Origin of the sequence: Saccharibacillus brassicae, from assembly GCF_006542275.1 — a bacterium.
Taxonomy (GTDB): Bacteria; Bacillota; Bacilli; order Paenibacillales; family Paenibacillaceae; genus Saccharibacillus; species Saccharibacillus brassicae.
The window spans coordinates 1,323,126-1,378,926 of sequence record NZ_CP041217.1 but is presented as its reverse complement, the minus strand read 5'-3'; the positions used below and the strand labels follow the sequence as shown (position 1 = coordinate 1,378,926).

Below are 55,801 nucleotides of genomic sequence, written 5' to 3'. Positions count from 1 at the left end.
ACGCTGGAAGACGTCACGAACATCGACTGGGATCAATTCATCGAAATTGGCAAAAAAGTCAAAGAAGCGACCGGCAAAGCAATGCTGACGCAAGATCCGAACGACCTCGGCATTCTGCGCATCATGCTGCAATCCGCAGGTTCGTGGTATCTGAAGGAAGACGGCGTGACGCCGAACATCGTGGGCAACGCCGCTTTCAAGGAATCGCTTGAAGTGTACAAAGCGCTGTTCGATGCCGACATCGTCAAGATGAACTCCGACTGGAGCCAATTCGTAGCCGCTTTCAACAGCGGGGAAGTCGCTTCCGTGCCGACCGGCAACTGGATCACGCCTTCCATCAAAGCTGAAGCTTCGCAATCCGGCAAATGGGCCGTCGTTCCGATTCCAAGCCTGAAAGACACGGCCGATTCGATCAACGCTTCCAACTCCGGCGGCAGCTCGTGGTACGTCATGAACATGGACGGCCAGGAAACGGCAGCCGACTTCATGTCCACCACATTCGGCTCCGACGCCGAACTGTACCAGGAAATGCTGAGCAAAATCGGCGTACTCGGAACGCTCAAAGCCGCTTCGGGCGGTACCGCTTACGAAGAAGCCGACGAGTTCTTCCAAGGACAGAAGATCTACTCCGACTTCGCGAAATGGACAACCGAAGTGCCTAAAGTCAACTACGGTCTGCACACTTACGTGATCGAAGACATCCTGTCGGCTGAAGTTCAGAACTACCTGAGCGGCGCCAAAGACGTGGACGCGGTCATGAAAGACGCTCAAGCCCAAGCCGAAGCGCAGTTGAAATAAGCATAGGCTCTCCCTTTTCAACAACAGGCTTTTCCGTAAAAAGCGCACCCGGGCAGGTCAGCCTGCCCGGCGTTTGCGCGATGGCCCGACCAACCGAAAACTAGCGGTGAACTCCCGGTTATACGTTGTGTTTTCAAACGGCAAGCGACGCGTTTGAAAACACACCCTTTATGCGGGGGTTCTTCCGCCATGGTTGATCAAGCTTTTTTGCACCGTCGCAAGCAGCCGCAAATCGGCTCAAGTCTTTTCGCCAAACCAGTTCACTACGTAATTTAAGGAGGGATATCGGATGAAGACTACAGGTCCCGCAATGCAATTGACTCCACATCGAGAAAAATCCGGCCGCGGCCGTCGCTTCAAATCGGGATTGGTCGGCTGGATGTTTATCGCCGCTTCCGTCATTCTGATCGCCGCTTTTTATTTCTATCCGATGATCCAGGCTCTGATCCTGTCGTTCCAGACCGGCACGGGCATCAATATGAAATTCAACGGCCTCGGCAACTATCAGCGGCTGTTCACGGATAAAATGTTCCTCACTGCCGTAGGCAACACGTTCATCTATCTGCTGTTCCAAGTGCCGATCATGATCATTCTCGCGCTGTTCATCTCGGTTCTGCTGAACGACCGCAAACTGAAATTCAAAGGCTTTTTCCGCACCGCGATCTTCCTGCCGTGTATCACGTCGCTCGTCGCGTATTCGATCGTCTTCAAATACCTGTTCGCGCCGGACGGCCTCGTGAACGCGATGCTGCTCAATCTGCACCTGATCAACCTCCCGATTCAGTGGATCACCGATCCGTTCTGGGCCAAAGTGACGATCGTTATCGCGATCACGTGGCGCTGGACCGGCTACAACATGATCTTCTACCTGTCGGGTCTGCAAAATATCGACCAGTCGATCTACGAAGCGGCCCGCATCGACGGCGCTTCCGCGTTCCGCCAGTTTTTCAGCATCACGGTTCCGCTGCTCAAACCGATCATCCTGTTCACGTCGATCACGTCGACGATCGGTACGCTGCAGCTGTTCGATGAAGTCATGAACATTACGAAAGGCGGTCCCGGCAACGCGACGACCACCATTTCGCAGTACATCTACAATCTGTCGTTCGAATATTCGGCCGACTTCGGTTACGCGGCTACCGTGTCGTATTCCATCGTAATCATGATCGTCATTCTGTCCTTCCTCCAATTCAAAGTGGCAGGTGATCGCAATGCTTAAAGCCAAAAGAGCGTCCATGTATTTGTTCCTCTGTCTCGCGGCCTTTATCTCGATCTTCCCGTTCTTCTGGATGATCGTCAGCTCTACCAACCTGTCGGTCGACGTCACGCGGGGCCGGCTGCTGCCGGGCGCGCACATGCTCGACAACCTGCGCAACCTGACGGCAAGCGTCGACATCTGGAACGCGCTCGGCAACTCGGCCAAAATCTCGATCACGACGACGATTCTCGCCATGCTGATCGCTTCGCTCGCCGGTTACGGCTTCGAAATCTACCGCAGCAAAGCGAAAGACATCGTCTTCTCGATCCTGCTGCTGTCGATGATGATTCCGTTCGCGGCCCTGATGGTTCCGCTGTACCGCATGTTCGGTAAAATCACCAATTTCTTCCCGACCTTCGGTATCGATACGCCGGCGGCGGTCGTCATTCCGACGTTCACGACGGCGTTCCTGATCTTCTTTTTCCGTCAAAGCACCAAAATGTTCCCGCGCGAGCTGCTGGAAGCCGGCCGTATGGACGGACTGACGGAACTCGGATTGTTTTTCCGTATCTACCTGCCGACGATGAAAACGACGTACGCGGCAGCGGCAATCATCACGTTCATGTCGAGCTGGAACAACTACATGTGGCCGCTCGTCATCTTGCAATCGCCGGAGAACCAGACGATTCCGCTGCTGATTTCGAACCTCGGTTCGGGCTACGCGCCGGACTACGGCCTGATCATGATGGCGATCGTGCTGTCGACGGTTCCGACGGCGCTCGTATTCTTCCTCATGCAGAAGCACTTCGTTGCAGGCATGGTGGGGTCGGTCAAATAGCCTTGATTTGAGTAAGCCGTATGCCTTTTCTTTGGAAAACGATAGCGGGCATACGGGCTGGGGTCGTTACGGTCGCTGGTTGAAAACGGGAAACTTCGATGAGGTTGAAGCAGAGGTTTCCCGTTTTCAAAGGCGAACGCTGTCGCTCCTTCACGGACCCCAGCCCTGCTGCCTCGCGTTTTCAACGGAAAAGAATATGACAACCAAGAAAGGCCCTTTCACCTCGGAATAGGTGGAAGGGCCTTTTGTGTCGGGCTTGAATGCTTGGCGTCGTTTATAGGATGTGACGAAAAGAACTTCGCAAAAAAAGGCGTTACTCCGCCGTTTCGGCCGGTTTGTCGTTGAACTTGTAGCCGACGCCGCGGATCGTGCGGATATAGTGCGGCTTGGCGGGGTTCTTCTCCAGTTTTTTGCGCAAATTATAGATGTGTACCATGACCGTATGGGTGTCGCCCATATGGAAGTCGTCCCAGAGCAGGGAGAAGAGCTGTTCGTTTTTGTAGACGCGGTTCGGGTTTTTGGCGAGATGAAGCAGCAGGTTGAATTCTTTGGCGGACAAGGCGATCGGCTTGTTATCGACCAGCACGCGGTGCGCGGCAGGGTCGATCAGCAGGTTGTCGAACACGAGCGTCTCGTCAATCTGCTCTTCCGGCTTGGGCGGCATGTTGTTGCGCCGAATATGGGCTTTGACGCGCGCGATCAGCTCGATCGGGCTAAAAGGCTTGGAGATGAAGTCGTCGCCGCCAAGGCCGAGGCCCAGCACTTTATCGGTCGCTTCGTCTTTGCAGCTGACGAACAGGATCGGCACGTTGCTCGTCTTGCGGATCTCGCTGCAGATCTGGAAGCCGTCCATGCCGGGCAGCAGCACGTCGAGCAGCACGAGGTCCGGCAGATGCTGCTGGGCCGCCCGCAGCGCTTCCGCGCCGGTATAGGCGGACACCGTATGAAAGCCTTCGCGTTTGAGAGACATCGTCAGCAGCTCGTTGATTTCGGGGTCGTCGTCGACGATCAGAACCGTTTTGTTGAAGGACATGGGGCGTTCAGTCTCCTTGGGGATATCGCATGTCTAAAGTCCTTGTTTACTGATTCGATTATCTCATGCAAACGCGGCCAAGTCGATTGAATATTTAAAATTCGACAAGAAACGGCAGGCTTCCGGGCCTCGTTTGAACATGAAGATTCCAGGCGATCTTGCCAGGCGTGAAGACTATGCTATGATACGTGAATGAAGCTGCCGACTCGGGTTTCATTTTCGGGAAAAGGGAGGAACTCAAGCGGTGGGAATATTATGAAAAAACGTATATTGACCCGCTCCGGCATCGCGCTTCTGGTTTTGTTTTTTCTGATTCTCGCCGGGCTGATGGTGTCTCGATCGTCGTCCGGCCCAAACCCGCAGGGCGAGCCTCTGTCGGTACCGGGCGAGACCGAATTTGCCGCGGACGGAATTGCGCTCGACGGAGCATGGGCCTTCTATTGGAACCAACTGCTGGAACCGGCCGATTTTGCGAACGGACGCACGGGTCCGGCTCGTTATATCGACGTGCCGCGATCCTGGACCGGGTACGAGATCGACGGGCAGAAGCTGGGCAGCAGCGGATTCGCCACCTACCGCCTCGTCGTGGACATCCCCGACAAAGACGTCGAACTGGGGCTGATCACGACAGGCATCACTTCGGCGCACCGGATGTGGATCAACGGCAAGCTCGTCGAAGAGAGCGGCACGGTCGGCCGAACGCGGGCGGAAGCTTCGCCTTATATGGTGCCCGCGCTGACGCGGATCGAAGCCGGCCAGTCCCAGGCGGACATTATTATTCAAGTCTCCAATTATACGCAGCGCAAAGCGGGCCTGTTCGGGTCGCTCACCCTCGGCGAATACGATCGTCTGGAACAACAGATGAAAAACAAGCTGGTCACCGAGAGCATGGTCATCGGCTGTATGCTGATTATGGGGCTGTATCATGTTCTGTTGTACGCGCTGCTGCGCAAAAACCGGGAGTCTTTGTATTTCGGCCTCGTCTGCCTCGTGCTGGCGATGAAGAACAGCGGCCATTCGCAGTACGTGTTGGCGGAGCTGATCCCGGGACTGAGCGACAACGTCCTGCTGAAGCTTGAATATTTGGGTTTCGTAGGCAGCGCGCCGCTGTGCGTATTGTTCTGCTATTCCATTTTTCCCAATCAAATGTCCAAGCGCATGCGCAACGCATTGTGGATTCCGGGGCTGCTGTGTACGCTGTTCATTCTGTTCACGCCGGCCCAGGTGTATACCGATCTGGCGTCCGTCATGCAGGCTTACGCCATTCTGGTCGGGTTCGCGGTGATCTGGTACGTGATTCGTGCCGCGCTGAAGAAGCTTCCGGGCGCCCGCTGGATGCTGGCCGGCGGCTTGGTCTTTTTCATGACGGTCCTCAACGATATCCTCACCAGCAACGGCGTGATCCATACCGGCCTTTACTTTTCCTACGGCATCCTGTTTCTCATTGTCTGCCTGTCCGTGATCGTGGCGACCAAATTTTCCAATGCGATCCAGACGAACGAACGCCTGTCGGCGCGCCTGCTCGATCTCGATCGGGTCAAAGACGAATTTCTCGCCAACACGTCCCACGAGCTGCGCACGCCGCTGAACGGCATTATCGGGCTGACGCAGTCGATGCTGCACAGCATGGGCGATCGACTGGACGACAGCCAGCGGCTGCATCTCGATATGATCGTGTCCAGCGGCCAACGCATGTCTTTTCTCATTAACGATATTTTGGATTATGCCCTGCTCAAAAATAAAGACGTGCAGCTGAACCGGACCCCGATCAATCTGCATCAACTGGTACAGGTCGTGCTGACGGTGGTCAAACCGCTTATTACCGGCCGAAACCTCATTTTGCACAACCGGATCGATCCCCATTTTCCGACAGTCTACGCCGACGAGAACCGCATGCAGCAGATTCTGTTCAACCTGGTCGGCAACGCGATCAAGTATACGCCGTCCGGCCATATCGTCATTCGCGTGCAGAGCGTGCAGGGCGAAGTGGAGATCCAGGTCGAAGATACCGGAATCGGCATCCCGGAACACAAATTCGCCATGATTTTCAAACCGTTCGAGAAGCTGGATTCGATCGACAATACGGGAACGGGACTCGGCTTGAAGATTACGAAGCAGCTGGTCGAACTGCACGGCGGAGAGATCCGGGTCCAATCGAAAGTCGATGAAGGCTCCCGGTTCTCGTTCACGATCGGGCAGCGCAGGAACAAAGCCCCGTCCGTGTTCGCCGGGCGCTGGGCCGACGATTTCGTGCCGGAGAGCGCAGAAGTGCAGGCTTCGGTCGCGCCTGCCGCCGCGGCCGCCGGAGACGATTCGGACGAACAGCCGTACCGCGTGCTGATCGTGGATGACGAGCCGGTGAACCTGCAGGTCGTCATTCAGCAGCTGGCGCCGCTGAACTGCGTGTTCGAAGTCGCAAGCAGCGGCGCCGAAGTGCTGGAGCGCATGAACGAATTGACAGACATCGATCTGGTCATCACGGACATGATGATGGTCGGCATGTCCGGCTATGAACTGTGCGGCTGGATCCGGGAGCGCTACAGCCTGATCGATCTGCCGATCCTGATCATGACGGCAAGCAGCCGCGACGACACGATTGCCGCCTGCTTTGCCGCCGGGGCCAACGATTATATCTCGAAGCCGATCGGCCGCAACGAACTGGTCAGCCGGGTACGGACGCTGCTGCTGCTCAAAAGGTCCGCCCAGGAGCTGAGTCTGAACGGTCGGCAGTTGGCGGAGCTGAACGGGCAGCTGTCGGAATTGAATACGAATCTGGAGCACCGCATTCAGGGCCGCACCCTGGAACTGGAAGAGAAGAACGAAGCGTTGAGCCGTCTGGAGCTGTCCCGCCGACGGCTGCTCAGCGACATCTCGCACGAGCTGCGTACGCCGATGACCGCGATTCAGGGTTATGTCGAAGCGATCGTCTCGGGGCTCGTGGAGCATGAAGCAGACCGGAAGACGTATCTGGAAATGGTGCTCGTCAAAGCGCTCGGCCTGAACCGGCTGATCCACGATCTGTTCGAGTTGTCCCGCCTGGAGTCCGGCAAGTCCGACATGGTCTTCATGATGACGAGTCTGGGGGAATGGATCGATACGATCCAAGGGAAGTTCAAGTTGGACATTGTCCAGGCGAATCTGAACTACGAGTTCGAATCGACCGTGACCGCGGCCAAGCTTGGGCATTATCAAGTCGTAATCGACACGGACCGGATCACCCAGGTGCTGACCAATCTCGTGTTCAACGCGATCCGGCATACGGAAGCGGGAGGCACGATCACGCTTCGCTGCTCGATCGAGGAGTGGGAAGGGGAATCGCCCGGACAGCTTACCGTCTGCGTGGAAGATACCGGCGAAGGGATCGGGGAAGAATCGCTGCCGTTCGTGTTCGACCGCTTTTTCCGGGAGCGGCACGGTCGGCATACGGTGCAGAGCAGCGGGATCGGACTCGCGATCGCCAAAGGGATCGTCCAGCATCACAGCGGTACCATTTCCGTGGAAAGTACGGTGGGGCAGGGCAGTTCGTTCGTCTTCACGCTGCCGCTCTACGTGCTCGATTAAGCCAAGTCGTTCAAGACCGGTCTTCTCTGCGGAGAAGGTCGGTTTATTTATTTACAGAAGATTAACACGATACGGTTACATATCTAATTATTGGGTTTTATTATAAGAATACCTGTGGGGAACTGCCTCGCATGCCAAGCCGTTTTCGCCCATATGACCGATTTCCAACCTATAGCATTCATTTATCCGAAGGAGGACACCGGCTATGAACCGATTTCCGCTGATTACCGCGCATACCGGATGTATGGGCTATCTCGCCCATTCGCTGGAGTCGCTGTGTGCCGCGTTGAAGCTGGGCGTGGATGTGTACGAAGACGATATTCGCGTGACGGTCGACGGTGTGCCCGTGCTGGCCCATGACGACGAAGTGAAGCTGTCCCGGGGACGCCGGGGCAGCCTCAAAGAGCTGACGCTCGAAGAGTTGGAAGCCGATTCGGCCGCGCCGATCCTGCTGCTTGCGGACGTGCTCAGCTGGATTCGCACGACGGGCAAACGAATGAATCTCGATATCAAGACGGCCGACGCGCTGGAGCCGGTATCCGTCCTCGTCAAGCAGATGAAAATGGACGACCGGGTGTTTTTGAGCGGCTGCGAATACGACTGGGCGGTACGCGCGAACCGGATCGGCCCGTATTTGCGCAAGCTGCTGAACGTGAACGTCGACAGCTTTCGCAGCCTCAGTTACGAAGACGCCGTCAGTCAGGCCTGCGAAGAAGCGCGCACGGCCGGCTGTTTCGGGCTGAACGTACCGTATCAGGCCGTGCGCCCGCAGCTGCTTGCCGCCGCGCGGCAGCAAAGCCTCGACGTATTCGCCTGGACCGTCGCCGAAGCCGACGACATGCGCCGCCTGGCGCAGTGGGGCGTGCATTCGATCACGACGCTCGACCCGGCGAAACTGATCGCGGTGCGGGAAGGTACGGCTTTGGCGGAAGCGGAGTGAACGAGAAAACGCAAATCGAACTTATTTAGCAAAAAAAACATAAAAAGATAGTATAAGGCGAAACTGTTTACGTTCTTCGGGATCGGGTACTATTCTTTTAGACAAATCCACTGGAGGTGCATCACGATGGCAACGAAGGAACTCGCTTTGCACGAAAAACTTGAGATCCACGAACTTGTGATTCTCAAAACATCCTGTGTGACCAAAGCCGTAGCGATGTCGGGACTGGTTCAGGACGAGAAGCTGAGAGCGCTCATGCAGGAAGACATCGACAATTGTATGAAAGCAATCGACGAACTCAAAACACTTTTGATCAGCTGAGGAGGGTTTACCGATGACTACGCCAAAATCGATGACCAAAGAAACGCTTGTCAAAGCCGTAACGCCGATGAACGACATGGCGATCGCCACCGATATGCTGCTGTCCGCCAAAACGGCCGTGCGCAGCTACGCGATTGCCCTGACCGAAGCGGCTTCGCCGAAAGTGCGTAAAGTGCTCAAATCCCAGTTGGATACGGCTATCAAAACGCACCAGCAAATCGCCGATTACATGATCGAGAACGAGCTGTACCATCCTTACGACCTGCAGGAGCAAATCGATCACGACGTGAAAAAATCGGAGATTGCGCTTGAAGTGGTGCAGCAGAGCAAAGCTTGATCGAAGCGGAATCCGGCGGGTTCGCGATATTCGTCCATATAGCAAGGCTGTCGAGCAGCGCTCGACAGCCTTTTTGCTGCGCGTTCGGGAGGGCGGAGCCGGAAGAGTGGATCGGCTAGAGCCGTTCAATGAGACGCAAATAATGCGCCCGCAGAAGCGTCCGGAGCGTCTCCGGCTCCAGAATTTGGAACGATTCGCCGAAGCCGGCGAGAAAAGAGACGATAAAGTCCGTCTCCTGCGGCTCATACGTGCCGGAGAGAATCGCGCCGCCCGGCTCGCCCTGCGGCCCGGCGTCCGGTTCCGTCAACGTCATCGACGGATACAGGCCGCACCGCAGCCGGGATACGGCTTCGGGAGCGACGGCGCAGCGGAACGGGATCGCTTGCGGCGACGGGCGGCGAAGGGTGTGGGCATCGCGCAGATCAAGCGGAAGCAGGTCCGCGAGCGGTTCGTCCGCCACCGGTTCGGCGGACAAGATCCGGTCGCAGCGGAAGACGCGGTAATCGCTTTTGTCCAGGTCGTAAGCGCGGCAGTACCAGAATCCGCGCGCCGCATAGACGGCAAAAGGCTGGATGCGGCGCGCCGCCGGACCCGAAGGGCGGCCGGGGCTGGCGTCGATCGGCGGCGCTTCCGTTGCTTCCGGCGTTCCCGGCGAACCATTGGGGATCGCCTGTTCAGGCGAACGGGGCGGATCGGGCGGATCGGGCGAACCGGGCGGACGACCGGGGATCGCCTGTTCGGACGGACCGGGCGAATCGGGCGAACTGTCCGGACGACGGTTGGGCCCGGAGCCGGCCCCTGAGCCGGATGCATAACGGATCGCCAGCACTTGGCCGCGCACCGCCGCCTGCAGCAGCTGCTCCAGATGCTCGCCGGGTTCGGCAGAGGCGGCGGATTCGTGCGACGAAAAAGCGATCCGGTGTTCGAAGCGTTGGATTTGCCTACGCTGCTCCTCCGAGACGACGTCCATGAATTTGGCATGGATCGAAGCGAACGAGACGCGAAACGGATCGCCGGCTGTGCCGCGCACCGCCTGCATGGCGAAGTACAGCGACAGCACTTCGTCGTCGGTGAACGAGACGGGCGGCAGCGAGGCGGTATCGAGCACGCGGTAGCCGCCGCCGCGCCCGTGTTCCGCGTACAGCGGCAGGCCCAGTTCTTCCATTGACTGAACGCTGCGGATCGCGGTACTGCGGGAGATGCCGAATTCTTCCATCAGCTCGCGCAGCGTGAACCGCCGTTTGCGGTAAGCGTAGCGCTGCATGACGTTGAGCCGTTCCGCTTTTTTCATACCTTCTTCCTCCTGTCGTTGAAGATGGCGTACGCCGCCTATGTGGGGTCACCGATATTCTTTTTCTTTTTACGCCAAAAAGGTTTCATGAATAGACACCTTTTCGGGAGATGATCTCAGTGTAACCCCTATACCGAAGGAGGAACAAATGATGAATATCTATCCGGATGAAAAATCAACAGCTCAAACGGCGGACACGCAGGTAGAGATGATCCCTTTTCTGTCGCTCAACGGGCAGGCTGCGGCAGCGATCGCGTTCTATGAACAGGTGCTGGACGCCGAAGTGCTGCTGAAGGTCAGTTATGCGGAGATGGCGCAGAGAGACGACAGCTTCCGTTACGCGGCAGGACAAGAGGAATGGATTACCCATTCCGTGCTGCGGATCGGCGCCAACAAAATCATGATCGCGGAGGAAGAGCAGGATACGACGCGCCCGTGGAGCGCCGGCAACGACTTTTCGCTGTGCCTCCAGTCGACGGATCACGCTGCGATCGAGCGGCTGTACGACAGACTGACCGCCGATACGCGCACCGTCATCCTCGCGCCGCTGGCCGCCAATTCGTTCAGCAGCGGATACGGCGCAGTGCGCGACCCGTTCGGCGTCGTGTTCCAGTTTACGGTGACACGGCACGCTTTTTGAGCGCAGGGAACGGCGACGGGGAAAAGAGAAAAGGAATGGGCGAGGCAGGAACGGAGGAGCAGGAAAGGAAGAGATGAGATAGGAACGGCGAAGCAGGAAAGGGAACAACGAGAATGAGGGGAAGCAGGATTTACAAGGGACGATTCGGAAGGCGAAAAATAGCCGGATGAACGGTCTAAAGCGGCAGGATATGTGAAAAAATCGATTTGGCAGCACAAAGAACCCCGGGCTTGAGAGCAAGCCCGGGGTTCTTTGTGAAATAGGGAATCAGACACGTCGAATCGAACGCGGTGACTTCGAATAACGGCCAAATTCCATCTATTTTGGGCAAATCGAATCCGTTTCCCGCAATAACGGCTTATATCCAGCTAATCAGTTCATTCGACGGCGAAAACGTCCGTTTCCGATGAAATAGATGGATCTGGACCTTTATTGGGCGAGAAGCGAGCCTTTTCGCCGAAACAGATGGATTCAGGCCGTTATTCGGCGCCTGCGCCTATCCGATCTTGCTGCCTGCAGCCCAGACGCCGCGCAGGTCCAGCTCTTCGTCCATCAAGACGAGGTCGGCGCGCTTGCCCGGCTCGATCGAGCCGGTCTTGTCGTAGATGCCGGCCTGCCGGGCCGGCGCGGCGCTCGCCGCGTGCGAAGCGCGCTCGACGCTGAGCTGCGCCTGGCGGACGAGGAAGCGGAAGCCCTCGTCCATCGTCAGGCGGCTGCCGGCGAGCGCGCCGCCCAGCGTCAGGGCGACGCCGCCTTCGACCTTCACCGGCAGGTCGCCGAGGAAATAATCCCCGTCGCCGAGTCCCGCGGCGGACATGGCGTCGGTGACGAGGACGAGGTTCCCGTCGGTCTTCACCTTCGCCAGCAGCCTGACCGCGCCGGGATGGACATGAATCCCGTCCGCGATAATCTCGGCCGCGATCGAGTCGGTGCCGAGCACCGCCCCGGCCGCGCCGGGCTTGCGATGGTGCAGCGGCGTCATCGCATTGAACGTATGCACTGCATGGTTCAGTCCGGCGCCGACGGCAGCCAGCACTTCCTCGTAATTGGCGTCGGTATGTCCCAGCGCCGCCGTAATGCCGTTCGCTCTCAGCCACGCGATCGTCTCAAGCGCGCCTTCGCGCTCGGGCGCCAGCGTCAGCTGGCGTATCAGACCGGGATAGCGCGCTTCCCAGTCTTCCAGCCAATCCGTCCGCGGCTGCGAGATATGGGCCGGGTTCTGCGCCCCCGGCCACTGCGGGCTAATAAACGGCCCTTCCAGGTGCACGCCTTCGATGCTTGCGCCGGCGGCATCCGCGCCCGGCATCCCGCTGCGCTGCCGGTGCGTCCAGACGGCTTCCAGCACGCCGTCGATCATGTCGCGCGTTGCCGTCATGGTCGTCGCCAGCATCGACGTCGACCCGTGCGAGCCGTGGAACCTGGCGATGGTATCGAGGACGCCGGGCTTGCCGGCGTCCATGAAGTCTTCGCCCATCCCTCCGTGGACGTGGATGTCCACGAAGCCCGGCAGCAGCCAGCCTCCGGCGGCGTCGATGATCTGCTCGCCGCTCTGCCCCGCGTGCTCCGCCGCGCCGCGCTGCCCCGCGATCTCCGCCGCGCCGCGCTGCCCCGCGATCTCCATCGCCCCGTTCCGCCCCGCGATCTCCGCCGCCCCTACCCCGGCCGAGACCGCCCGGCCTTCGGCATCTTCGACGGAGACAATCACGCCGTACGCCACGATGCAGGTGCCGCCGGCGATCACGCCGCTTGGCGTCACGATCTTCGCGTTGACGAAGCGGAGCAGTCCGCTTCCGCCTTCTCCATCTTCTCCGCCTTGCTCTTGCTTTTTGCTGTTTGCTTCTCCCAAAGCTTCCAGGCCGGCGTCCGGCTCCGGTTCCGGCACGTCGATATTCAGCTCCAACTGCTCCACATGCGGCTCGGCCGGCGCGTTTTCGTTTTCCACATATTCGCGCTCATTGCTCACGGCTTCCCCTTGCCTCTTCGGGCCATCGCTGCGATTGTCTCCCGCATGCTCCCGCCCGGTTTCCAATCCGTCCAACCGTTCTTCGGGCCGTTCCCCGTTCGGGTGTTCCGCCCGATCTTCTCGCCGTTCTTCTCCGCCGCTCATTTCGCCCACGCTCCCGCCGCCTCGTCGAGCAGGACGACGAGATTCGGATGCAGCTGCAGCAGCGAAGCCGGGCACTGCGTCGTGATCGGTCCGGTCAGCGCGCGCTTGGCGATGTCCGCTTTGGACGCGCCGCGCACGACGAGCAGAATCTGCCGCGCTTTCATAATGCCGGCCACGCCCATCGTGATCGCCTGCTTGGGCACTTCGTCGATCGAATCGAAAAAGCGCGCGTTCGCTTCGATCGTCTGCTGCTGAAGCGTCGCCGCATGGGTGCCGGGAATCAGTTCGTCGTCCGGCTCGTTGAACCCGATATGCCCGTTGTGGCCGAGTCCGAGCAGTTGGAGGTCGATGCCTTCGTCTTCGATCATGGCGTCGTAATACGCGCATTCCTGCTCCAGATCGACCGCAAGGCCGTTCGGCACATGCGTGTTGGCGGGATCGATATCGATCTTGTCGAACAGATGCGTGTTCATGAAGCAGCGGTAGCTCGCCGGATGGCCGCCGGACAGCCCGACGTATTCGTCGAGATTGTACGAGCGGGCTTTGGCGAAGCTCACGCTGCCGCTGTCATGCAGCTTGACCAGCTCGCCGTAGATGCCGATCGGCGTGCTGCCGGTGGCCAGGCCGAGCACGGCTTTGGGCTGGGCTTGCAGCAGGCTTGCGATCAAGCCGGCTCCGGCGCGGTTCAGGTCTTCTTCGGTACGGAACGTCAACACATTCATGATTTGGCACCTCCGGGTGGGTTGAGATACTGACGGACGTTGTGGTAGGACTGTTCGAGCATGGGCACGTATTCGTCGAAGCCTTCGCTCAGCATGCCCGCGAACAAGATGTCGATCACGTGCAGCTGCGCGATCCGGGACGCCATCGCGCCGCGCCGCACGCCTTCTTCGAGCGACGAGGTGAACAGCGGAATATCCGCCAGATCGGGCAGGGGACTGGTGCCGTACCGGGTCAGCGACAGCGTGAGCGCTCCGGCGTCTTTGGCGCAGCGGAGCGCGGCGATCGTCTCCGGCGTCTCGCCCGAATACGAAATCGCCAGCGCCACGTCGCCGGTATTGAGCGTGGACGCCGACGTGATCTGCATATGCGAATCGGCGAACGCGGTACAGCTTTTGCCGATCCGGATCAGCTTCTGATACAGATCCTGCGCGACGATCGACGACGTGCCCATGCCGTACAGGTCGATACGCCGGGCACTGCCGAGCGCCGCGACGGCCCGTTCCAGCGCTTCGGGATCGAGCAGCCGGGTCGTGTCGGTAATCGAGGAGAGATGGTTGGCTTCGATGGCGCGCGCGATCTCTTTGAGCGGCCGTCCGGCGACGATATCCTGATACGTGGCCGCTTCGGACGGGCGCGACAGCTCGCCGATCAGGCGCATTTTGAAATCGGGAAATCCTTTGAAGCGCAGCGATTTGCAAAACCTCGTCACCGTTGCCGCGCTGATTCCGCAGGCGGACGCAAGCTCCGTAATGCCGAGGCGCTGGACGAGCTCCGGTTGTTCCAGGATGTAGTCGGCCAGCCGTTTCTCCTGCGGGGAGAAGCGGTCCAGCCCTTCTTTGATCAGCAGCAGCGTAGCGGACATGACAGCACTCCTTCGGCAGGCGGCCGCCCATACCCAAGACTAACCACCTTATGAAAAATATTTTTAAAATATATAATATAAAAAAGAAAAAGTTTTTCTTGCGTCCATCATAAACGATGCGTGCCGCGGATACAAGCCTCTTTTGCCAGTGCTGCCGCAAACACGAAAAAGACCGCTTCCGGTACACGGAAACGGTCTTCGGGAATCAGGACGGCGCAAGCGCGGGGTTCGGGTAATGCTCCATCCGCTCAAGCGAACCGACGAAAAACTGCTCGACCAGCTTCTTGCCGGGCAGCGGATGGCCTTCGGCACCTTTGCCGTTGGAGCGGGTGCCGATCGAAGGGTCCTGAATCACTTCCGTGATGTCTTCGATCGCGCTGCGATTGCCCTGCCCGTCGACCCAATAATATTCGTCTTCGGCCTTTCCGCGCGCAGGTTCCGGCGTCGACGTATCCAGCGTGCCGTCGCTGCCGATTTTGAAGATCCCTTTGCCGTCTTCGAGCGGAATTTCGGGTGCGCCGGCCTGGTCGAAATCGATCAGGACCCACCCTTCATAGCCTTCGGGAATGAGGTAGACGCTGGCCGGACGCCGCTCCGAACAACCGACCGTCAGCACAAGCAGCAGGCCGATCCAGATGATTGCTATTTTTTTCAAAACAAACGCTCCTCTTATTGAATAGTGGAAGCCGTTTCCTTGTATAATGAAGCCAGCTCTATTCATACAGACGCTTGAAGATCGCAAAAAGTTCGACTATTCGAATCATGGAGGGATCCGAGATGAATCAACCGCAAACGAACCCCAAAGTCGACGCTTTTCTGGAACGGGCCAGTCAGTGGCAGAGCGAATACGCGAAATTGAGAAGTCTGGCGCTGGACAGCGAAATGACGGAAGACTTGAAGTGGGGCCAGCCGTGTTACACGATCCAGGGCGGCAACGTCGTACTGATCCACGGATTCAAAGAATACTGCGCGCTGCTGTTCATCAAAGGCTCGCTGCTGCAAGACAACGAACAGATGCTGATCCAGCAGACGCAGAAAGTGCAGGCGGGCCGCCAGCTGCGTTTTCGCAATCTGGAAGAGATCGAGCAGCAGGAAGAACGCATCCGGGCGTATATCCGCGAAGCGATCGGGATCGAACGCGCCGGCCTCAAGGTTGAGCTGAAGCCAAGCGAGGAGGTTGCGATCCCTTTGGAACTTCAAGCTCGCTTCGACGGCAGTCCCGAGCTGAAGACGGCGTTCGAAGCGCTGACACCGGGCCGCCAACGCGCGTATCTGCTGCATTTCTCCGAACCGAAGCAGTCCAAGACCCGCGAAGCGAGAATCGACAAGCACGCGCCGCGGATCATGCAGGGACAAGGAATGAACGATCGGTAAAAGCGCCACCGGTTCCGCTGGAAGGTTACGGTTCTTTTTTCAATCCAATCCTGTCAGAACAGGGTGCACGTCCGCGGGGAAATCATTTTCATGGAAGCAGCTTCCGTTTGGATCAGGATAGGCGGTCGGAATCGACAGCGCTTTTCTCTTATATCTAACCATACATATGGAGTGCTTTAAAGTTGAGAAGTGCGCCGAACATCCGTTAGAATGGGAAGGAACCAACCTTTTAGGACGTTTGCGCAAGCGTCTCGGTGGGTCTGTACCGCCGTTTACGCAAACGCCTTCACCATTCGAAGGAGGCTGACATGCTGAATACCATGCTCGGAAGATTCAAACTGATCGGGTACATGGAAGGGGTCTCGTTTCTGCTGCTGCTTCTGGTGGCGATGCCGCTGAAGTACGCCGCGGGCGTCGATATGGCCGTGACGATCGTGGGAGCGGCGCACGGCGCGCTGTTCGTGCTGTACATTCTGGCCGCGTTCCACGCGTTTATCGCACTCAAGTGGGGCATGACCAAGTTGTTCTGGGCGCTCGTCGCGTCCGTCCTGCCGATCGGCACTTTCGTGTTCGAGTCGTATTTGAAAAAAGAGATCCAGGCGGGCCGCGCTTACGCGACGCCGGAAGAAGCTCGTGGACTGCGGCGGGCGGGGTAAGCATACCTAAGTTCCCCGAATGAGAGCCTTGAGAAGGATTTTCCTCTTGAGGCTTTTTTGTATGGACATTCATAGGTGTCAAATTCAAATCGGGTAATAGACGGGGAAGAAGAGAGGCGCAAAATGCAAACGGCAGTAAAAGAAATAGGGATCATGGCGGTTGTCATAGCGGTTATCATTGCAGGGTTGGCGTTGATGTGGTTTATATTCTTGTCGATTAACGATAAAACCATGAAAGAAGTCGAAGAGAAAAACCGTCAAGAAACCGAACAAAGCAGGCAGGTTACGGTGGATGGAAAGTATGAATATTTTTTTATTTGGTTGGAAGACTAACGGACAGTCCACGTGCATATTTATAGATTGAATACAACGCCCCAATTAAAAGACGAAATAGAAACTTTCGAAGTAAACATGAAAACAGAGACGGCAAAAAGATGGAATGATAAAGGCCCGAATTACCAGAGGGGAGTGAGTTTTTGATGCTGGATTATTTGAAAAAGCATGCCGGAAAGGCATACAGAGAAATTCATTTGATCCTAACGTCTCCGCATTTTTTGTTTTCTAATGATCCTACGCTCATTCAAAACGAAGTTAACCATAACTATACGTATATACATGGGTTCAACAGATTGATTAAACATAATCGAATATCGTCGGAGAAGTTGATGGAAGCTTTTTCATACCTTGAGCAAGAAATCATGAAGTATCTCAAAAAGCACTACAAAGACAAGGACTTTGTATTTTATTTGAATGCAGACGTCTTGGTGCCGGCATTTAGAGTGACACTGGTTTCTTATTACGGCGATCAGGATTTGAAAGAAAGTAGTTCGTTGCCTGAACTGATCGATTGGTATAAAGAAAATGCTTATTTTAACGGATTAGAAATTGTAGAGCCAGAGACTGATGAAGAACAGACGGAATCGGAATCAGATATAATCCCCATTGTAGTCAAGCGGTATATGAAGCTGATAAATACCTAGTTGGAATCTCTAACAGACGGGTAACTTGACTTGACGTAATATTCACGCTGCGGGTATATGCCCTGGGTCCAGTATACATAGGGTCGTGAATATAGGAACGTTATACAAAAATTCAGAGAAGAAAAAAAGTAGTTAGGGTTTCCTAACTACCATATATTTAAAATCAATATTCAATTGTAAAGTCGATAAAAAATCCACACCTAGAATCCCATCAAAACCATAAGGTTCTTTTGTCTGTCCAAGCTGAACGACAAAATTATCTAGTACATGATGATTCAAGGTCAATGAATGAATAGACTGCTGAAATGAAAGTTCACTTTGACCCCCAATTCCATACATTCGCACAGCACGACCTTTTACTGGATCAATGGTTAAACCTGTAGGTTCGATTAAATCAATATCAAAGATTGTGACTGCACAACCTGTATCCAATAATACATTAGAAGCAAAACAGATTCATGTTGATAAGCGAATAAAACTTCAATGATAGGAAGTCCGTTAACTAATCTTATTTTCATCGAAGACCTCTAATTCCAATAAACGCTTGTTCTTGAACTTCGATGTTCTCGTTGACGGTATGAAAGATATAATATTCGCGTGAAGGTTCGGAAGAATGCTGTTTTTTGTAAGCATCCCAAGCAAGCTTAGTATCTTCGTAATCATTAATGACAGAGAATTCTTCGATATTACGCATGTTATTAGCTGAGTAGGCTGAAATTGCTTCAACAAGAACCCAACGATTCGGAAACTGAATTCTAGCTTCAGACCATTTCATATCCTTTCCTCCCTTGATTCTTTACCTTTAATTGTACGGAGAATAAAGAGTAAGAGCAATGAAGAAGTTTAGGCATAGTCAAAGGAGTCTGATCGTGAAGGAGTAAAAAATATAATTGATGAGAATATGATTAATTGGATTGACTCAGGTGAAATCGCAATGGATGATCACGCTTATAACCTATACCCTGGAGAACAAATAGATTCCCCTTCTCCTACAATTAATGCTTGTAGTTTAGGATTCAATGGGCGTGCTAACAAAACTGATGTAGGTGTTACAGCAGGGCATTGTTTAAATGGAATATGGTATGACAAATCTGATGGTCCTTTATCTATTGGTAGTATGTTTAACGCTAATAATAGCTCTAATACTACTTACGATACAGGTTATATTACCTATTCTAGTATTATTGTTCCAAGCGTTTATTTGAACGGAAGTTCCTTGACGATAGGAACTACTGATTATGCGGGTTACTATAGAGGAATAGGAGACAGTGTTAGAATCCATGCTCTTCATGGCAACGGACAGAGTTATGCTCCTGTAAAGGTACTAGACACTTCTTTTACAATAGCTGGACAACCCTATGATCTGGTTGCTACAGAGGTTCCACGTGAAGCACAGTATGGAGATAGTGGAGGGTTAGTATATAGTCTAGCTAATAACGGCAAGAAAAACTATGCTCGTGTTGAAGGGATATTTAAAGGAACTGCTACGGATGCAAATGGTTATCCCATATACGGGTTATTTTCTAAATACAGTCACGTATACAATGGTTTAGGCATGTCAGGTGTATATACGGATACAACGTTTTAATCAATCAATAATTGCTTATTAACAATTAGATTTAAATAAAAGAGCTGGCGATAATAACTTATCGTTTCGGCTCTTTTTATAATCTTATAAAATATATATTCAAATAGTCTAGTACCTTGTCAACACTAAAGGTAAGGTTACACCCGCTTGAAACGCATCTGAAGCGTACACATTTCAAGCAGGTATAAACCTCTGATTAAGAATTGACAAGGTACTCGTACTCTGTACCAAATGAAGGTAAGGTTACGCTCGTCCAAAACGCGCTAGACCCATGCGCGTTTCGTCCAAACGTAAACCTACTATTTGACCTGATACAGAGTACTAGGGCGTGTACGCAAACTCCGCTGGAAGCAGATTTTGCTGAATTTTCGTTCTCGGCAAGGAACTTTTTCGAAGGCGTGCCGGAGCACGTCAAGGAGAAGTGACGCAGTAGAGGGCGAAAAGGTAGCAAAAGATGCACGTCGTTGAGTTTGCGTACACGGTCTAAATAGACAGGAAGCAACATTGAAACTTAAATACTTTATTTACGAATTATTTTGATATCATCTGCTGTTGCTTGAGCAGGGTAAGAAAAATCAATACTACCTTTAATTTTAAATTCTACTTCATAACCTATTTCAATCTTTTCGTAAATATTTTTCGGAATAGCAAGAAAAATGGCATTAGGCTTGTTCTCATTTAATATTTTTTCAACATTATTTATTTTTAAATCTTCTTTATTGGCATCTTGAGTCACTAAAATGCGTTCATTTTCCTTTAAAATTACAATACCATGCTGTTGATCCCAATTTTCTGCAGGTGAGTTTGCAGACTCTTTATTATTTGACTGACACCCCACTAGAAATGTCATCATTAAAATAAAAATAAAACTATATTTTATCAAAATTATTCTCTCCTTCAAAATGGATTTGTAATTTAATTATATTAGGAAAGGTAAAAGATGCATCGTTTAAATCTAAAATTTAATAAATGATTCAATTTTTAGGAGGTAATTGATTGTATTTAAAAGAACTGTGGCAATAAGAAATTTTGAATTTAATATTCTTATTGGATAAGCGGCTTCATATAACCTAATATTCACGCTTCGGGTATATGCCTTGGGTCCATAGAAAAGATTAAGCGTTTTAAAGTTTTGCGTTATACTATGAATTAAGAACAGGAGGCGATTAATAATGAGTCTGGAACAAAAATTGATTAACGACTTTTTGTCTTTGCCCCAAGAAAAACAAATGGAAGTCATTGATTTTGTTGAGTTTTTAAAGACAAAAAGCACACCTCAGACAGAGTCTATAATGGACGATATCATTAATGAAAATTTAGAAGCGCTTAAAGAACTCGCCAAATGAAAATGATTACCGTTGACCAATTGCTGATCTATCATCAAAAGATTATAAAGGCGACTGGTGGAGCGAATGGAATCAGGGATCAAGGCTTGCTAGAAAGTGTATTGGGTAAAGTTGAACAAACCTTTGACGGTAAAGAACTGTACCCGGGGCTTACAAGGAAAATCGCTGTCGTGGCTTTCTCTTTAATCAAAAACCATGGATTTGTGGATGGAAATAAACGGATCGGAGTAGCCGTTATGCTACTTTTACTCCGATTAAACGGATATTCTATTCGATATAGTCAAGACGAACTCGTTCAATTAGGGTTGGGAACAGCAGAAGGCAAATTGAATGAAAAAGATATCGAGGAATGGATTGTAAGGCATCGGGAATAAAGCTCGATGTCTTATTCTATATCTTCTTGAATATTCAAAGAAGACTAGTAGAACGCATAACGTAATATTCATGCTGCGGACATTCGTCCTTGGACCGGCATGCGCCGAACACTCAGCATACGCTGGAGCGTGAATACAGGAACGTTAGCTGAAATGTATCAAATCTTATATAAGAAAGGACTCTAAAAAATGAATACCAATGAAATCAGAAAATGGATTGATATGAATCATTTATTGGATCAAGCCATCCAAGGATTCTGGATTTGTATGGATAATTACATAGAAGAAGAATTATCCGAATTTGAAGAACTGTTTGGTGAATATAACAAAGAGGATATACAGATATCTTTTGAAAATTATGCATTAAGGATATTTGCTCCAGATGTTATGGAGAATCTTACAGAGAGTAGAGAATATCTAGAAGTTTATCTTCGTATTGAGTATTCAAAGAGGAGAATTGGATACTACAAAATGTTATTCGATTTTAATAGGGACTCGTTTGATGATTTTTTAGTTTGGGATTGGAAAGAATGGGCGATATATCAACGACTTGAATTACTAAAAGAACTAAAAACAGAACTACATGCTGTAAAAACAAAAGAAATTGAAATGGAAAGCCTAAATGAAGTTCTCGATACCATGATTGAAAGAATTAGAGAGAACATGAAAAAATAAATTTTGATTGCATTCTCAAAGAAGAACGCACGTTATATAACATCATATTCACGCTGCATGCATACGCCCTTGGCCCGGCAGTCGCCGGATACCCGATGTGCGTCGGGTCGTGAATACAGAAACTTTTGCTAATTCAGCTTTATTTTTCAACTCGTAGTTTGTATAAAATGGGGTGAAAAGAATAGACACTCATAAGAAGCAAGCCGCTCAATTAAACAAAGCAGGATTAAAATTGGCCCAAGAAACCCATTTTGAAGAGGCAATTATCTACTTTCAAAAAGCGTTACAACTATATCCAAACCGCGCAACCCTCTATTACAACATAGCGAATACGTTAGCAGACTTGGATCGGCATGAAGAAGCCATTATCTTTTTTGAACAAGCTATAGAATTAGAGCCAAACAACCCTAAGTATATGTACAATAAGGCGAATTCTTTGTCATTTTTAGGAGAGTCGCTTGAGGCAATTTCCTTGTATGATTTAGCCATAAATATTGCCCCTCATCTCAGCTCTCTACACTTCAATAAAGCTAATGTATTAAGGGATCTAAAGAAATTTGATGAATCTTTGGAATTCTATAACAAAGCGATAGAAGCAGAACCCAATCATGCCTCTGCCTATTTTAATAGAGCTATTGTGTTGAAGGAACTTGAATTAGATCAGGCTGCAATCGAAAGCTATAAAAAACATATAGAAATTGTTCCTGATGACGATGAGTCTCACTACAATATAGGAAATCTTCTTTATGAAAATAATTTTTTTTATGAAGCATTGGAGCATTTTGATAAAGCGATTGAATTGAACCCGAAAGATGTAGATTATCACTATAATAAAGGTATGGTGCTGACAAAAATAGGCGAGATTCAAAAGGCTAAAGAAAGGTTCGAATTTTATCGAAAGCTGATTGCAGAAGTTGATAAGTCAAATTGACTCAAACATAAAAACTATATATGAAAAATACAAAAATCTGATGAGAAGGGTGACTCACTTGAAAAAAGGCCTTATTGTACTGTTGAATGGAACTTCAAGTTCGGGTAAAACCAGCCTCTCTACTGAACTGATCAATCAAAAAGAAATTCTTTTTCATCATTTAGCAATAGACGATTTTTTTAATAATTACAATCAGTTGGTTAACAGTAAACTTCCGAATGAACTCCCGCGAGAAATCGATCATCAAGCGGTCTCGCAAATCGTTGACGATTCTATCATCGCTATGTACTATTCGACCGTTAAATTGTTTTCGGAAATGGGTTTGAACGTCCTTGTAGACACGGTCATCGACAATGATGAACGGTTTGACAAGTGTCTGGAAGTGTTTGCTGAGCAGCCCACATTGTTCGTAGGCGTACTATGCTCGAAAGAAGAACTCACGAGAAGAGAACAAATCAGGGGAGATCGAAACATTGGATTGGCAAGGTCTCAATTTGAGAAGGTGTATCGTTTCACTGAATATGACCTTGAAATAAATACGGAAGAGTTGAATCCAACAGAGTGTGCCAAAGCAATTTTGAGTTTTATCAAGTCTGATAAAGAATGCTTGGTATTTAAGCAATTAAATAAAAGAGAGAAAAGGATAAAATCATGAACCTTATCTTGGATAAATGGAATTCCCCTAGGCTTACGATATCGGATTTAAAAGAAGACGAAATTCCAGTGGTACAAGATCTTTATGAGACAAGTCAGTATATGAATCAGTGGGATGGCCAAAGCTACAATCCAGAACATATCAAAGATTGTTTATTTAACGGAAATCTGCCTCCGGGCGGTAAACTAGAAAATTATAGAATACAAACGATTCGAAATAAAGAAGACCAAAAAATAATAGGGATATTGAGTGTATACCATGGTTACCCGTCTACAGATTCGGTATATCTTGAATTTTTGTATATAGATAAAAATATTCAAAAACAAGGCTTTGGACAAGAAGTAATCCATCAGTTTGCAGAAGTAACAACGGCTTTAGGTTATAAAGAAATTCGGATCAACGTAGCCGTGAAAAATTGGCCGGCTCTGAAGTTTTGGATTAAATCGGGGTTTAATCATGCAAGCGGGATTTATGGCGATAATGAATTTTCGGAAACGACTTATGCAAATTTGGAGTTAGTAAAGATATTGTGAGACATTCAGGCGCAGCCTATAAACCTTATAAATTGGATGTGATTCGTTGAATACATATACAATTCGCGAAATGGACCTGGGTGATTATTCGAAAGTTTTTGCTCTTTGGTCACATACCGAAGGTATGGGATTAAGTGATTCTGATTCTGAGGCATCCATTTCCAAATTCTTGAAAAGGAACGAAGGACATAGCTTTGTATGTACGGATGGAGAAGAAATGATCGGTACAATTCTGTGCGGCCATGATGGCAGAAGAGGGTTTCTGTATCATGTGGCCGTTTCAACAGAACATAGGAAAAACGGAATCGGAAAAAGACTCGTTGAAAGTGCTTTGGACTCTTTGACAAAATCAGGCATCATTAAATGTCACCTCATGGTTTTCGCAAACAATAAAGCAGGCAATCAATATTGGAATGATACAGGATGGATTAAAAGGGATGATATTCTGATCTTTTCAAAAGATACATAGGGAATAAGATCGGGAATAGGGTCCTTACCCTTTTTAACCGACATCAAGGACCGTGGGAAGTACATCAAGTTGAGAGTAATCCAGGGGCGCAGGTGTTTTGGAAAAGAGTAATTAATGAATACACGAAAGGTCAATTTGAAGAGCGCATAGAGAACGGGAAGACCATACAGACGTTTATGAGCTAATTCGAGAAGACAGATAAACCAAGCATATATCCAAAAGATTGGCCTACATTTTCAATCCATAAATTTTAAATCTTGTTTGGAACCGCACGAGTATCTATACGCGTTGGATTGGCAGCATGAATCCTTTTATTATTCTCCATATTTGCAAGAAAAGTTTCCGAGAATATCATTTTACCCTGATGGGGATTACTATTTATTTTTGAAGAAGGCCAAAGGTTTTTGGTGGAATAATTCGAAGAGGCGGATGAACTTCATATAGCCTAATATTCACGTTGCAGACATTCGCCCTTGATCCAACATCCATCGTTCCAGGGAATGTAAACGTCTAAGTAAAGTAAAGAACGAGGAGGCAAACATTGCATGGGAGCAACAAATGTATGGGATGCGGAGTAGGAGGTTGACGAAGAGCAGGTGCGGACGCTGATCGGCACACAATTCCCGCAGCTGTCCTCGAAGCCTGTAAAGCGATTGGGCTGGGGTTGGGACAACACGGTTTTTCTCATCGGTGACGAGTATGTGTTCCGGTTTCCAAGAAGAACGTTTGCAGTCGGCTCGATTCGCATGGAAGGGAAGCTGCTGCCCAAGCTGGAAGCCTATATGACTATTCCCTATCCGAAACCGTTGTTTTACGGGGAAGCAAGTGACGCATACCCGGCGCCATTTCTTGGCTATGCCCACGTGCCGGGAGATTTCCCGATCGGTTTGACGGAAGAACGCCGGGCTTTATCGGCAGAAACGCTGGCGAAGTTTTTGCGGAGATTGCATGAGTTTCCGGTGCAGGAGGCGCTAAAATGCGGAGTTCGGCAAGACCATCGAAGCTTAACGGATATCGCGGCGCGCAAAGTGAAATTGGAAGGTTTTCTGTCGAAGAGGGTTGGACACCTGTCGCCGGAGGAATCCGGTGTGATCGAAGCGTATATGAGCAGGCTGCAAACGGACCGTGTCGAGGCGGTGGATGCACTGCTGCATGGCGATCTTCATTTCAAAAATATGCTCGTAAATAAGAACGGGATCGTTGCCGGCATCATTGATTGGGGCGATCTGAGTATAGGCCATCCGGCTTGCGATCTGAGCGTGGCGTACAGCTTTTTACCACCATACGCTCGCGGCGTGTTTTTCGAAACGTACGGAGGAGCGAACGAGGAAACGAAGCTGCTGGCGCGGCTGATCGCGGTATACATCCCTGTACTGATCTTGATGCAAGCGGTCGATGACGGGAACGAAGCGATTGCGGTAGAAGCGAAATCCAATATTATGCGAGCACTGTCGGATTAGGCTTATGATGAGGAGAAATGTAATTGATGGGAATGGATGATTTTCACGAAGCCTTAACCTATGTAAACGAGAAATTTTATAAGCCCAACCATTTGATCATCGAAGATATTCAAGCCGAAAGCCAAAATGCAAAATATGGGGCGGGCAGATTCCGTATCCGTTCTACAACGGTTAGATTCAGGGTAGCCAAGCAAACGCCCAAGAAGATCGGTCAATTCGTCGTCTGTTGGGAAAAAGGTAGCGACAACAAAAATCAAGCCTACTCTTATGAAAAGGCTGCTGATTTGTTGGTCATTAACACCTTCGGAAGTCACGACGAGTTTGGGCAGTTCATTTTCCCGAAAGATCTATTGGTCAAACAGGGTATCCTCAAAACGGAGTCTTCCCATGGAAAAATGGCCCTCAGAGTCTATCCGATTTGGGATACGCCTATCAGTAAGCAAGCTATAGACACGCAGAAATGGCAGCTGCCCTATTTTGTACAACTGAATCAAGGTTCTTCTTCACAAATAAATTCCTATATACAGTAACCATTCGTCAATCGAAACGTTTATAAGAAGATGGCGACGTTATATACAAAGGCGGGGATTTCAATGGGCAGCTTGTTACTCACTTCTTGCGGTTTTGGTACGGAAGAGATTAAAAATCAATTTCTGGATCTTATCGATCGAGAAATCTCCTCATTAAAAGTCGCGATCCTTACAACAGCCTCGCCGACGAGAAATCATAATCGATATGCGCAGCGGGCCATGCAGGAGTTCAAGGACATGGGCTTTCGGCATATCGATTTTGTCGATATCGAATTCGATGATCCGCAGATTCTGATGGATCAAGACGTTATCTATATCAACGGCGGCAATCCATTTACGTTACTGTATCACGGCAGGAAAAGCGGAGCCGATCAAATCATGCAAAGACGGGCTGCCCAGCATGTCGTCATAGTGGGAGTGAGTGCCGGAACGTTATGGCTGGGGCCGGATATTAACCTTGTCCATGTCTTTACTCCACAGATGAATACAATGGGATTAACGGATTTTCAGGCATTGGGGATCTTCAACTCGCCTATTTTTCCTCACTATGATCGGGAAGACTTATTCCCAGATGCGGAAGGTCGCACGATAGAAGAGAGAATCTCCGTATTCGAATCCGAGGAGAACTGTAAGGTGACGAGGCTCAGAGACGAACAATGCTTCTCCATCCAACTTCAAAAGGATGTGTCGATTTGAGTTTATTTCCTGTGACGTACTCGCTTTTGTCCAAACAAGCCCTACTCTCGCATATTAAAGACCAGTATGAATTTCAAGCCCCTTTGCAGCTACAATAGTTCCTCAGAGGCATGAACGACACCTATATCTTGGAGACCGGGTCGGGCCCATACCTATTGCCAAAAAAGACGGGACTTTCATCAACGAATTTGCTGTCACCGAAGGCGTAAAGTACGGAGTGATGTTCAGTTTTGCGGAAGGTCGGGAAAAGCCGATCCATCACGTGGAAAACAGTTATCTGTTCGGGGAATCCGTGGCTCAAATGCATACAGCGACCGGGCATTTCCAAAGTGAACACGCAAGAGATTCTCTGGATTTGGAGTTTTTGATGGACAGACCGCTTGAACTCATTCAATTACATATGCAGCATCGTCCGGAAGATTACCATTTTATTTGCGAAAAAATGTCCGAATTAAAGAAGCAGCTGGCGGCGAAGATCGAAGCAGGGCTGGATTGGGGCATTTGTCACGGGGACTTGCATGGCAACACGAATACAGCCTTTACGGACGACGGAGTGTTAACCCATTACGATTTCGATATTTCGGGGTATGGGTGGAGAGCTTACGATATCGCAGCGGTTGCTCTATTTGTCGTATTGAGACAACTGTGGCTGTTTGGTTTATGTTTTAGCGAATCGGAGCTGGTAGGGGGCGCCGACTTTGAAGAGGGCTTTATCGACAGTAAAATGGAGTATTTCAGGAAAGTCGTTTTTTGATCTTTTATCGTTTTTTTAGCGTAGGAGGAAACCGGATGAGACTGGAAAAAGTGATCAATCGAATAGAGATACAGGACGAATACAAGGAATTTGTGGAGAAGTATATCGATGAGATCCTCGCCGAATTCGGGGGTCAGGTCCACAGCCTGTATATGTGCGGTTCGGTTCCAAAAGGAACGGCCACACCTTTCAAATCGGATGCGGATTTCACGCTGGTGTGCGCAAAGCCCGAAGAGATCGATTACGACAAAGTATCTCTTATCAAAGACAGGCTGTTGGCACAATATCCATTCCTCACCAAGATCGATACGATCGTCTGCTCGATCGACGACGTCTTGCATAAACCGAACGAGTGGGGATTTTGGATCAAGATCATTTGCGTGTGCGTCCATGGTCCTGACCTCGGAGAACAAGTACCGCCGATCGTTATTGCGCCAGCGTTCATTTTAGACCTGAATACAGATACCGAAGCGGAAGTGAAGCGTCTGCACCGTTTACTTGCCGAGACCGACGACCCGGCCCTGAAGACCCGATACATCAAAGGGTATGCCAAGCGATTGATTCGGGCTCTATATTCTCTCGTGTTGGAACATACGGGGGTATGGGAGGACGACATCGTGGAGATGAAGAACGCTATCGCAACCTACTGCGAGATCGATTCTGCCTGGGTGGAGGAGCTGTATGCTTGTTATCTGAACCCTGATGTACCGGTGGCGGAGTTTCTCGGGCTTGCGGATCAAGTGTACCGCTATTTTGAGCAGGCTTTGCAGACGATGGCTGCTTCCAGAACTGCTTCCGACTGATTGGCGAACACCGTCACGAGAGAGTGGAGAAGACTTGAAAAGGAGCAAATCCCGATGAACCTCATGCACGTACTCGCCGAAGTCGCAGGAACAATAAACCAAACAGGGATTCCTTACGTCATAGGAGGATCGGCGGCTACCGTTATCAACGGCTGCACTTCAATCCAACCCAACGATATCGATGTAATTTTGAAAAATGCGCCGGACGTAGAGAAAGTCGTGTGTTTGTTTGAAGCTTTTTTACCAGAGTCGCAAGTCGTTGAACACACAGAGGTGTCCAAGTGGAGGTCCACGCCCTCGCAGCCTGTCCTTACCTTTGCGGATCATGCCAATTACAAATGGACGTTTGCCCGATTTGTGATCCGGGGCGTTAAAGTGGAAATAGGCAGCATCGAACCGACTCCCGATTTTGAATATGTGCCGGCAACGGGCATCTGGGAAAGCGGTCCGTCCGTGTGGCCGTACATCAAGCGGGTCGTGGTCGAGGGTACGGCTATACCGGTGCTGCCGCTGGAAATCCAGTTGGAGACGAACATGAATCGGGGACTTGAAGACCGGATTGCGAACATAATCGAAGTTTTTCGAAGCGAAGGGTATGATTCTGAGTTACTGCGGTTCTCGCTTGGGAAAGAGAATTATTTGAACGTAAAAGAGAGGGTGTGAAGTCTTCGCTGGAAAGAAAGTGTCGACCTCGTATCGTGTGGCAGGCAAGCTAATCGGAGTCCAACAGTTATTCACACAAAAAAGCAGCTCATATGAGCTGCTTTTTGCATTACTTGGAGTGCAGAAGGGAAATGGTCGGGCGTTCTCCCGATTTATAGGTCGGAATCAGTTGAACTTGAGTGTCGTTATTCTCATTGGGCAAAAACTCGATGCCTTTCCCTTCTGCACATTCGAACTCTCTACCTGTGGGAGATTTGCGTGCAGGGACCGGTTCTTTAGGTAGGAAGACTGGATGCAAAGCGGCAGCCGGATCGGCAGCTGCACGGGGTTGTTCAGAAATATCGGATGCCGTGAGGAGCAGCAGAAGCAGTAACGAGGCAAAGCTTACTCCTGCATATTTCTTGTTTGATTTTATAATAGTCACCTCCTAGAAGGCCCCTCATTCGTTTATCCCGCATTAAAAATGTGTTGAGTCCTAAGCACAATAGCAAGAGCGATACCCTTTGCATTTTCAGGATGTCCTTTGATATCAATTCCAACTGCTTTTCTATTTGGATGTATTCGATGATCAATCTTCTCTACTTTATAATAGAATCCGGTGAAAGTTGGTGGATAAGTGACTCCGTAACTTCTTACATTTTGGTAAGTAAAAGTTCCAGCTGCTCCAGTAGGGCTGAACACAGTGGAATTCAAGTAGAGTGTGGCATTGTAGGGCAGAGGATGAATTTGTCGAATAGTTTCAGTGTGAGCCGTAGGAGTAATTACGTTCTCTGATTCGTTTTCAAAAAACGAATTAAAATCTTGAATAGTTTCTTCCTGTAATCGATCGTCTGAAGGGATTTCCAGATACTGATTAACTAAGTAATCCTCAATCTCTACCAAGCTCATTCCTTCCAGGCTGCTTAAAACTTTCTCTTCGTTTCCTTCCGGAATATAATAGGTCGCCCCCAATTCTACATTTACTTTGTTCATAACACTTTGTATTGAAGAAATCTCCTTGTCCATAGTATCAATTGGAGCGGCAGATACAGGCGAAGTGGCGAAAAGCATCAGTACACCAACAATCAATAACTTAGAAATAGCTTTAGCGATTTGAATAACCTCCAGTTTCTTCGTGATTTATAGGAATTAAATTCTTTTTTATATTATCATTATAATATCAGCTAAGTGTTAAATTATTCAAATCTAATTAAATTAATAAAGGGTATGACCTTCGATTTAGAATCGACGAATAAAATCGTCTGGAATTGGAAAATAACCTGCGTTCGAATTGTGCCAATAGAAGCGGAAAACCCGAGCTTCGTGCTGCCCTATAGTTAGACGCGGACGTCCACCTTCCAGCCGTATCCGCCGACCCGCGTCGCATTAGTCCGACGCCAATGTCGCAAAAGTACATGGTAACGCCGGACGAACATCGGATATACTCCCTTATATATTCGATAATGAAAATCATTATCATACATAAGGGGGATTTACGATGAAGACGGGAATGAAGGCGCGAGCGGCCGGAGGCCGGGGAATGGCCGCTTACAAATCGCGATTAGGGGTAGCCTGGATGCTGGTCCTTGTAGTTATATTGACTGCCTGCGGCGGCGGAGCCGGCGCGGATACCGGCAAGCCGTCCGCGGCAGCGGCGCAGACGCCTGTCAATGCGGAGACAAGCGCGGGGGCGTTCCCGGTTACGCTCCAACATATGAAGGGCGAACTGGTATTGAAAGAAAAGCCGAAGAAAATTGCCGTGCTCGACGTCAAGTTTCTGGATCAGATGTTAGCCGTCGGCGAGAAGCCGGCGGGCAGCGTGATTGCCGGTGGCAGCACCGATTTTCCGGAATATCTCGGCGATCAGCCGAACGGGGTACAGGTGCTCGGAACGCGGGATGAGCCGAATCTGGAAGCGATCCTGTCGTTGGACCCGGATCTGATTATCATGACCGATTTTCAGGAGAAACAGTATGAGAGCGTGAGCAAGATCGCGCCGACGCTCGTGCTGGATTTCTATGAAGACTGGCGCGATACGTTAACGACGGTCGCCAAGATCACGGACAAGCCGGCCGAAGCCGAGGCGGTGCGCCAGGCGTACGAAGACAAAGTGGCGGGATTAAAAACGAAGCTGTCCGAGAAGCTGGGCGACGAGACGGTAGCGCTGATACGTCCGAGAAAAGAAGGCATTCGCATTCACGGCATCGAGCATCGCACGGGCGGCATTCTGTATCGGGATTTGGGCTTGAACATGCCGCCGTTGGTTGAGGAAGTCGGCGCAGAAGGTTCTCTGGAGATCTCGATGGAAGAAGTGCCCGGGATCGGCGCCGATCGTTATTTCGTCCTGTCGGACGAGCTGTTCGCGGCAGAAGCCGAAGCGATGGTGAACAATCCGGTCTGGACTTCGCTGGATGCGGTCAAAAACAACCGGACGTACGACGTGAACTCCACGCTGTGGATCGCTTATTACGGTCCGCTGGCGATTGATTTGATCGTCGATGAGGCGGCGGAAGCGCTGCTCGGAACGAATTGATATGGAGGTTTATCTGAACACGGAAGCCTGGAAGCAGACGGCGGCCAAGCATTGTATTCGGCTCGGCGATCCGCCGGCGAACAGCGTGCGCACGATTGCGTTGAGCGAACTGCATGACGAAGCGGCATACCGGGATTATATCGTCTGGCTGCAGGCGTATATCGGCGCGCCCGACCTGGCGGTCGCCGCTTCGATGTTGGCCAAGCGCCTCGGTTATCTCTGGATCGCTCCGCTGGTGACGGCGCTGACTTTTCATCAACAGCACGTATCGTTCTCGCTGCCGGGCAGCTTCCTGTATCATCCCGCGCTGACGGAAGACGAGGGCACGACGCGGTTTCCTTTTCTGGCGGCTGCGGGGGTGCGGGCGGAGGCGCTGCCGATGCACCGGACAGAGCGGCGGACAGAAGCGGTCGAGGAGCTGTTCGCGCGGCAGCTGACTCCGCTGCTCAAGACGCTTGCGGCGATCGCACCGCTGTCGATGAGCATCCTCTGGGAAAATATCATGGTCCGGATCGGCCCGCTGTACCAGCCGAACGCGGACCATGCCGAAGCGGAACGTCGACAGGTTCAGGCGGATTTTACCTATCTGACGCAGGAAGCGCCCGGAGCCCTGTTCGATCAAAGACGCAATCCGTTCACCCGGTTTACCACGCTCGAAGGGGAGGTCCCGGCGGCGAAAACCGAACGGATCACCTGCTGCTTCTATTACCGGATGTCGGAGGAATACTGCAAAAAGTGCCCGAAAATTGACGGTGAGAATAAATCTCAATTACAATGACCTTAGCTACGATTCCTTTTTGCTAACGGTCAGGAGATGAGAGCAATGCCGCTGCACGAACAGACAAGCCTTTGGAGTGAGACGACGATCAAGATGCGGGACGGATATGTCGGTACTTTGCAGACCGGCAGCACGCTTGTCCGGAACGAAATCGACTCGAATCTGCTGCTGCTGGCGATAGGCGGGGAAGGGGAGCTTGCGATGAACGGCGAAGTGTGCCGCATCGGGGCTTCTTTTGCTTGTCATATGGCGCAGGGGACTTCGTTTACGCTCACGTCCGGGTCGGACGAACTTTATTATATGGTCATGACGTATCGGGCTTTCTCTCTCGAAGGGGCGTCCCAAGTCACGCCTTCGTACCGGAAGCACCCGCTGCAAACTTCTTTCGTTCAGAGCACGGCGGCCCAGACGGAATGGGTGCAGCAGGCCGAGAAAATTATCGCCAAATGGCGCCGCGGCGAAGGATTGGAAGTGTTCCATGCCAACGCGCTGCTGCAGATCATGCTTTACGAGCTGATCATGGAATACGAGAGTGCCCAAGGCGGAGGAGAATCCGACAAAGTAGAGGCGGTGACCTCGTATATCGCTTCGCATTATCGCCGCAACCTGGAGCTGCAGGAACTGGCGGACCTCGCGGGATGCAGCGTCAGGCAGCTCCAGCGGCGCTTCAAGCAGGAGAAGCAGCTCGGACCGATGGAGTACGCGATCCGGCTGCGCATGGAGAACGCGTCGCGGATGCTGCGGCATACGGACGCTTCGATCGGGCAGATCGCGGACCGGATCGGTTACCGGGACGTGTATTATTTCAGCCGGGCGTTCAAAAAATATTACGGCGTGTCCCCGCTCGGATACCGGCTGGACCAGGCTTCCAAACAATACGAACGTTACGCGCAGGCGCTGCTGCGAAATCGCACGGCGTCTTCGTACGACTCGGCCCAAGGCCCGGTCATCTGCCATCTGCGCGGCGAATACCTCGTGCGGCAGCCGCCGCGGCGGATCGCCGTACTCGACGTGCAGTATGCCGATCATCTGCTCGCGCTAGGGCTGCCGCCGGCCGGAAGCGTCGGATCGGGCAGCGCCTCCGTCGATTTTCCGCCGTCGATCCGCGCAGGACTTCAAGGCACTTCGCTGCTCGGAACGTACGAATACCCCGATCTGCCGGCCGTGGAGCGGCTGTCGCCGGATCTGATCATCTGCACCGAAGTGCATGATCGGCACGCCGAACGGTTAAGCCGGATCGCTCCCGTCCTGACGTTCAAGCGCAACGAGAGCTGGCAGACGATTCTGGGATTGTTCGGCGAGCTGACCGGCAGGCGGGCGGAAGCCCAAATCATTCTGGCGGATTACGACCGGCGCACCGCGCTGCTGTCCGAAGAACTGGCTCCCGCCCTGGCAGGGCAGAGCGTGGCGCTGATTCGCCCGCTCGATTCGCTCGTGCGCGTCCATTCGGCGGCCCACCGCACGGGTGTCGTGCTGTACCGCGATCTCGGCCTGCCGGTTCCTCTGTTCGTGGCGGATGCTGCGGACACGGCGTACCACATTTCCGTGGACAGGCTCGCGGCCGTGCAGGCCAGCCACTATTTCGTGCTGAGCAATCGGACGATGCAGGGAGGCATATCGACGACCGAGCAGCGGGTATTGGATCGGCTCGATACACACGGGAATCGGCAGATCCACGGCGTCGATGCCGCGATCTGGATCGGCTGTTACGGACCGATCGGGATTAACGGCATCGTGGATCGGATCGAGCAGGCTTTGTTGAAATAAGCGAAGAAGAATTCGAACTGCTGTTTATCCACACCGGCCGGGGGCGTTACGAGGTCGTCTATTCCATCAAAAGAAACCGGTATTCGGCCAATCGTCTGATCGAGACGACGTTGAGCGGATCTTTTGACTATGACGTTGAATTTTTGGGCGGGTTAACAGAGAAATTGCAAACCGTGCGCACTCTTTTGGCATAATCTTGTATACTTGTCTTATGAATAAAACTTATCGCACGAAAATCCCTGTCTCGATGTATGTGAATCTGGTCGCTTATGCGGGTATGGCTGTTATGCAGCTTAGGCTGGTCTTGGTCATGGAACGCTCGTTTTTTCTAATAGCTTCATGTACGTTTTTCTTTGCCTTGACGGTCACCATGTGGGTCTTGATCGCGAAAATAAGCAGGAAAAATAACAGATTGGAAATCATGCACGATCAGATCACATTAAACAACGTCAACGTCCCGCTTGAGAGGATCGAACAGATTGTCTTACAAGGCTATTTTACGCAAAGTATTGGAATCAAGCTGTACGGAAAACGGTACGTTCCCCATGATCTGCATTTTCGGTTCAAGCGGGATGAAGAAAAGAATGTGGAAGAGTTCCGCAAGTGGGCCGAAGACAGCGGAATACATACAAGCACGGGCTGGATTAGAAGATGGATCTAGAACAATGAACACCTCTGATTGCACGCGTAGTCAGAGGTTTTTGCTATAAATGGATAATTGGAGGAGTGGTGTGTATGCAGCATATGGAGAAGATTATCGCGGAACTGCTGCCCAAGCTGGAAAAGGAAAACAGATTCGTGCTGGGCTTGGACGGGCTGAGCCGCTCGGGGAAAACGACGTTCACGGCGGAACTGGTTCGGCATCTGCGTGAGCGGAACTTTGAAGCCGTCGCGCTGCATCTGGACGATTATATCGTGGAGCGAAAAAGGCGGTATCATACCGGCGAAGCGGAGTGGTTCGAGTATTACGGGCTTCAGTGGGACGTGGAGGGACTGCGGGAACATCTTTTCGGCCGGGTAGGCGCGAGCGGCAGTCTGACTCTTCCGAAGTACGAGAGCGAATCCGACGATCATCGGATGCAGCAGATCGTGCTGCCGGAGCGGGGCGTCGTGGTGATCGAAGGCGTTTTTCTGCAACGGGGGGCGTGGCGGGAATATCTGGACGGCGTGATCTATTTGGATTGTCCGCGGGAAGTGCGGTTTGCCAGAGAAAGCCCGGCCACTCGGCAGAACACGGACAAATTCGTGAACCGGTATTGGCAAGCCGAAGATTATTATCTGGCGGCAGAAGACCCGTTAAGCCAAGCGGATTGGATTGTAAAAGAGTACAGCTGAGGAGGCGCCGGATGGAGTCTTATTTCCCGAATACCGCGGAGTCCGAAGGAGGGGCGCGGAGGAGGCAGACGATCGCCGCCGCGATCCGGCACACCGCTGCGCTCCGGTCCGACGGCACCGTCTCGGCGATCGGCGATAACCGGTACGGTCAATGCGACGTCGGCGGCTGGTCCGACATCGTCGCGGTCGCGGCCGGCAACGTACATCGGGCGACCAACACCGGAAACGCGCATACGGTCGGTCTTCGGGCGGACGGCACGGTGGTCGCGACCGGATGGAATGCAAACGGGCAGTGCGACGTGGAAGACTGGCACGGAATTGCGGCAATCGCCGCAGGCTGGCGGCGCACGGTCGGGCTGACAGCGGACGGCCGCGTTGCCTTGGCAGGGCGCAATGCCGAAGGCCAATGCGAAGTCGGCGATTGGCGCGAGATAACGGCGATCAGCGCGGGAGATTGGCATACGGTCGGTTTGCGCTGCGACGGCACCGTATGTATGGCCGGCAGCCGTCGTTATGGTCTGGGCCAAGCCGCCGATTGGCGCGGGATCGCGGCGGTCGCGGCCGGGTATCTGCATACGGTCGGCCTTCGCGCGGACGGGACGGTCACGGCGGCCGGTTCGAACAAGCACGGCCAGGGCGAGACGGGCGATTGGCGCGGCATCGTCGCGGTCGCCGCCGGCAGCTATCATACGGTCGGCTTGACCGCGGACGGCCGCGTCGTCGCCTCGGGCTCCAACGCGCACGGCCAATGCAACGTCAGCGGCTGGCACTCTATCGTGGCGGCTGCCGCAGGGTGCCTGCATACGATCGGCCTGCGCGCGGACGGAACGCTGGTCGCGGCGGGCAACCGCGAATACGGCCAATGCGACGTCGACGTGTGGAGCGGTCTTCAGATGCCCGAAGATTCTTTTTAGAAAAGACTCGTGTTTAACTCCGTAAATATTTTAGGGCGTTCGGTAGAGATTATCCGGCGCTTTTTATCGTTTATATAGAAGAAGAACGTCCAAAAAGCAAAGAGGTGAACCGATGAGCGAATTTAGCGCAAGTTATCATCTGAGAACGACTGATCGGCAGCAGGTGGTCCGAATGATTCAGGCTGCCGGTCACCGCGGATTCGTTTTTCCGGAAACGAACGGGTGGGTCACATTTATCGTGGAGGGAGAGACGTGGGAAGCCAGACCTGAGATTCTGGAGCAAAATCCGGGACTGCTGGCCCATTATTTATATATGGAGGATCATGGATGGGCGTTAAGCCTGTTTGAAAAAGACGAAGAAGTGTTCGGATACCGGTGTGATTGGACGGAAGTATTCGAGATTGAAAAAGACGAAACCGACTTCGACTTGTTGAGACGCCTGATTAGCGAGCAGGCCCATTCGACCGAAGGATTGGAGCAGGCGTTTGAGGCTGACGGCTACACGGACGATGTTCCGCCGGCTTATGCGATTGCCCAAAAGCTGGGCTGGGTCTATTTCGAAAGGTTATCCGCGGACAATATCGGCGAAGGTGAAGATTTTGCGAATCTTATTCGCGTAGAAGGAAACGGAAACCAGGCTTTTTAAAAAACATCCCCAAATCTACCTCAACCAAAGGAGCTTACCCCTATATGAAAGCAATCATCGTGGAACACAAACAGCCGGAACAGGCAAACGGACTGACGTTGACGGAGCTGCCCGCTCCGATTCCGGCCGAAGGCGAGCTGTTGGTCAAAGTCCGGGCGGCGGCGGTCAATCGCACGGATATCGTGACCCGCGAAGGGCAGTCCGGCTATGCGGTCAATCCGGTTCTGGGCGTGGAAATCGCAGGAGTTGTCGAGCAGGCGGACGGGAACTCGGGCTTTGCGCCGGGCGACCGCGTGATGGGGCTCGTCAACGGCGGCGGCTACGCGGAATACGCGGTCATGCCGGCGGAGCGCGCGATGAAGATTCCGGACGCGTATTCGTTTGCCGAGGCGGCGGCCGTGCCGGAGGTGTTCCTGACGGCGTATCAGACGCTGTACTGGATCGGCCGGCTTCAGCCGCATGAATCGGTGCTGATCCACGCGGGAGCGAGCGGCGTCGGAACCGCGGCGATCCAATTGGCCAAAACGTTGAGCCGGGCGCAGGTGATCGTCACGGCCGGTTCCGAAGAGAAGCTCGACTTCTGCCGGAACCTGGGCGCGGACGTCGGGATCAATTACAAGACGCAGTCTTTTGAACAAGAAGTGCTGCAAGCGACAGACGGCCAGGGCGTCGATCTGATCCTCGATTTCGTCGGCGCGGACTATTGGGACAAAAATCTGGCCAGCATCAAAAAAGAAGGACGCTGGGTGTTGATCGGCATTTTGGGCGGCGTGCAGGTGGAGCAGGTCAATCTGTTCGCGCTCATGTCCAAATGCGTGCAGTTGACCGGAACGCTGCTCACTCCGCGCAGCGACGCTTACAAAGCGCGGCTGACCGCCGATTTTGTGTCCGAAGTCTTCCCGCGTATCGAACGGGGCGAGATCAAGCCGATCGTCGATACGGTCTTTCCGCTGGAGCAGGCGATCGAAGCGCAGCGCCATATGGAAGAGAACCGCAATATCGGGAAAATCATTCTGCAAGTCGGAAAGGAAGACTGAACATGCCGTTACCGATGGTTCATTTGGGCGTCGCCGTCCGCTATTTCGAAGGAGGCGGCGTTCCCGAAGCTTTTGCATTGGGGAGCATCGCGCCGGATGCTATTCATATGCGGGCCGGAGCTGGCAGGGAGGACAAGGTGCGCACCCATTTTGGCGGCAAAGAAACGACGCCTGACATTCTGGAGCGGGAATACGCGTCGTATCTTGGCCTAAGCGACGAGCCGGAGTGGCGGGTTTACGTCCAGGGCTATTTTGCCCACGTGCTGACCGATTATTTGTGGGGACAAAGCATATACGAGGACTTCAAGCGGCAGACGCAGCGGGATGGACTGCCGCCCGGCGAGATCAAGAATACGTATTATGTCGATACGGACGGGATCGATTTTCGCTTATACGAGACTTCGGCGTGGACCGACGAGATCCGGGCCGGCCTACTGCGCGTTCCCGCTCGCGGGGTGCCGCCGCTGCTGACCGAACGCGAAGTGGACGAATGGCGGCTGCGTACGCTGCATTGGTTCGAAGAGCCGACCCACAGGCCGGAGTCCGAACCGAAATACGTGACGATGGCGATCGTCGAAGATTTTATCCGGCAGACCGGAGACGCCACCCGCGACGCGATTCGGGAGTGGGAAGCGCGGCTGGAGCGGACAGGCGGGCATCGGTCGTGAACAGCGAAGACTGCCGGGACCTGATCTACGTTAGCCGTCCGCATGCGGACGACCTATTCTGTTATGCCTACGGAATCGAATTCGCGGAATTCCTGTCGGGGGTGAAGCCGCCGCTTGCGAATCTGCTGCTGCTGAACCACCGTTTCGATGCCGCCAAGTGGAATCCCCATACGGGATTGGAGTACGTGACCGCCGCGGAAATCGGGAGGCTGATCGAAGACGACGTATACGGGTACGGGGATTTTTGCTGGGTTGATGTGGAGCGGAAAGAAGATTTGAATAGGCTGACGCGGCCGCAGATCGCGGAGCTGCTGTTGTTCGGGCATCTGGCGGAAACGCTTGACGACCTGCCGTTGGCCCGCTTCGCTTATTACGCGCACGACGACGGCTGGTTCAACAAGACCTATTTTGCGGTAGCCGAGGACTATGCCGGGATGCTGTCCGGCGTCGTGCGGTCCAAACTGAGTCTTTTTGCCGGACAAGAACTGAACGACCTGCCGGAGACTGTGCAAACAGGGATCATGGCTTATGCGACGGACGGCCTGTTTATCGATTTTCTCCGGATGGAGATCGAAGATTCGCGAATCCGCGTTCCGATCGCGACCGTAGGGCATCATCGCGATATGGATCTTGTGTACGGACTGCGGGATAGAACCCCAGATGTGCGAGCCTGGCTGGACTACGCGGACGGAAAGTGGAAGCTTGCCAAAGGTCATGAATAAGCAGCGTCGGCGCCGAACCCTTATCTGTAAAAATGAAGGAGGCTCCTTATGTACGAACCGGACGAGCAGGAACTTGAGTTCCAAAAGTCCATTCTGGACGAAGTCGACCATTCGCTGACCGTGACGTTTTTTTATAATGAAAAGCGGGCTTTGTACGGATTTGTTGCAAGCGGCACGTCGCAGTTTGATGCGTATGGGGAAGACATTCTCTCGGCCGGAGTCTCCGCTCTGATTCTCAATACGATCAACAGTTTGTTTGCGCTGACCGAAGATATTGTGGAAGAAGAGACGCGCAGGAATCACTCCAGCTGCATGCTGCCGAACCTGAAGGCCAAAAACCGCGCTAGCCGTGAAGCGATTACGCTGTTAAAGTCGCTTGAGATCGGGATTGAAGGGATTCAGCATATGTACGGAGAAGAACATCTGACGATTGAACGAACATACGCCGGGCCGCCTGCGAAAGTGTTTAAGCTTTTTAAATGAGCGGCTTCAGACTTGAAATTTTTTCTCCCTAATAAAAGAGTACCGCAGAAAGGAGAACGTCCATGATCATCCTGCAGCCTTTTGAACGTGCTGATTTTGATGAACTGATCCGCTGGAGCGGCGATGAAGCTTTTTTGCTGCAATGGTCGGGGCCGCAGTTTCGGTTTCCATTGTCGGAGGACCAACTGGAAGCTTATGTGCAAGGGGCAAACGAACCGGATGTCTCCGATCGATTCGTCTACAAGGCGGTCGACCCGTCGAGCGGCGCAGTTGTCGGGCACGTCTCGCTCGGGGCAATCGACCGGTACAACCGTTCGGGGCGCGTCGGCAAAGTGCTCGTATTCGGCGATTACCGGGGCCGGGGATACGGCAGCGGGATCCTGCACGAGATTTTGCGTATCGGATTCGACGATCTGCAGCTGCACCGGATCAGCCTCGGCGTGTTCGACTTCAATCTCTCCGCGCTGCGACTGTACGAGCAGGCCGGCTTCGTCCGGGAAGGACTGATCCGCGATTCGCGCCGGCACGGCGATACGTACTGGAACCTGATCGAAATGGGCATGCTGGAGAGCGAGTGGAAAAATCGGAAGTGAGAGGACGTGGGCAGCATGACGCGAGTCATCTTCGGCATGACGATGTCGCTGGACGGATTCATCAATGACGCCGAAGGGCGCATAGCGAGGCTGTACCCGGATTTTGACGAACTGCAAGCCAGCGAATTGATGCGCGAAGCGATCCGGGATACCGGGGCGGTGATCATGGGGCGCCGCACGTTCGGGATGGTCGACGATCCCGATACTTACGCCGACAGGTACGAGTTCCAGGTGCCGATCTTCGTCGTGACCCGGCAGGCGCCCGCGCGTGCGCCGAAAGAGAATGGAGCGATCCGGTTCACGTTCGTGGACAGCCCCGAAGAAGCGGTGCGTCAGGCGATCGGGGCGGCAAATGGCCGCGACGTCACGGTCGTGGGCGGACCGGACGTCGGGATGCAGCTGCTTGGGGCCGGACTTGTGGACGAACTGCAAATCGGCATTACGCCGATCGTGCTCGGCAAAGGGACGAGGCTGTTCGACCGGCTGTCCGGGCTGCCGATCACGCTGCGCAAAACGCGGGTCGTGGAGACGGGGCAGCGGACGGATTTGTTTTTTGACGTGGGAACGGGTTGATCGATTATCAGTTGAAGCTTCTGGATTTCTCCCTTATAATCAGGATAGTGTGATGAATATTGTAAATATTGGGGGAACTCTTATGTTCGTAGGCAAAGGCGCAGTACGTGAAATGGCGAATGAAATCGATAAAGTGGTTCGGGACATCGACCAGATCACGCAGTCCAGAATCGACCGGGTAGCCGACAAAATCGACTCCGAATTGAATTCCTGCGGACGCGAATTGACGAATGCCGCGACGACGCTGTCGCAAATCAAGCCCCTCATGGATCGATTGGTGGCCCAGGTCGGACAGAACGCGCCGGACCATGTTCAGGTGCTGGTCTCTTCGATCGCCCAGGAAGTCGTAGCCAAAGCTTCCGGCGCGAGCGGCAACATCGAAGAAGTGCAAAGAAACATCAAGGATGTCGACAAGCTGACGGACGAGATCGATACGTTGACCGACGAGATCGACAAGCTGACCAACAAGATCGACGAAATTACCGACAAATACCAGAAGTAAGGGAGACCTGCCCGATGAGTGATTACACGCCGCCCGTAGGCAACGGACAACCGAACTATTTGTCGAATGGCTGGGGCAACAACAACCGGACCAAAGAAACGGCATCCAAAATCGATCATATCGCGGACAAAGCGCATTTCGGGATCGAGATGCTGGACCACAGCCTGATCGGCATCGACGCCATCGAGAAAGAACTGGTCGAACTGTCGAACGCTTCGACGCCGCCTTCCCAGGCGCAGCTCCGGGCGTTGGCCCACCGGCTGGACGCCCATCAGAAGCAGTTCCAGCAGGGGCTTGGCCGGATCAAGGAAATGATGACCGATATCGACAAAGCGACGGACACGATCCAAAACAATCGGACAAGCTGGTAATCGCAAAGTCGTGCCCAGGTACGGCTTTTTCTTTTTGCTCGCTGCCGGAAAAAAGCAAAAAGGCTCGCCTTCGCGGCGGGCCTTTTTGTATGCGGGCAAAGATTCAGTCTCCTGTCCACGCCATCTCCGAATACGGTTCGGACTCGGCGGTGAGCCGAAAGCCGAGCCGCTCATACAGCTTCTTGGCCGGGCTGCCGGACTGTACGCTGAGGCGGATCGGCGCGCCGGCGGAAGCGGCGCGCCGCTGCAGGTCGCGCAGCAGTTCGGACCCGATGCCCCGGCCGCGGTATTCGGGCAGCAAGGAGACGTCGATGATTCGCCAGCCGTCCGGGCGGCAGTCGAGATAGAGCTGTCCCACATCCCGCTCCACCTGCCGGACGAGATAACGGACCGCTTCCGGATAGCGCGAAGCGTAGGACATCCGCTGCGCGTTCCACTGCATGCTGAGGAAAAGCTGCCGCTGCGCCTCGTCCCAACCCCACGCATCCAGTTCTTCGCGGCGCGTGCCGGCATAGAGATCGTACAGAAAAACATCGTCTTCGGGTGTCGCGGGAACCGTCAGCACCATGGAATCCCTCCGCTATGTAGAATGCTTAAAATCTTTTTTATAAGTGTAACTCTTTTTGGCAATTTTGTTTAGTTTTTGTTCAGAGAATGGTGGTATACTGAAGTGGATTTTAAAGGGTCCCGGGCCTTATGCTGGTGGGTCTGGGCGAACACAAATAAAGAGGAGGCTTGGGAATGACCGATGCTTACGTAGGAGAGATTCGAATATTTGGAGGGAATTTTGCACCTGTAGACTGGCAATTTTGCGACGGACAGCTTCTGTCGATCAGCGAGTACGAAACGTTGTACGCGCTCATCGGAACGACTTACGGCGGAGACGGGCAAAACACGTTCGCGCTGCCCGATTTGAGAGGCCGGACTCCGGTACATGTAGGGAACGACGGTCAAGGCAATACGTATATGCTCGGCTCTCAGGGCGGAGTCGAAAACGTGACGCTGACGTCTGCCCAGATGCCGTCGCATACGCATCCGATCAAAGCTTCAAGCAATCCGGGAACGGCCGCTTCGCCGAGCGCAGGGTATTTTGCGACCAGTTCCAGCAATCAATACTCGGACGCGCCCAGAACCGGATCGATGGCTCCCGGAACGATCACTCCTCAAGGCGGCAATCAACCCCACAACAATATGATGCCCAGCCTTGCCCTCAACTTCATCATCGCGACGCAAGGCTATTTCCCATCCCAATCGTAAACCCGAAGGAGAGAATCAGACATGGCAGACCCGTATCTTGGCGAAATTCGTTTGTTTTCATGGGGAATGATTCCCCGCGGTTGGGCGGCATGCAATGGACAGCTGCTGGCAATCTCCACGAACCAGGCTCTTTTCTCCCTTCTTGGCGTCAATTATGGCGGCAACGGCACGACGACGTTCGGTCTCCCCAATCTTCAGGGCAGAACGGCGATGTCTCCGGTGAATCCAGCCGGACCGGGACTTTTGAGCGGACAAGCTGTGCATACGCTTACAAATGTTGAAATGCCTGCCCATTCGCATGGAGCCGTCGGTGGTTCGGACGCGACACAGACCGATCCGACCGGCAAATTTTGGGGGACGAACGCGACCCGATTGCAGTATACGCCGGATGCTCCGACCGGGACGGCGAATGCGGGCGCGCTGGGCGCCGCCGGACAGGACCAACCCCACGAGAATCGTCAGCCTTACCTGGCCATGAATTACTGCATCGCGACGACCGGCCTGTATCCTTCGCGTCCTTAATCCAATTCCGATCGAAAGCGAGATGATGAGATGGATCCATTTATGGGTGAAATTCGATTATTTGCAGGAACTTTTGCGCCCAGAGGTTGGCTGGTATGCAACGGGCAGCTTCTTCCCATTCGACAGTATACGGCTTTATTTTCCCTATTGGGCACTACATACGGGGGAGACGGAACGACCACTTTTGCGCTTCCCAATCTGATCAGCCGAGCGGCGATCCACGAGGGAGCGGGCCCGGGACTGACTCCCCGTGCGCTCGGCGACCAAGTCGGCGAAGCCGCCACTACGCTCCAGACTACTCAACTGCCCAACCATACCCACGTGACGGCCGCGATCTCCGCGGCAGCGAACAGTCCCGATCCGACCGGCCGAATCTGGGCGAATCCGGGCGGACGGTCGCAGAAAATCTATTCCGACAAATCCGACGCGCCGTTGAATGCCGGACTTGTGGCTTCAGCCGGCGGTGGTCAGCCCCACAATAATCTTCAGCCTTACCTCGAATTGAATTACATCATGGCCATCGAAGGCATATTCCCTCAAAGACCTTAAAGCTTCCTCTCCCTTATTCCGTACGTTCCCGCATGGCAAGGCCCACTCCAGCAAGGAAGGGAATTGATCGTATGGATATATCGCCGTACAAAAGATCATTGGCTTCGTTCACGGCGGTCCTGATGCTGCTTAGCGTCTTTTTCGGCTATGCGCCCGTGACCCATGCCGCCGTGCTTCCCGCGAACGGGAAGCAGACTTTTGCCGGGTATACGCCGGCTACAGGAACAACGCTTGAAAACCAATTTTTCCGGGCTACGGCTTCGCCGGCCAATGCGCTGTTGATAGCCGATTCGACCGGCTTGTTTTTCGATTCGGCCGACGCGTCTATCTCCGCTCCCGGGCGGACGTATTATTATCAAATCGCCGTGAACGGAGATCTCGGCAGCTTTATTCTGGACACGGCCGAGGTTGGAGAATACATGGGCACGGACGGGAATTATACGGACATCAAGATCGTCGGCTATTCGGGTGGAGTCGAAGCTTTTACGGTAGGGCCGCGAGCCTTGACGATAGACGGAAACGCGACGTCCGTCGTTCCTTTCGATTTTGCGCCGGCAGCCGGCAAGAAAATCGATGCGTTCCGTGTGTATTACACGCTCGGAGACCCGTCGGAAGCGTGGAACTTCAACGTGTTCAACTTCACGATCTCCCAGGCGACGGCCCGAAATACCGCGCCTGTCGCGGCGGCGGGCACGCTGAACGTGACGGAAGATAATGTGCAGTCCGGCACGCTTGCAGGCAGCGATCCCGAAAGCGATCCGCTGACGTACTCCATCGTCGGCCAGGGCACCAAAGGCACGGCGGCGATCACGAACGTCAATACGGGCGCCTATACGTATACGCCGAACGCGAATGCGACAGGCGCGGATTCCTTTACGTTCAAAGTCAATGACGGCGTGTTGGATTCGCCGCCGGCGACGATCAACGTGACGATCGCGGCGGTGAACGACGCACCGACGAATCTTGTGCTGAGCAGCAGCAGCGTCGCGGAAAATGCAGCCATCCCGACGAGCGTCGGCACGTTGACGGCAGTCGATCCGGATGCGGGCGATACGTTTACGTATGCGCTCGCGAGCGGCAGCGGCGATACGGACAATGCAAGCTTTACGGTCTCGAACGGAACGCTGCAAACGGCGGCGTCGTTCGATTACGAGACAAAAGCGAGCTACAGCGTGCGGATCGGCGTTACCGACAGCGGAGGTTCTTCGTACGAGAAAGTGTTTGCCCTCACGGTCACGAACGTCAACGAAGCGCCGACGGACCTCGTGCTCGACGACAATAACGTTGCGGAGAACGAACCGCTCGGCACGGTCGTCGGCACGCTGTCGTCGATCGACCCGGATGCGGGCGATACGTTTACGCGTTCGCTCGTTAGCGGCAGCGGCGATACGGACAATGACGCCTTCACGATTTCGGGCAGCGAACTGCGGACGAACGCGGTGTTCGACGCCGAAGCCAAATCGGCGTACGCCATTCGCGTCCGGACGACGGACAGCGGAGGCTTGAGTTATGAAAAAGCGTTCACGATCAACGTGACCGACGTCAACGACGCACCGGTCATCGGAGGTGCGGCCGCGAACCAGGCGGTCAACGACAATGGAAGCGTTACGTCGTTCTCGGGAGTGACGATCTCCGATAACGACAGCGCGAATGTGACGGTGACGGTCGCGCCCGACGTGGCGGCAAAAGGGTCGTTCACGGCTGCGAGCCTGACGGCGAGCGGATTTGCCGCCGATGGCAGCGGCGGCTACGTCCGGAGCGGATCGCCGGCCCAGGTGACGGCCGCGATTCGGCTGCTTGCGTTCAAGCCCGCGGAGAACCGGGTCGCGCCGGGGCAAACGGAAACGACGACGTTCGCGATCGGCGTCAATGACGGGGCCGGAGGCCTCGCGAATAACGGCCTGACGACGGTCGTAGCACTCTCGCTCAACGATGCGCCGACGGATATGGCGCTCAGCCGTCAGACGGTCGCCGAGCAGCAGCCGTCGGGCACGGCGGTCGGCACTTTGTCCGCGGTGGACCCGGATACCGGCGAGACCTTCGCGTATTCGCTCGTCAGCGGTCCGGGCAGCGCGGATAACGGAAGCTTCACGATCGTCGGCAGCGAACTGCGGACGAGCGCGGCGTTCGATTACGAAGCCAAAGCGCTCTACAGCGTACGCGTGCGCGTCGTCGACAACGCCGGATCGGCGTTCGAAAAAACGTTCGAAATCGGCGTTACCGATGTCAACGACGCGCCGACGAATCTGACGCTCAGCGGTACTGCGGTCGCCGAGAACGAGCCGGTCGGCACCGTCGTCGGCAGCTTGTCGGCAGTCGACCCGGATACGGGCGACGACTTCGTCTACACGCTCGCAAGCGGCAGCGGCGATACGGACAACGCCGCTTTTGCGATCGTCGGCAGCGAGCTGCGCACTGCGGCGGCGTTCGATTTCGAGACGAAATCGAGCTATAGCGTGCGTGTTCGCGTGACCGATCGAGGCGGTCTGACGTACGAGAAAGCTTTTGCGATTCAGGTGAGCGATACGAACGACTCGCCGTCGATTCTCGGTACGGCGGCCGATCAGCCGGTGAACGATAACGCGGCGATTGCGCCTTTTGCCGCCGTGGAGATTGTCGATCCGGATAGCGTCTCCGTGACGATCACGGTGACGGCGGATTCCGCCGCGAAAGGGCGCTTCACGCCAGCCAGTCTGTCCGTCGGCGGCTTCTCGGAAAGCGCGGGCGGCGTCTATACGCGCAGCGGAACGCCGGCAGCCGTCACGTCGGCGCTGCGGGCTCTGTCCTTCGTGCCTGCGGCCAACCGCGTCGCGCTGGGACAGACCGAAACGGTGACGTTCGACCTCGTCGCGGAAGATTCGGCAGGCGGACGCACGCAGAACCAGGGCGCGACGCTCAAAGTGTCTGCGGTTAACGATGCGCCGACGGATGCCGCGCTCGGCAGCGATATTGTCGCCGAGAACGCGCCGATCGGCACGGTCGTCGGCAAGCTGTCGGCTGTGGATGCCGATCTCGGCGATACGTTTGCCTATACGCTTGCAGGCGGAGTCGGCGATACCGACAATGCGCGGTTTGCGATCGTCGGAGACGAACTTCGCACCGCGGAAGCGTTCGATTACGAGACCAAGTCCGCTTACAGCGTACGTATTCAGGTCAAGGACGCGGCCGGAGCGATGTTCGAAAAGTCGTTCGCGATCCGGGTGACCGACGCCAACGACGCTCCGACGGAACTTGCGCTCGGCAGCCGCGACGTCGAAGAGAACAGACCGGCCGGCACGACCGTAGGTACGCTGACGGCCGTTGATCCGGATGCGGGCGATACGTTCGCGTATACGCTGGCAAGCGGCAGCGGAGACGGCGATAACGCAAGCTTCGAGATCGAAGGCGGCACGCTGCGAACCGCCGAATCGTTCGATTTCGAGAAAAAAACCAGCTACAGCGTACGAATTCGGGTGACGGATCGCGGCGGCTTGACGTACGAACAAGTCTTCACGATTAACGTGCTCAATGCCAACGATGGTCCGGCGATCGCGGGTACGGCGGCGAATCAGCCGGTGACCGACAAAACGACGCTGAATCCGTTCTCGAACGTGACTGTATCCGACATCGAGAATGACGAAGTGACGGCGATCGTCACCGTCACGGACACGGCTCAAGGCGCGTTCACGGCCGAGAGTCTGGCTGCGGCCGGCTTCGAAGAAGCAGGCACCGGCACCGGACGTTACGTCTCGGATCGCGCCGCGCCGGCGGACGTGACGGCGGCTCTGCGCAAGCTGGTCTTTGCGCCCGCGGAGAACAAGGCGGCTCCGGGCCTGACCGGTACGGTCGGCCTGACGCTTGAAGTGACGGACGCCGAGGGCGCTTCGACTCGCGACGAGGCGACGACGCTCGTCGTCGCTTCCGTCAACGACGCGCCGACGGCGATCCGGTTGTCCGCCGCCGAAGTGCGGGAGAATCTGCCGGTCGGCACGGTCGTCGGCCGGCTGTCCGCAGCCGATCCGGACCCGGCGGATACGTTCCGCTATGCGCTGGTCGAAGGCGAAGGCGGCGCAGACAATGCGGTCTTCGCGGCAGCGGGCGACGAATTGCGCACGGCGGAGCGCCTGGATCATTCGAAGCGCAAAGCGTACTCCGTACGCATTCGGGTGACCGACGCAAACGAAGAAAGCTTCGAACAAGTCTTCGCCGTGACGGTAACGCCGCAGCCTGCGGCAGGCGAGACGCCGAATCCGCCGACCGTGCAGGAGCCGGTCATCGATTCGCCGCCGCCGGCCCAGAGCGGGACGCGGCAGGTGGACGTCGTGGTGCAGGAAGGCCAGGAAGCGGCGGTCCGGGTAGAGATTACCCGCACGTCAGTGGGCGGACTTCAGCTTGATACAGTCAGACTGAACGCGGCCCAAGCCACGGAAGCGGCAGCCAAAGCGGCCGCGGGCGGGCAGGATTTCGCCCGCATCGTCATTGACGATATTCCGGGCAATCCGGCCGACGAAGTGGCCGTCAATATTCCGATGGCGGCTCTGAGTCCGCTTGCGGCCGGCGATATCCGGTTGGAAATCCAGACCGGAGACGTCAAGCTGACGCTGTCTTCGGCGGCGCTGGACGCGCTGCAAAGCGACGGCCAAGACTTGTACTTCCGCATCGTGCCGATCAAGCAGCCGGAGCAGCGGGCCCGGTTGGAGCAGCGCGTATTGAACGCGGACGAAGTGCGCAGCGCGGCTGCCGGCACGGTCGTTCAGGTGCTCGGCCGTCCGATGACGATCGAGACGAATTATACCGGCCGTCCGACAAGCGTCGAGCTTCCGCTGACCGACGTCACGCTGCCTGCCGATCCGGCCGCGCTTCGGGCGTTGGCCGCGCGGCTGGCCGTATACGTCGAGCATAGCGACGGCGACACCGAGCTGCAGCGGGGCGAAGTGAAATACGACGCACGCGGCATTCCGGTCGCGATCGAGATCGAAGTCGACAAGTTCAGCACGTTCACGATCGTGGCCGCCGGACCGTCGATCCAGCGCGAACGTTATGTGTTCGGCTATACGGACGGCACGTTCCGTCCGGAACGGACGATGACCCGGGCCGAGATCGCCGCGGTGATCTCCCGGAATATCGGCGTTCCTTCCGGCAAGGGACAAGGCTATACGGACGTTGCCGCGTCGTATTGGGCGAACGCCTATATCGCCCATCTCCAGGAAGCCGGCATCATGACCGGAGACGGCAGCGGCAAGTTCCGTCCGGGCGACGCGATCACGCGGGGCGAACTGGCCGCGCTGATCGCGAAATGGAAAGCGCTGGCTCCGGCTCAAGCCGGACCGGCGGCTTCGGATCTTGCGGGCCATTGGGCGCGGTCGAACATCTCCGCCGTCATGGAAGCCGGGTTCATGACCGGGTATCCCGACGGCACGTTCAAACCGAACCGGGCGCTGACGAGAGCCGAAGCGGTCGTCGCCCTGAACAAACTGTTCGGCCGTCCGCCGCTTGAAGGCGTGGAACGTCCGACCTGGTCCGACGTACCGACTTCGCATTGGGCTTATGCGGACATCGAAGCGGCGTCGGGCAGCTACTCCGCCGTACCTTCGGGCAGCGGCGGCGAGGTGAAGGTCGATCCGCGCTGACGGGCCGCTCTTTTGAACCCGGCACAAACAGGGTGAAGGATTTTTCGGCATAAAAGCGAATACCGAAAAGGCGGTCCGCGCAGGAAGGCGGGCCGCCTTTTTTGCCATCGTATGCTTGAATTCCAATCCTGCCACTCCGAGGAGGCTACAACCATGTCGATCATCCGGGATTTGTTCCGGCATCTCGATTGGGCGAACCAAACGATGCTGGATGCGCTGCGGCAGCAGGAAGTCGGCGGCAAACCGCTGATCCTGTTCTCGCATCTGCTGCACGCCGAACGCGTGTGGCTGGCGCGGCTCGAAGGAACGGACAGTTCGCGGCTCGCGATCTGGTCCGATGTCGAAATTTCGTACTGCGCCGAACTGATGGAGCGCAACGCGCGGGACTTCGCCGCTCTGCTGGACGATCCGGCCGCATCCGATCCGGCCCGCGTCGTCGCTTACGCCAACAGCCGGGGGACGACGTTCACGAATACCGTCGGAGACATTCTGACGCACGTGGCGCTTCACGGCCAGTACCACCGGGGGCAGATCAACGCGCGGCTGCGCGAAGACGGGCACAATCCCGTTAACGTGGACTATATTACGTTTAGGCGCTGAGCCGACCCGCGCAGGGCGGGATTGTCTCCGCTTCGCCGCCCTGTTATAATTTGCCTATACTATTCGTACTGGGGGTTGGACCGTGGCAATGTGGAGCGTACCGGATTGCTCGTTCGCTAGAAAAGCCTTGCGCGAAGCCTGAATAGGGGCGGACTTTGTGTAGGGCAAGGCAGCAAGAATCAGTATCGATCGCCCTGACTTTACGTAACGGCTTACCCGCAGGCTTTGCACCTTATCGCTTGACTACCAACAAATAAGGGGCTGAAAGCTATGCAAAACGTAACGCCATTCATTCGCAACCATCAACTGAACGTGATTCATAAACAAGCCAATTTCCTGCTCAAGACGCTGCGCAGCGTCGCGGATCGCAAAGTGCTGGAATCGGTTCGCCATACCGCCGTCCTGAACGTGTTCGAAGCGTTCGATCATCTGGATGCCGGGCAAAAAGAGCTGTTGGAGCGGATGTCCGCTTTCGAAGCGGCGCACGATCTGCAGGACTATCTCGATTCGCTCGAACCGTATCTGCTGCCGTTTCCCGAAGCGACGTCCCAACAGATCCAGAAGCTGTTTCCCAAAGCGAAAAAGCTGAAAGTGCTGGAACTCGCGGCGGTGGATTATCCGCATACGACGTACCTGAGATGGATCGATATCGCCACCAACCGGCTGTTTATCGTCTATCCGCGCGCGGGCGGCTTCGTCGGGGTCGAAGGACGGATGACGTCAACGAACAAAAAAGGCTTCTGCATGTTCTGCAACCGGCATCAGGAACTCGGATTTTTCAACGTGAAGCTCAAAGGCAGTTCGCCGGACAACCTCTCTTCGCTCGGCCAATACGTCTGCATGGACGATCTGGCCTGCAACAAAGGGATTACGGATCTGGGTCCGCTGGAAAAGTTTCTGGCTTCGGTAGGCAAATAAGCCTGGGCCGAAAGAGTTAAATCGCCTAACCAAAAGGCCGCTCTCCGGAGCGGCCTTTTTGCGTGCGGATGAACCGGCATAATCGCCGCTTCCGGTCGAAGCCGGTCTCCCCGCAACCAGGTTCCTTCCGTCTTACTCCGCCGCGGCGTTCAGGTTTCCGGCTCGCCGGAATTCCCAAGCTCGCCGCGATGCCGCGCGAGCACGTACAGCGTGTACGCCATCGCCGGAAGCGAACCCTGCATTTGGTAATACGGCGATCGGGGCAGGCCGAGACCGGCTTCGAACAGCCAGAACTTGCCTTCGGCGTCCACGCCCAGATCCAGCCCGAGTTCGTGAAAACCTGCGCCGATCCGCTCTTCCAGATACTGCGCCGTGCGGATGCCGTATTCGCCCAGGCTGTCGTCCATCGGGCCGCCTTCCGCTTCGCCGAACTGGTGCAGCAGGAAGTCCGGCCAGGTGCTCGTCCCCCGGTACGTCAAATCGCTGTTGGTAATTTTGACGTGCGGCATCAGCGAGAGCGTGACCGATTTGTAGGCGATCACCCATTGGTTCTGCCCGTTTTTGGACGCATGGACGCGAATATGAAAAGGATAGCCGTGCGGCGTAACGCTGCGGATCATTTTTTGTGCGCAGTATTTTTTGGCAATGAGCAGGTCGAGCGTCTTGAGCGTCTCTTCCCGGTTCAAGTTGTGCACGTACCGTTGATCGAACAGCTCGATGCCGTCTTCGCCCGATTCGGCCGTGAAAATATTTGCGCCCATCGCGCCGCCGTCCGGCTTCAGCACGACCTGCTGGTGCTTGTCGATAAAGCCGAGCGTCTTCTCCGCGTCTCGCATCGTCATGAACGGAATAAGGTGGCGCTTCAGGTCTTCGTCGCCCCGGAGCAGATTGTACACTTTGGTCTTGCCCATCGAGCGTCCTTCCAGCGTATGTCCCATCGGCACGCGTTCCAGCTTGCGGTACGCTTCCTTGAACAGCGATTTGCCTCTGCGGCGCACGTTGTCGTAAATGACGTCGGGATAGCGGAATTCCCGCTCGACCCATTTGTTGTCTTCGAGCTGCATGCCGACAATGGTGTCTTCCTTGATGTCCCGGGTATGAAAATAATAAAAGTCCGCTCCGTAATGCGAAGCGGCCAGCGAACATGCTCGCATCAGGTCCTGCCTGACTTTCCAACCGAGCATCATGCCGATCAGCGGTCTTGCGGTCATCGTTACCGGCCTCCCGTTTAATTCGATACAGCTTCGTTCAATACAGCCATTTTACCCAATCGAACGAGATTCGTCACCGTCGGGGCGGCATGGGTAATACCGGGTAGAGACCGACGAAAGGAGACTTCCCATGACCCTCACGACGAACGAACAGCTATCGCAGCTGCTGGCGGCCTATGACCTCGACCGGCCGCAGCCGACTTTTTTGAGACATAACGAAAATCGCACTTATCGCGTGCAGGATGCGGGAGGCCGCAGTTATCTGCTGCGCATCCACGATCCTTACGTACCCGAGATGAAAGGACTCCAACATCGGTACGACGGCATTCTGGCGGAACTTGAGATGCTGGAGCAGCGCGGTGCCCGAAGCGACGAAGAAGTGCAGGTGCCTGTGCGCAGCCGGGCGGGCGAGCTCGTGACGACGTTCGAGGAGCGCGGGCAGACGCTGAACGTCTCGCTGCTGACGTGGCTGGACGGACGCGACCTGCAAAAAGAAGATCTGTACGGCGAGGATATGGTCGGCAAACTGGGCGGGGAACTGGCGAAGCTGCATGCCTTTTTCGCGGAATACGCAGCGCCGGGCATGGAAGCGAGGCCGCATCAGGGCCGGGCTTACAACGACCGCTTGGCCGGCGTCATCCGCTCGGGCGTCGCCACAGGGCTGTTCACGGCCGAAGACGCGGACACGGTGGAAGAGACGCTGCGGCTGGTCAACGACCGGCTCGCGGGGCGCGGCGGAGAATTCGGGACGGATCTGATCCACGGCGATATCGGCCTGAACAATGCGATCGTGACGGAAGACGGCGGCGTGCGGCTGATCGATTTCGGCTTCTACGGCAGAGGCTACCGCCTCACCGACGTGGCGATGGGCGCCATGATGCTGCCGAGCGACCGGCGGGAGCTCTTTCTCGCGGCGTATGCCGGCGGCAAAAAGTGGACGGAAGAAGAGCTGCGCGAGATCGACGGCTTTATGCTGGTCGCGATTCTCGGGTATTACGTGTTCCAGTTCGGCAACGTGCGGATGCACGAGTGGATGCGGGAACGGATGCCGATGCTGTGCGCGGACAAATGCCGGCCTTTTCTGGCGGGAGAACAGATGCTGGAACGAATCGCTTTTTGAACGGTGAATAGTGAACGGTGAACGGTGAGTAGCGAAGGGTGCCGCGGAGCGCAAGCAAGCAGGAAACAGCGGGGACGGCGGAGAATTCCCGTGTGGACGAAGAAGTTAGAGACTAAAAAAAGGCAGAGTCATAGAAGGAGGATTCCATGAAAATGTCCACGTGGGCCGGAGGCGCCGCGCTTGCGGCGCTGGCCTGGCGTTATCACGCACTGCCCCGGCAAGATCACATTTCGACCGAAGATACGCCCGAAAGCTGCCTGATCGACACGCCCAACCGGCCGGCGTTCCAGTCGGGCACGGAATGCGCCGCATTTTCCAGCGCTTACGTCATGCGCCATCTGGGCGAAGAAAGCGACGGCCGCGAGATCTACCGGGGGTACCCCCGCAAACTGCTGGACGGTACCGTCGACCCGCGCGGCATTCTCGTCTTTTTCAAACAGAGAGGCTACCGGGCGACTTTCTACCGCGGAGACGCGGACACGCTCAAGAAGCGGATCAGTCTCGGCGTCCCCGTCATCGCGTTCATCAAAGTTTACCCGGACAAAAGATACGCGCATTTCGCTCCGGTCGTCGGGTACGATCGCGAACACTTCTACCTCGCCGATTCGCTCAAACATCGGATCAACGCGCGGGGAGAAAACGTCTACAACCGCAAGCTGCGCATCGACGAACTGGAACGGCTGTGGCGGACCAATCCGTTGTATAAGCAGTCTTATATCGTGATTGAACGGTAGGAGGGGCCTGCCGGAAAGGGGAAGACGGATGGAACTGAACGATTTTATGGAAACTTCGATTCCGTGTTCGCCGAATAGAATTGCCAAATAGAATTGCCGAGCAGCATCAAGGAAAGCGAATAAATTTCACTTCCGGGAATCGGCTGTCGTTTTTTTTCATCAGAGCGCCGTTTTTATTTTTGAGATGTTGGTCGAAAAAGTCCAGCATGTAGGCATTGACCACAGTATCGGCTCTTTGAGGCGCTATTTTTCCGGTGAGGCCCAAGCGGGCGAACAGCGGAGACAGGAACTGGGCGTCGGTAAAGTTCAGATGTTCGGTATTCTCAATATAAAGCGCTTGTCCTCCCGCTTCCACCGCTTCATGCATCCGCTTGAGTTCCAGCCGCTTGTCTTGCGCAGCGGCTTCTTCCCATTCCCGCGTCGAACCCATACGTTCCATTTCTTCATCCGTGTAGGGACGCTGTTCCAGCACTCGCTGCAGTTTCCCGAAATAGCTGTCCGACGTAATAAACAAGAACGGTTTCCGCAGCTCTCCCCGCTCGCGCAGGCGATACAGCCCGCCGTCCAGATCGATGCCGGCCGCGATTCGCGGATCGTACGAAGCGTCATAAGCGGCGGCTCCGCCGATCGAATGACCGAATATCCCGATATGGCCGAGATCCAATTTGCTTTGCAGGTTGCTCGGGATCTGCCCGGACTGCATCTGTTCGAACTGGTCCAGTACAAACGCGACATCGTCGGTCAATAGGCGGCCCAGCCGATCGCGCTGCAGGCTTACTGTGCGATAATCGTCGTCGGGCGAGAACAGGCTGTCGGCTGCGGCGGTTGTAATCTTTCCGTCCGGAAATTCGGTGGCGAAAGTAGTATAGGTATGGTCGATCACGGCTACGATATACCCGCGAGCCGCGAGGTATTCGGCCTGCGACGTATGGAAGAACCTCGACGAAGCGTTGCCGGGATTGCCAACAATCAGCGGATAGGTCGGCTGCGCCGAAGACACGTCAGCCTGCGGATCGGCATGGGCGGACACCTGCTCCAAATAGTCAAAAGTAAATTCGGGCAGTCCGTACTGCGCAGCCATATGCGGCAGAATCCGGGGGTACGGAATCCAGGCGGCGGGTGTGCCGGTGCCGGCTTGAGCCGGATACCACACCTGAACCATCAAAGCCCGGTGCCCTTGAACGGGTCCGTCGAACGTTTCTGTTCGGTCCGTATCCACAAGATACAGCGCCTGCGTGCCTACC

The 55,801-nt window shown here is 54.3% G+C and carries 64 protein-coding genes (2 of these 64 only partly in view); 50 read left to right on the top strand and 14 right to left on the bottom strand.

The features are described from left to right. The 3 genes from FFV09_RS05690 to FFV09_RS05680 form a co-directional block, all read left to right on the top strand. Window positions 1–798 carry the 3' portion of an ABC transporter substrate-binding protein gene (locus tag FFV09_RS05690; RefSeq protein WP_141446865.1) on the top strand. It extends 504 nt beyond the left edge of the window, so the window shows 798 of its 1,302 coding nt (coding positions 505–1,302); its start codon lies off the left edge, out of view; it ends in the stop codon at window positions 796–798. A 289-nt stretch (window positions 799–1,087) separates the two neighbouring features. After that, the gene (locus FFV09_RS05685) at window positions 1,088–2,017 is read left to right on the top strand and encodes a carbohydrate ABC transporter permease (protein ID WP_415663190.1); all 930 of its coding nucleotides are present in this window, start codon (window positions 1,088–1,090) and stop codon (window positions 2,015–2,017) included. Next, window positions 2,010–2,834, top strand: coding sequence for a carbohydrate ABC transporter permease (locus tag FFV09_RS05680; RefSeq protein ID WP_141446863.1), 825 nt, complete (start codon window positions 2,010–2,012; stop codon window positions 2,832–2,834). The genes FFV09_RS05685 and FFV09_RS05680 overlap by 8 nt, the downstream gene beginning before the upstream one ends. Window positions 2,835–3,147: 313 nt before the next feature. Here FFV09_RS05680 and FFV09_RS05675 read toward each other — a convergent pair whose 3' ends face one another. After that, window positions 3,148–3,867: a response regulator transcription factor gene (locus FFV09_RS05675; protein ID WP_141446861.1), complete on the bottom strand. Its 720-nt coding sequence runs from the start codon at window positions 3,865–3,867 to the stop codon at window positions 3,148–3,150. A 255-nt stretch (window positions 3,868–4,122) separates the two neighbouring features. Between FFV09_RS05675 and FFV09_RS05670 the strand changes: the two genes are divergently transcribed. The 4 genes from FFV09_RS05670 to FFV09_RS05655 all read left to right on the top strand — a co-directional run bounded on the left by FFV09_RS05670 (window position 4,123) and on the right by FFV09_RS05655 (window position 9,026). After that, window positions 4,123–7,428, top strand: coding sequence for an ATP-binding protein (locus FFV09_RS05670; RefSeq protein ID WP_170314950.1), 3,306 nt, complete (start codon window positions 4,123–4,125; stop codon window positions 7,426–7,428). A gap of 205 nt (window positions 7,429–7,633) precedes the next feature. After that, window positions 7,634–8,368 (top strand): glycerophosphodiester phosphodiesterase, encoded by a 735-nt coding sequence (locus FFV09_RS05665; RefSeq protein ID WP_141446858.1) that lies wholly within the window; start codon window positions 7,634–7,636, stop codon window positions 8,366–8,368. A 126-nt stretch (window positions 8,369–8,494) separates the two neighbouring features. Further along, window positions 8,495–8,689 carry a spore coat protein gene (locus FFV09_RS05660; RefSeq protein WP_141446856.1) on the top strand — a complete coding sequence of 65 codons (195 nt, stop codon included), beginning with the start codon at window positions 8,495–8,497 and terminating at the stop codon, window positions 8,687–8,689. A gap of 13 nt (window positions 8,690–8,702) precedes the next feature. Beyond that, complete coding sequence (locus tag FFV09_RS05655; RefSeq protein ID WP_141446854.1) at window positions 8,703–9,026, top strand: spore coat protein; 324 nt, start codon at window positions 8,703–8,705, stop codon at window positions 9,024–9,026. A 115-nt stretch (window positions 9,027–9,141) separates the two neighbouring features. Here FFV09_RS05655 and FFV09_RS23690 read toward each other — a convergent pair whose 3' ends face one another. Beyond that, window positions 9,142–10,317, bottom strand: a complete 1,176-nt coding sequence (locus tag FFV09_RS23690; RefSeq protein WP_170314949.1) for a helix-turn-helix transcriptional regulator — start codon at window positions 10,315–10,317, stop codon at window positions 9,142–9,144. 148 nt (window positions 10,318–10,465) lie between these two features. On the opposite strand from FFV09_RS23690, the gene FFV09_RS05645 reads away from it, so the two are divergent. Then, window positions 10,466–10,957 (top strand): VOC family protein, encoded by a 492-nt coding sequence (locus FFV09_RS05645; protein WP_246098487.1) that lies wholly within the window; start codon window positions 10,466–10,468, stop codon window positions 10,955–10,957. A 496-nt stretch (window positions 10,958–11,453) separates the two neighbouring features. Here FFV09_RS05645 and nagA read toward each other — a convergent pair whose 3' ends face one another. From nagA to FFV09_RS05625, 4 genes are all read right to left on the bottom strand, one after another. Continuing rightward, window positions 11,454–12,740, bottom strand: coding sequence for an N-acetylglucosamine-6-phosphate deacetylase (gene nagA / locus FFV09_RS05640; protein ID WP_246098543.1), 1,287 nt, complete (start codon window positions 12,738–12,740; stop codon window positions 11,454–11,456). A gap of 320 nt (window positions 12,741–13,060) precedes the next feature. Then, window positions 13,061–13,786, bottom strand: a complete 726-nt coding sequence (nagB, locus tag FFV09_RS05635; protein WP_141446851.1) for a glucosamine-6-phosphate deaminase — start codon at window positions 13,784–13,786, stop codon at window positions 13,061–13,063. Beyond that, window positions 13,783–14,649, bottom strand: a complete 867-nt coding sequence (locus FFV09_RS05630; RefSeq protein ID WP_141446849.1) for a MurR/RpiR family transcriptional regulator — start codon at window positions 14,647–14,649, stop codon at window positions 13,783–13,785. Before FFV09_RS05630 ends, nagB begins: the two co-directional genes overlap by 4 nt. A gap of 205 nt (window positions 14,650–14,854) precedes the next feature. Continuing rightward, on the bottom strand, window positions 14,855–15,304 hold the full coding sequence (locus tag FFV09_RS05625) for a DUF6843 domain-containing protein (RefSeq protein ID WP_141446847.1): 450 nt from the start codon (window positions 15,302–15,304) through the stop codon (window positions 14,855–14,857). A gap of 122 nt (window positions 15,305–15,426) precedes the next feature. Between FFV09_RS05625 and FFV09_RS05620 the strand changes: the two genes are divergently transcribed. The 4 genes from FFV09_RS05620 (at window position 15,427) to FFV09_RS05605 (ending at window position 17,659) form a co-directional block, all read left to right on the top strand. Beyond that, window positions 15,427–16,023 (top strand): YdeI/OmpD-associated family protein, encoded by a 597-nt coding sequence (locus FFV09_RS05620; RefSeq protein ID WP_141446845.1) that lies wholly within the window; start codon window positions 15,427–15,429, stop codon window positions 16,021–16,023. A 308-nt stretch (window positions 16,024–16,331) separates the two neighbouring features. Then, on the top strand, window positions 16,332–16,679 hold the full coding sequence (locus FFV09_RS05615; RefSeq protein WP_141446843.1) for a DUF3817 domain-containing protein: 348 nt from the start codon (window positions 16,332–16,334) through the stop codon (window positions 16,677–16,679). A 123-nt stretch (window positions 16,680–16,802) separates the two neighbouring features. After that, complete coding sequence (locus FFV09_RS05610; protein WP_141446841.1) at window positions 16,803–17,012, top strand: hypothetical protein; 210 nt, start codon at window positions 16,803–16,805, stop codon at window positions 17,010–17,012. Window positions 17,013–17,158: 146 nt separating this feature from the next. After that, window positions 17,159–17,659 (top strand): hypothetical protein, encoded by a 501-nt coding sequence (locus FFV09_RS05605; protein ID WP_141446839.1) that lies wholly within the window; start codon window positions 17,159–17,161, stop codon window positions 17,657–17,659. A gap of 132 nt (window positions 17,660–17,791) precedes the next feature. On the opposite strand, the gene FFV09_RS24535 is transcribed toward FFV09_RS05605, so the two are convergent. Together FFV09_RS24535 and FFV09_RS05595 are read right to left on the bottom strand one after the other, a co-directional pair. Continuing rightward, window positions 17,792–18,091, bottom strand: a complete 300-nt coding sequence (locus FFV09_RS24535; RefSeq protein ID WP_170314948.1) for a pepsin/retropepsin-like aspartic protease family protein — start codon at window positions 18,089–18,091, stop codon at window positions 17,792–17,794. 82 nt (window positions 18,092–18,173) lie between these two features. Then, window positions 18,174–18,434, bottom strand: a complete 261-nt coding sequence (locus FFV09_RS05595; protein ID WP_141446837.1) for a hypothetical protein — start codon at window positions 18,432–18,434, stop codon at window positions 18,174–18,176. Between the two features lie 159 nt (window positions 18,435–18,593). Here FFV09_RS05595 and FFV09_RS05590 point away from each other — a divergent pair, with 159 nt between their 5' ends. Continuing rightward, window positions 18,594–19,247, top strand: coding sequence for a chymotrypsin family serine protease (locus FFV09_RS05590; protein ID WP_141446835.1), 654 nt, complete (start codon window positions 18,594–18,596; stop codon window positions 19,245–19,247). Window positions 19,248–19,767: 520 nt separating this feature from the next. On the opposite strand, the gene FFV09_RS05585 is transcribed toward FFV09_RS05590, so the two are convergent. Beyond that, on the bottom strand, window positions 19,768–20,130 hold the full coding sequence (locus FFV09_RS05585; protein WP_141446834.1) for a DUF3221 domain-containing protein: 363 nt from the start codon (window positions 20,128–20,130) through the stop codon (window positions 19,768–19,770). Between the two features lie 289 nt (window positions 20,131–20,419). On the opposite strand from FFV09_RS05585, the gene FFV09_RS05580 reads away from it, so the two are divergent. The 14 genes from FFV09_RS05580 (at window position 20,420) to FFV09_RS05510 (ending at window position 29,136) form a co-directional block, all read left to right on the top strand. Beyond that, complete coding sequence (locus tag FFV09_RS05580) at window positions 20,420–20,593, top strand: DUF2281 domain-containing protein (RefSeq protein WP_141446831.1); 174 nt, start codon at window positions 20,420–20,422, stop codon at window positions 20,591–20,593. After that, window positions 20,590–20,967, top strand: coding sequence for a type II toxin-antitoxin system death-on-curing family toxin (locus FFV09_RS05575; protein ID WP_141446830.1), 378 nt, complete (start codon window positions 20,590–20,592; stop codon window positions 20,965–20,967). The genes FFV09_RS05580 and FFV09_RS05575 overlap by 4 nt, the downstream gene beginning before the upstream one ends. A 189-nt stretch (window positions 20,968–21,156) precedes the next feature. Then, entirely contained in the window at window positions 21,157–21,642 is a 486-nt protein-coding gene (locus FFV09_RS05570; protein ID WP_141446828.1) for a hypothetical protein, read from the top strand. A gap of 172 nt (window positions 21,643–21,814) precedes the next feature. Continuing rightward, the gene (locus tag FFV09_RS05565; protein ID WP_141446826.1) at window positions 21,815–22,573 is read left to right on the top strand and encodes a tetratricopeptide repeat protein; all 759 of its coding nucleotides are present in this window, start codon (window positions 21,815–21,817) and stop codon (window positions 22,571–22,573) included. A 58-nt stretch (window positions 22,574–22,631) separates the two neighbouring features. Further along, window positions 22,632–23,228 (top strand): chloramphenicol phosphotransferase CPT family protein, encoded by a 597-nt coding sequence (locus FFV09_RS05560; RefSeq protein ID WP_141446824.1) that lies wholly within the window; start codon window positions 22,632–22,634, stop codon window positions 23,226–23,228. After that, window positions 23,225–23,761, top strand: a complete 537-nt coding sequence (locus FFV09_RS05555) for a GNAT family N-acetyltransferase (RefSeq protein ID WP_141446822.1) — start codon at window positions 23,225–23,227, stop codon at window positions 23,759–23,761. The genes FFV09_RS05560 and FFV09_RS05555 overlap by 4 nt, the downstream gene beginning before the upstream one ends. A 46-nt stretch (window positions 23,762–23,807) precedes the next feature. Further along, complete coding sequence (locus tag FFV09_RS05550; protein WP_246098486.1) at window positions 23,808–24,230, top strand: GNAT family N-acetyltransferase; 423 nt, start codon at window positions 23,808–23,810, stop codon at window positions 24,228–24,230. Window positions 24,231–24,428: 198 nt separating this feature from the next. Continuing rightward, window positions 24,429–24,674 (top strand): DUF2716 domain-containing protein, encoded by a 246-nt coding sequence (locus tag FFV09_RS24070; RefSeq protein WP_141450355.1) that lies wholly within the window; start codon window positions 24,429–24,431, stop codon window positions 24,672–24,674. A gap of 152 nt (window positions 24,675–24,826) precedes the next feature. Next, window positions 24,827–25,690, top strand: a complete 864-nt coding sequence (locus FFV09_RS05535) for a phosphotransferase (RefSeq protein WP_246098484.1) — start codon at window positions 24,827–24,829, stop codon at window positions 25,688–25,690. A 32-nt stretch (window positions 25,691–25,722) separates the two neighbouring features. Continuing rightward, window positions 25,723–26,220 (top strand): MepB family protein, encoded by a 498-nt coding sequence (locus FFV09_RS05530; RefSeq protein WP_141450354.1) that lies wholly within the window; start codon window positions 25,723–25,725, stop codon window positions 26,218–26,220. A gap of 63 nt (window positions 26,221–26,283) precedes the next feature. Beyond that, entirely contained in the window at window positions 26,284–26,916 is a 633-nt protein-coding gene (locus tag FFV09_RS05525) for a Type 1 glutamine amidotransferase-like domain-containing protein (protein ID WP_141446820.1), read from the top strand. A 220-nt stretch (window positions 26,917–27,136) separates the two neighbouring features. Further along, window positions 27,137–27,670, top strand: a complete 534-nt coding sequence (locus tag FFV09_RS05520) for a phosphotransferase (protein ID WP_246098542.1) — start codon at window positions 27,137–27,139, stop codon at window positions 27,668–27,670. Between the two features lie 35 nt (window positions 27,671–27,705). Beyond that, entirely contained in the window at window positions 27,706–28,473 is a 768-nt protein-coding gene (locus FFV09_RS05515) for a nucleotidyltransferase (protein WP_141446818.1), read from the top strand. 54 nt (window positions 28,474–28,527) lie between these two features. After that, window positions 28,528–29,136 (top strand): nucleotidyltransferase family protein, encoded by a 609-nt coding sequence (locus FFV09_RS05510; RefSeq protein ID WP_141446816.1) that lies wholly within the window; start codon window positions 28,528–28,530, stop codon window positions 29,134–29,136. Between the two features lie 109 nt (window positions 29,137–29,245). Here the strand turns inward: FFV09_RS05510 and FFV09_RS05505 are convergent, their stop codons facing one another. Next, a complete protein-coding gene (locus FFV09_RS05505; RefSeq protein WP_141446814.1) occupies window positions 29,246–29,560 on the bottom strand; it encodes a hypothetical protein in 315 nt (104 codons plus the stop codon). 23 nt (window positions 29,561–29,583) lie between these two features. Next, the gene (locus FFV09_RS05500; protein WP_141446812.1) at window positions 29,584–30,108 is read right to left on the bottom strand and encodes a hypothetical protein; all 525 of its coding nucleotides are present in this window, start codon (window positions 30,106–30,108) and stop codon (window positions 29,584–29,586) included. Between the two features lie 505 nt (window positions 30,109–30,613). Between FFV09_RS05500 and FFV09_RS05495 the strand changes: the two genes are divergently transcribed. From FFV09_RS05495 to FFV09_RS05425, 15 genes are all read left to right on the top strand, one after another. Next, complete coding sequence (locus FFV09_RS05495; protein WP_141446810.1) at window positions 30,614–31,648, top strand: ABC transporter substrate-binding protein; 1,035 nt, start codon at window positions 30,614–30,616, stop codon at window positions 31,646–31,648. Window position 31,649: 1 nt separating this feature from the next. Next, window positions 31,650–32,426: a (2Fe-2S)-binding protein gene (locus FFV09_RS05490; protein ID WP_141446809.1), complete on the top strand. Its 777-nt coding sequence runs from the start codon at window positions 31,650–31,652 to the stop codon at window positions 32,424–32,426. Between the two features lie 45 nt (window positions 32,427–32,471). Continuing rightward, entirely contained in the window at window positions 32,472–34,193 is a 1,722-nt protein-coding gene (locus tag FFV09_RS05485; protein ID WP_141446807.1) for a helix-turn-helix domain-containing protein, read from the top strand. 247 nt (window positions 34,194–34,440) lie between these two features. After that, window positions 34,441–34,854 (top strand): hypothetical protein, encoded by a 414-nt coding sequence (locus tag FFV09_RS05480; protein ID WP_141446805.1) that lies wholly within the window; start codon window positions 34,441–34,443, stop codon window positions 34,852–34,854. An 83-nt stretch (window positions 34,855–34,937) separates the two neighbouring features. After that, complete coding sequence (locus FFV09_RS05475) at window positions 34,938–35,528, top strand: kinase (RefSeq protein WP_141450353.1); 591 nt, start codon at window positions 34,938–34,940, stop codon at window positions 35,526–35,528. 11 nt (window positions 35,529–35,539) lie between these two features. Continuing rightward, a complete protein-coding gene (locus FFV09_RS05470) occupies window positions 35,540–36,442 on the top strand; it encodes an RCC1 domain-containing protein (RefSeq protein ID WP_141446803.1) in 903 nt (300 codons plus the stop codon). Window positions 36,443–36,554: 112 nt separating this feature from the next. Next, the gene (locus FFV09_RS05465) at window positions 36,555–37,088 is read left to right on the top strand and encodes a hypothetical protein (RefSeq protein WP_141446801.1); all 534 of its coding nucleotides are present in this window, start codon (window positions 36,555–36,557) and stop codon (window positions 37,086–37,088) included. A 44-nt stretch (window positions 37,089–37,132) separates the two neighbouring features. Beyond that, on the top strand, window positions 37,133–38,125 hold the full coding sequence (locus tag FFV09_RS05460) for an NAD(P)H-quinone oxidoreductase (RefSeq protein WP_141446799.1): 993 nt from the start codon (window positions 37,133–37,135) through the stop codon (window positions 38,123–38,125). 2 nt (window positions 38,126–38,127) lie between these two features. Continuing rightward, window positions 38,128–38,793 (top strand): hypothetical protein, encoded by a 666-nt coding sequence (locus FFV09_RS05455; RefSeq protein WP_141446796.1) that lies wholly within the window; start codon window positions 38,128–38,130, stop codon window positions 38,791–38,793. After that, the gene (locus tag FFV09_RS05450; protein WP_141446795.1) at window positions 38,790–39,515 is read left to right on the top strand and encodes a hypothetical protein; all 726 of its coding nucleotides are present in this window, start codon (window positions 38,790–38,792) and stop codon (window positions 39,513–39,515) included. The genes FFV09_RS05455 and FFV09_RS05450 overlap by 4 nt, the downstream gene beginning before the upstream one ends. A 48-nt stretch (window positions 39,516–39,563) precedes the next feature. After that, complete coding sequence (locus FFV09_RS05445) at window positions 39,564–39,998, top strand: ribosomal-processing cysteine protease Prp (RefSeq protein ID WP_141446793.1); 435 nt, start codon at window positions 39,564–39,566, stop codon at window positions 39,996–39,998. A 62-nt stretch (window positions 39,999–40,060) separates the two neighbouring features. Continuing rightward, on the top strand, window positions 40,061–40,591 hold the full coding sequence (locus FFV09_RS05440; protein ID WP_141446791.1) for a GNAT family N-acetyltransferase: 531 nt from the start codon (window positions 40,061–40,063) through the stop codon (window positions 40,589–40,591). A gap of 15 nt (window positions 40,592–40,606) precedes the next feature. Then, window positions 40,607–41,164, top strand: a complete 558-nt coding sequence (locus FFV09_RS05435; protein ID WP_141446789.1) for a dihydrofolate reductase family protein — start codon at window positions 40,607–40,609, stop codon at window positions 41,162–41,164. Between the two features lie 82 nt (window positions 41,165–41,246). Beyond that, window positions 41,247–41,666 carry a kinetochore Spc7 family protein gene (locus FFV09_RS05430; RefSeq protein ID WP_141446787.1) on the top strand — a complete coding sequence of 140 codons (420 nt, stop codon included), beginning with the start codon at window positions 41,247–41,249 and terminating at the stop codon, window positions 41,664–41,666. Between the two features lie 14 nt (window positions 41,667–41,680). After that, window positions 41,681–42,037, top strand: coding sequence for a hypothetical protein (locus FFV09_RS05425; protein ID WP_141446785.1), 357 nt, complete (start codon window positions 41,681–41,683; stop codon window positions 42,035–42,037). A gap of 103 nt (window positions 42,038–42,140) precedes the next feature. Here FFV09_RS05425 and FFV09_RS05420 read toward each other — a convergent pair whose 3' ends face one another. Continuing rightward, the gene (locus tag FFV09_RS05420) at window positions 42,141–42,605 is read right to left on the bottom strand and encodes a GNAT family N-acetyltransferase (RefSeq protein ID WP_141446783.1); all 465 of its coding nucleotides are present in this window, start codon (window positions 42,603–42,605) and stop codon (window positions 42,141–42,143) included. A gap of 173 nt (window positions 42,606–42,778) precedes the next feature. Here FFV09_RS05420 and FFV09_RS05415 point away from each other — a divergent pair, with 173 nt between their 5' ends. The 6 genes from FFV09_RS05415 to FFV09_RS05390 all read left to right on the top strand — a co-directional run bounded on the left by FFV09_RS05415 (window position 42,779) and on the right by FFV09_RS05390 (window position 51,492). Then, the gene (locus FFV09_RS05415) at window positions 42,779–43,294 is read left to right on the top strand and encodes a phage tail protein (RefSeq protein WP_141446781.1); all 516 of its coding nucleotides are present in this window, start codon (window positions 42,779–42,781) and stop codon (window positions 43,292–43,294) included. 21 nt (window positions 43,295–43,315) lie between these two features. Continuing rightward, entirely contained in the window at window positions 43,316–43,816 is a 501-nt protein-coding gene (locus FFV09_RS05410) for a phage tail protein (protein WP_141446779.1), read from the top strand. Between the two features lie 30 nt (window positions 43,817–43,846). Further along, a complete protein-coding gene (locus FFV09_RS05405) occupies window positions 43,847–44,365 on the top strand; it encodes a phage tail protein (RefSeq protein ID WP_141446777.1) in 519 nt (172 codons plus the stop codon). Window positions 44,366–44,436: 71 nt separating this feature from the next. Beyond that, window positions 44,437–49,974 (top strand): cadherin domain-containing protein, encoded by a 5,538-nt coding sequence (locus tag FFV09_RS05400; RefSeq protein ID WP_170314946.1) that lies wholly within the window; start codon window positions 44,437–44,439, stop codon window positions 49,972–49,974. Window positions 49,975–50,127: 153 nt separating this feature from the next. Continuing rightward, complete coding sequence (locus tag FFV09_RS05395) at window positions 50,128–50,574, top strand: DinB family protein (RefSeq protein ID WP_141446774.1); 447 nt, start codon at window positions 50,128–50,130, stop codon at window positions 50,572–50,574. Window positions 50,575–50,844: 270 nt separating this feature from the next. Then, on the top strand, window positions 50,845–51,492 hold the full coding sequence (locus FFV09_RS05390) for a FusB/FusC family EF-G-binding protein (protein WP_141446772.1): 648 nt from the start codon (window positions 50,845–50,847) through the stop codon (window positions 51,490–51,492). A gap of 149 nt (window positions 51,493–51,641) precedes the next feature. Here FFV09_RS05390 and FFV09_RS05385 read toward each other — a convergent pair whose 3' ends face one another. Then, a complete protein-coding gene (locus FFV09_RS05385) occupies window positions 51,642–52,703 on the bottom strand; it encodes a YheC/YheD family protein (RefSeq protein WP_141446770.1) in 1,062 nt (353 codons plus the stop codon). A gap of 130 nt (window positions 52,704–52,833) precedes the next feature. Between FFV09_RS05385 and FFV09_RS05380 the strand changes: the two genes are divergently transcribed. Together FFV09_RS05380 and FFV09_RS05375 are read left to right on the top strand one after the other, a co-directional pair. Then, window positions 52,834–53,823 (top strand): phosphotransferase enzyme family protein, encoded by a 990-nt coding sequence (locus tag FFV09_RS05380; protein WP_141446768.1) that lies wholly within the window; start codon window positions 52,834–52,836, stop codon window positions 53,821–53,823. Between the two features lie 146 nt (window positions 53,824–53,969). Beyond that, window positions 53,970–54,557 (top strand): cysteine peptidase family C39 domain-containing protein, encoded by a 588-nt coding sequence (locus FFV09_RS05375; RefSeq protein WP_141446766.1) that lies wholly within the window; start codon window positions 53,970–53,972, stop codon window positions 54,555–54,557. A gap of 106 nt (window positions 54,558–54,663) precedes the next feature. On the opposite strand, the gene FFV09_RS05370 is transcribed toward FFV09_RS05375, so the two are convergent. Next, window positions 54,664–55,801, bottom strand: the 3' portion of a protein-coding gene (locus FFV09_RS05370) for an alpha/beta hydrolase family protein (protein WP_141446765.1). 194 nt of this gene lie beyond the right edge of the window; only the last 1,138 of its 1,332 coding nucleotides appear in the window; its start codon lies off the right edge, out of view; the stop codon is at window positions 54,664–54,666.

Excerpts from the sequence above, each read along its gene's own strand:
- FFV09_RS05685 (WP_415663190.1), top strand. The coding sequence starts at position 1,088 with ATGAAGACTACAGGTCCCGCAATGCAATTGACTCCACATCGAGAAAAA.
- FFV09_RS05680 (WP_141446863.1), top strand. The coding sequence starts at position 2,010 with ATGCTTAAAGCCAAAAGAGCGTCCATGTATTTGTTCCTCTGTCTCGCG.
- FFV09_RS05675 (WP_141446861.1), bottom strand. The coding sequence starts at position 3,867 with ATGTCCTTCAACAAAACGGTTCTGATCGTCGACGACGACCCCGAAATC.
- FFV09_RS05670 (WP_170314950.1), top strand. The coding sequence starts at position 4,123 with ATGAAAAAACGTATATTGACCCGCTCCGGCATCGCGCTTCTGGTTTTG.
- FFV09_RS05665 (WP_141446858.1), top strand. The coding sequence starts at position 7,634 with ATGAACCGATTTCCGCTGATTACCGCGCATACCGGATGTATGGGCTAT.
- FFV09_RS05660 (WP_141446856.1), top strand. The coding sequence starts at position 8,495 with ATGGCAACGAAGGAACTCGCTTTGCACGAAAAACTTGAGATCCACGAA.
- FFV09_RS05655 (WP_141446854.1), top strand. The coding sequence starts at position 8,703 with ATGACTACGCCAAAATCGATGACCAAAGAAACGCTTGTCAAAGCCGTA.
- FFV09_RS23690 (WP_170314949.1), bottom strand. The coding sequence starts at position 10,317 with ATGAAAAAAGCGGAACGGCTCAACGTCATGCAGCGCTACGCTTACCGC.
- FFV09_RS05645 (WP_246098487.1), top strand. The coding sequence starts at position 10,466 with ATGATGAATATCTATCCGGATGAAAAATCAACAGCTCAAACGGCGGAC.
- nagB (WP_141446851.1), bottom strand. The coding sequence starts at position 13,786 with ATGAATGTGTTGACGTTCCGTACCGAAGAAGACCTGAACCGCGCCGGA.
- FFV09_RS05630 (WP_141446849.1), bottom strand. The coding sequence starts at position 14,649 with ATGTCCGCTACGCTGCTGCTGATCAAAGAAGGGCTGGACCGCTTCTCC.
- FFV09_RS05620 (WP_141446845.1), top strand. The coding sequence starts at position 15,427 with ATGAATCAACCGCAAACGAACCCCAAAGTCGACGCTTTTCTGGAACGG.
- FFV09_RS05615 (WP_141446843.1), top strand. The coding sequence starts at position 16,332 with ATGCTGAATACCATGCTCGGAAGATTCAAACTGATCGGGTACATGGAA.
- FFV09_RS05610 (WP_141446841.1), top strand. The coding sequence starts at position 16,803 with ATGCAAACGGCAGTAAAAGAAATAGGGATCATGGCGGTTGTCATAGCG.
- FFV09_RS05605 (WP_141446839.1), top strand. The coding sequence starts at position 17,159 with ATGCTGGATTATTTGAAAAAGCATGCCGGAAAGGCATACAGAGAAATT.
- FFV09_RS05595 (WP_141446837.1), bottom strand. The coding sequence starts at position 18,434 with ATGAAATGGTCTGAAGCTAGAATTCAGTTTCCGAATCGTTGGGTTCTT.
- FFV09_RS05590 (WP_141446835.1), top strand. The coding sequence starts at position 18,594 with ATGGATGATCACGCTTATAACCTATACCCTGGAGAACAAATAGATTCC.
- FFV09_RS05580 (WP_141446831.1), top strand. The coding sequence starts at position 20,420 with ATGAGTCTGGAACAAAAATTGATTAACGACTTTTTGTCTTTGCCCCAA.
- FFV09_RS05575 (WP_141446830.1), top strand. The coding sequence starts at position 20,590 with ATGAAAATGATTACCGTTGACCAATTGCTGATCTATCATCAAAAGATT.
- FFV09_RS05570 (WP_141446828.1), top strand. The coding sequence starts at position 21,157 with ATGAATACCAATGAAATCAGAAAATGGATTGATATGAATCATTTATTG.
- FFV09_RS05555 (WP_141446822.1), top strand. The coding sequence starts at position 23,225 with ATGAACCTTATCTTGGATAAATGGAATTCCCCTAGGCTTACGATATCG.
- FFV09_RS05530 (WP_141450354.1), top strand. The coding sequence starts at position 25,723 with ATGGATGATTTTCACGAAGCCTTAACCTATGTAAACGAGAAATTTTAT.
- FFV09_RS05525 (WP_141446820.1), top strand. The coding sequence starts at position 26,284 with ATGGGCAGCTTGTTACTCACTTCTTGCGGTTTTGGTACGGAAGAGATT.
- FFV09_RS05520 (WP_246098542.1), top strand. The coding sequence starts at position 27,137 with ATGTTCAGTTTTGCGGAAGGTCGGGAAAAGCCGATCCATCACGTGGAA.
- FFV09_RS05515 (WP_141446818.1), top strand. The coding sequence starts at position 27,706 with ATGAGACTGGAAAAAGTGATCAATCGAATAGAGATACAGGACGAATAC.
- FFV09_RS05510 (WP_141446816.1), top strand. The coding sequence starts at position 28,528 with ATGAACCTCATGCACGTACTCGCCGAAGTCGCAGGAACAATAAACCAA.
- FFV09_RS05500 (WP_141446812.1), bottom strand. The coding sequence starts at position 30,108 with ATGAACAAAGTAAATGTAGAATTGGGGGCGACCTATTATATTCCGGAA.
- FFV09_RS05495 (WP_141446810.1), top strand. The coding sequence starts at position 30,614 with ATGAAGACGGGAATGAAGGCGCGAGCGGCCGGAGGCCGGGGAATGGCC.
- FFV09_RS05490 (WP_141446809.1), top strand. The coding sequence starts at position 31,650 with ATGGAGGTTTATCTGAACACGGAAGCCTGGAAGCAGACGGCGGCCAAG.
- FFV09_RS05485 (WP_141446807.1), top strand. The coding sequence starts at position 32,472 with ATGCCGCTGCACGAACAGACAAGCCTTTGGAGTGAGACGACGATCAAG.
- FFV09_RS05480 (WP_141446805.1), top strand. The coding sequence starts at position 34,441 with ATGTATGTGAATCTGGTCGCTTATGCGGGTATGGCTGTTATGCAGCTT.
- FFV09_RS05475 (WP_141450353.1), top strand. The coding sequence starts at position 34,938 with ATGGAGAAGATTATCGCGGAACTGCTGCCCAAGCTGGAAAAGGAAAAC.
- FFV09_RS05470 (WP_141446803.1), top strand. The coding sequence starts at position 35,540 with ATGGAGTCTTATTTCCCGAATACCGCGGAGTCCGAAGGAGGGGCGCGG.
- FFV09_RS05465 (WP_141446801.1), top strand. The coding sequence starts at position 36,555 with ATGAGCGAATTTAGCGCAAGTTATCATCTGAGAACGACTGATCGGCAG.
- FFV09_RS05460 (WP_141446799.1), top strand. The coding sequence starts at position 37,133 with ATGAAAGCAATCATCGTGGAACACAAACAGCCGGAACAGGCAAACGGA.
- FFV09_RS05455 (WP_141446796.1), top strand. The coding sequence starts at position 38,128 with ATGCCGTTACCGATGGTTCATTTGGGCGTCGCCGTCCGCTATTTCGAA.
- FFV09_RS05445 (WP_141446793.1), top strand. The coding sequence starts at position 39,564 with ATGTACGAACCGGACGAGCAGGAACTTGAGTTCCAAAAGTCCATTCTG.
- FFV09_RS05440 (WP_141446791.1), top strand. The coding sequence starts at position 40,061 with ATGATCATCCTGCAGCCTTTTGAACGTGCTGATTTTGATGAACTGATC.
- FFV09_RS05435 (WP_141446789.1), top strand. The coding sequence starts at position 40,607 with ATGACGCGAGTCATCTTCGGCATGACGATGTCGCTGGACGGATTCATC.
- FFV09_RS05430 (WP_141446787.1), top strand. The coding sequence starts at position 41,247 with ATGTTCGTAGGCAAAGGCGCAGTACGTGAAATGGCGAATGAAATCGAT.
- FFV09_RS05425 (WP_141446785.1), top strand. The coding sequence starts at position 41,681 with ATGAGTGATTACACGCCGCCCGTAGGCAACGGACAACCGAACTATTTG.
- FFV09_RS05420 (WP_141446783.1), bottom strand. The coding sequence starts at position 42,605 with ATGGTGCTGACGGTTCCCGCGACACCCGAAGACGATGTTTTTCTGTAC.
- FFV09_RS05415 (WP_141446781.1), top strand. The coding sequence starts at position 42,779 with ATGACCGATGCTTACGTAGGAGAGATTCGAATATTTGGAGGGAATTTT.
- FFV09_RS05410 (WP_141446779.1), top strand. The coding sequence starts at position 43,316 with ATGGCAGACCCGTATCTTGGCGAAATTCGTTTGTTTTCATGGGGAATG.
- FFV09_RS05405 (WP_141446777.1), top strand. The coding sequence starts at position 43,847 with ATGGATCCATTTATGGGTGAAATTCGATTATTTGCAGGAACTTTTGCG.
- FFV09_RS05400 (WP_170314946.1), top strand. The coding sequence starts at position 44,437 with ATGGATATATCGCCGTACAAAAGATCATTGGCTTCGTTCACGGCGGTC.
- FFV09_RS05395 (WP_141446774.1), top strand. The coding sequence starts at position 50,128 with ATGTCGATCATCCGGGATTTGTTCCGGCATCTCGATTGGGCGAACCAA.
- FFV09_RS05390 (WP_141446772.1), top strand. The coding sequence starts at position 50,845 with ATGCAAAACGTAACGCCATTCATTCGCAACCATCAACTGAACGTGATT.
- FFV09_RS05385 (WP_141446770.1), bottom strand. The coding sequence starts at position 52,703 with ATGACCGCAAGACCGCTGATCGGCATGATGCTCGGTTGGAAAGTCAGG.
- FFV09_RS05380 (WP_141446768.1), top strand. The coding sequence starts at position 52,834 with ATGACCCTCACGACGAACGAACAGCTATCGCAGCTGCTGGCGGCCTAT.
- FFV09_RS05375 (WP_141446766.1), top strand. The coding sequence starts at position 53,970 with ATGAAAATGTCCACGTGGGCCGGAGGCGCCGCGCTTGCGGCGCTGGCC.